Raw genomic sequence first — 57,671 nt, forward strand, 5'->3', positions numbered from 1 at the left:
TCGAGGAGTACGGCCGCCACACCGGTCACGCCGACCTGCTCCGCGAGGCGATCGACGGCGTGACCGGCGAGGACCCCCCCCCCCGCGGGGCCCCCCCCCCCCCCCCCCCCGGGGGGGGCCCCCCCCCCCCGCCATTTCTGCTGACTCGGCACCGCGGGACCGATAGACGGCCCCGATCGGTGGGTACACCCCGCCTCATTGACACCGGCGCGACCGCGCCACAAGGCTGGTCGCCACCTCGCGACCGACTCACCGGACGAGGACGCGCGAACATCCTCGGGAGGGGCGCGAGATGAACCGGTACCTGAAGGACGTGGACCCGGCGGTCTGCTGGGGCTCGGCGGTGCTCATCGCCGGTTTCGTCGCCTGGGGGCTGGTCGCCCCGGACAACCTCGGCACGGTGATGGGCGAGGCCACCGGCTGGGTGGTCGGCAACTTCGGCTGGGCGTTCATCCTGATCGCGACCGGGGTGCTGCTCCTCTGCCTCTACCTCGCGCTCTCGCCGTGGGGGAAGATCAAGCTCGGGCCGGACGACTCCACTCCCGACTTCCGGACCTTCTCCTGGGTCTCGATGATGTTCGCGGCCGGGCTCGGGGCGGGGCTGCTCTTCTATGGGATCGCCGAGCCGGTGACCCACTGGGCCAACCCGCCGCACGGCCTCGCCGAGCCGGAGAGCGAGGAGGCGGCGCTGACCGCGCTGCGCTACACCTACTTCCACTGGGGCTTCAACGGCTGGGCGATGTACGCCGTCCTCGGTGGCGCGATGGCCTACTTCGCGTTCCGCAAGGACCAGCCGGTCCTGGTGAGCGCGACCTTCACGCCGATCCTCGGCCCGGACGCCCACCAGAAGCCGATCGGCCGGCTCGTCGACGCGCTGGCCATCGTCGCCACCCTCTTCGGTACGGCGACCGCGCTCGGTCTGAACGGCCTGCAGCTCAACAGCGGACTGGACTACCTGCTCGACGTACCCAAGTCGAACGGCGTGGCGGTCGCGATCATCGTGGTCGTCACGGGCCTGTTCATCCTCTCGGCGACGTCGGGGGTCGAGAAGGGCATCAACTTCCTGGCCAACCTCGGCTCGGTCGCCACGATCGTGCTGTTCCTGTTCTTCCTGGTCGTCGGCGGCTCCACGGTGCTGGTCATCAGCAACGGCATCGAGTCGATCGGCGACTACGTCATCCAGGTGATCCCGATGTCGCTGGAGACCGGCGTCGGCGACGAGAAGTGGATGGCCAACTGGACGATCTTCTACTGGGCCTGGTGGGTCTCGTGGGCGCCCTTCGTCGGCATGTTCGTCGCCCGCATCTCCCGCGGGCGGACCATCCGCGAGTTCATCGTGGGGGTGGTCGCGGCGCCGACCGGCTTCGGTTTCATCTGGTTCGCCATCGTGGGCGGCACCGGCATCGAGCTGCAGCGCAGCGGCGAGGTCGACGTGCTCGGAGCACCGCTGGAGCTGTCGCTGTTCACCGCCCTCGACGTCCTCCCGCTGCCGGTGATCAGCTCCGCGCTGTGCATCATCCTGATCGCGCTGTTCTTCATCAGCGGCGCGGACGCCGCCTCGGTCGTGATGGCCACGATGGCGTCCCGCGGGTCGATCACCCCGTCGCGGATCGTCGTGGTCGTCCTGGGCGTGCTGATGGGCGGCATCGCCTGCGCGATGCTGCTCGTGGGCGGCCTGACCGCGTTGCAGCAGGCCGCCGTCCTCGGGTCGGTGCCCTTCACCGTCGTGCTCGTCGGCGTGGCCTACTGCTGGGTCAAGGCGCTGCGCGAGGAGGGCCGCGCGACCCCGACGACGACCGAGCAGGAGCGCGAGACCACCGGGAGGAACGCATGACCGAGCGCCGCAACCCCTTCGAGGGCGTCACCGACCTGTTCAGCGAGCTGGCCCGGGTCCGCTCGACCGGCGTGCACGGAGGGCCCGAGCACGCCCTCACCCCGGCCGAGCGGACGCACGCCTCGGCGTGGGTGCCGGCCACCGACATCCTGGCCCGCGGCGAGGACCTGGTGATCCGGGTCGAGCTGGCCGGCGTCGACCCCGAGGACGTCGAGCTGAGCTTCAGCCACGGCGTCCTCACCGTGTCGGGGGCCCGCCCTCAGGACGCCTCCGAGGACGGGGTCGAGTTCCTCGTCCGCGAGCGCTTCTACGGTGCCTTCCGCCGGACCATCACGCTGCCCGAGGGCACCGACCCCGACCAGATCCACGCCGAGTTCGACGATGGGCTGGTCGAGGTCACGGTCAGCAACGGCGTCAGCCCGGCCGACAGCACCCGCATCGCCCTCACCGACAAGTCGTCGGGCAAGACCTCGCGGACCGTCGGACGCGACTAGCCGCCGGTCGAGGTGCGGAGGCGCCCCGCGCCTGGCCTCCAAAGCCCCGTGAGCCCCCATCGGCCCGGGACCACCGGCAGCTTCTCGGCTCACCGGGTTTCGAGGCTCGCTTCGCTCGCACCTCAACCAGCGTCAGGGGCGTCAGGCGTCGGCCGCGATCCGGAACCCGAGGTTGCCGGTGCTGTCGTCGGGCGACTGCACCTGCCGGGCGGAGACCCGGTAGCGACGGCAGTACGACGCATGGCACAGGTACGACCCTCCGCGGCTGACCGTCTCGGCGCACCACTCCCACACGTTGCCGGTGGTGTTGTGCAGCCCGTATCCGTTGGGCTCGTAGGCGTCGACCGGGCAGGTCCCGGACCAGCCGTCCGCGGCCGTGTCGCGGGTCGGGAAGTCGCCCTGCCACACGTTCATCCGGTGCTCCCCGCCCGGCTCCAGCTCGTCCCCCCAGGGGAACGGCCGGCCGGTCAGACCACCGCGGGCGGCGTGCTCCCACTCGACCTCGGTGGGCAGCCGGGCGCCGCGCCAGGCGGCGTACGCCTCGGCGTCGAGGCGGGAGACGTGGACGACCGGGTGGTCGGTCCGCGCCGCGACGGAGGACTGCGGGCCCTCCGGGTGCGCCCAGTCGGCGCCCTCGACCTGGCGCCACCAGGGGGCCGCCGCCACGCCGCGGGTCGGCGGGAAGTCGTCGGGCAGGAAGGGGCCGAAGACGAACGACCAGCCGTACCGCTCGGCGTCCGAGGTGTGCCCGGTCGCGGCGACGAAGGCGGCGTACTCGGCGTTGGTCACCGCGCACCGCCCGATCCGGTACGGCGCCAGCGCGGCCTCGCGCACCGGCCACTCCTCGGGGTGGTCGGGGTCGTCGCTGCCGACGAGGGTGGGGCCGCCGGGGATGAGGAGGAGGTCGTGGTTTCGAGACGGTTGCTGCGCAACCTCCTCAACCACCGGGGGCGGCGGTTGCTGCGCAACCTCCTCAACCACCGGGGGCGCCGGGCGCTGGTCGTCCGGGTCGCGGGATGGGGCGCAGCAGCTGCTCACTGGTGGACCATCACCGCGCGGGCCCGGCCGGGGTCGTCACCGGTGGGGGCGGCGACGCCGTCGAGGTCGAAGCGGACCCGGTGGATCAGTCCCTCGAACCGGTTGTGGACCGGCCGGTAGTCGTCGGTCACGGGCGTGCCGCGGTCGACGCCCACGTTGAAGGTCTCGTCGAAGGAGAAGTAGTAGGCGGTGGTGACCGGGATCGTCCCGGTCCCGACGGCGACCCCGTCGACCTCGAGCGTCACCGAGGCACCGCTTCCGGGCGGGCCGCCGTCGTACGAGAAGCGGATGACCAGGTCGTGGCGGCCCGGCGTCATCGGCGCGGTGCCGCGCACCGTGGTCAGGTCGCGGCCGGCGAAGTTGTAGGCGTAGTGCGGGATGCCCTTGACGACGTAGAGCGACCAGCCGCCGAAGCGGCCGCCCTGCGCCACCACGACCCCGTTGGTGCCGGTGTGTACCTCGAGGTCGGCGGTGATGGTGTGGGTGCGGTTCTTGACGTTGGGCGCGGCCTCCTCCGACAGCCGGCGGACCCGCGGCCCGAACGACAGCTGGGAGCGGCCGGCGTGCAGGTCGAGTCGGCCCGCGACCTCGGGGTTCTCGCGCTCGGTGACCCGGGCGTCGAGCGGCAGCACGTGGTGCTTCTCGGCCTCCTCCAGGAACACCTGCTGCAGCTCGGCCAGCCGCTCCGGGTGCTGCGCGGCCAGGTCGTGAGCCTGGCTCCAGTCGGTGTCGAGGTGGTAGAGCTCCCACACGTCGTCGTCGAACGACCTGTCGCCCGAGCCGACCATCTCCCAGGGCGTGCCGTGCCGGGTCACCGCGGCCCAGCCGTCCTGGTAGATCCCACGGTTGCCGACCATCTCGAAGTACTGCGTGCCGCGCCGGTCGGGCGCGTCGGGGTCGGCGAAGGTGTAGCGCAGGCTGGTGCCCTCGATCGGCTGCTGCTCGACGCCCCCGAAGGTCTCCGGCGCGGGCAGGTCGGCGGCCTCCAGGATGGTCGGCAGCACGTCGATGACGTGGTGCCACTGGTGGCGGATCCCGCCGCGGTCGGCGATCTCGCGGCCCCAGCGCACGATCATCCCGTCGCGGATGCCACCGAGGTGGGAGGCGACCTGCTTGGTCCAGGGGTACGGCGTGTTCATCGCCAGCGCCCAGCCCACGGGATAGATCGGGTACGTCGACGCGGACCCCAGCTCGTCGAGCCGCGCGGCCATGTCGGCCGTGTCGTCCTGGATGCCGTGGCCGACCAGGTGCTCGCGGAAGGTGCCGCGCGGGCCGCCCTCGCCCGAGGCGCCGTTGTCGCCGAGCAGGTAGAAGAACAGCGTGTCGTCGAGGACGCCCATCTCGTCGAGCGCGTCGACGAACCGGCCCACCTGCACGTCGGCGTGCTCGGCGAACCCGGCGTACGTCTCCATGAACCGGGCCGCGACCCGCTTCTCGGTCTCGTCGAGCTCGTCCCAGTGCGGCACGCCCTCGGCCCACGGCGCGAGCTCGGCGTCCTCCGGCACGATGCCGAGCTCCTGCTGGCGGGCCAGGATCTCCTCGCGCTGCGCGTCCCAGCCCTGGTCGAAGCGGCCGGCGTACTTGTCGCGCCACTCGGGGGCGACGTGGAACGGCGCGTGCGTCGCGCCGAGCGCGAGGTAGGTGAAGAAGGGGCGCTCGGGGGTGATCGCCTGCTGGTTCTCGACCCAGTCGATGGCGTGCTCGACGAGGTCCTCGGAGAGGTGGTAGCCGTCCTCGGGCATCCGGTCCGGCTCGACGGGGTGGCGACCCTGGTAGAGCTGCGGGTACCAGTGGTTCATCTCGGCGCCCATGAAGCCGTAGAAGAAGTCGAAGCCCTCCCCCATCGGCCAGCGGGTGAACGGCCCGGACGGGCTCACCTCGACCGGCGGGGTCTGGTGCCACTTGCCGAACGCCGCCGTGCAGTAGCCGTTGCCGCCGAGGATCTGGGCGATCGTCGCCGCGCTGGCCGGCCGGTAGCCGTGGTAGCCCGGCTCCGGCGTCGACATCTCCGACGTCACGCCCATCCCGACCGAGTGGTGGTTGCGGCCGGTCAGCAGCGCCTGCCGGGTCGGCGAGCACAGCGACGTCACGTGGAAGCGGCTGTAGCGCAGCCCGTCCCCGGCCAGTCGCTCGGCGGTCGGCATCTCGCAGGGGCCGCCGTACGCCGAGGAGGCGCCGTACCCCATGTCGTCGATGAGCACGATGACGACGTTGGGCGCGCCCTTCCCCGGTCGCACCGGGCCGATCGGCCGGGCCGAGGTGTCGACATCGAGCGGGAGCTGGGTGCGGTCCGGGCTGGTCATGGTGGGCTCAGCCTAGAGACCGGGCGCGGCGCTCAGTCGTTGCGGCGCACCCGGATCGTCGGACTCACGTCGCCCTTGCAGCCGGCCTTGCGAGCCACCTTGGCGAAGAACCGGCCCTCGGTGCCGGTGTTGCCGGTCGACCAGACGTAGCGGCCGCCCTGCAGGTCGGTGGTGTCGGTCGCCCACAGGTGCGGCTCGCCGGCGACCAGCTTGAAGACCTTGACCGTCCGGTCCTGGGCGCAGCGCTTCGGACGCGTGCTCCGTACGACGCCGGACATGTCGGTGCCGTCGGCGGTGATGGTGACGGTGACCTTGGCCCGGGCGGGCGCAGCCGGCGCGGCCTGTGCCGGCGCGGCCGCGGTGATGAGTCCGGCGGCGAGGACCGCCGCGGTGGTGAGGACCGAGAGCTTCATGACGCACCTTCCCGGGGCGAGTCTCGCCCCTTCGAGGCTGAGGAGCGGGCGGGGCGGCCCCCGATACATCCGCCACCTGCGGAACGACGGAGAACCCGCCGGGACCCCTCAGAGGTGGTCGGGAATGATCAGCGCATCCGGGTCCTGGCGGGGCGGGACGTGCTCGAGCACCGTCTTCACCAGCGCCACTCGGGCGGCGAGCTGCATCTTGCGCTTGAGCCGGCCGACGTCGCCGAGGGTGCCCTCGACCGCCTCGGTGACCTGGGCGTCGGTGAAGGTCGGGCGGGTGCCGATCTCGACGTCGACATCGGGCAGCGCGACGAGGGTGGCGAGCACCTGGGTGCCGAGCGAGTCGAGCAGCTGGTAGCGCTGGAACCGGGTCAGGCCTTCCCAGACCTCGTCCTTCTTGTCGGCCTTCCCGCGTGCGGCGACCAGCTTCGCCGCGCCGGTCAGCCCCTCCGTCATCTCCCGCTCGGTGAACCGCATGGGCCTATTGTCGCGGGTCGGCGATCCGGTGGCTGGAGCCTCCCCCGGGGGGCCCGGTGAGTTTCATCGGCTAGCCGATGAAACTCACGCCGGGACGATGAACCTTTGTCGTCCCGCCGGGAGGTTCATCGGCCAGCCGATGAAACTCTCCCCCCGGCCCCCTCAGCCGCTCACCTTGGCCAGCCGCAGCCAGGTGTCGACGACCGTGTCGGGGTTGAGCGACATCGACTCGATGCCGCGCTCCAGCAGCCACTCGGCGAGGTCCGGGTGGTCGGAGGGGCCCTGGCCGCAGATGCCGACGTACTTGCCGGCGTCGCGGCAGGCGGTGATGGCCAGGTCGAGCATGTGGAGTACGGCGGGGTCGCGCTCGTCGAAGCCGTCGGCGACCAGGCCGGAGTCCCGGTCGAGGCCGAGGGTCAGCTGGGTCATGTCGTTGGAGCCGATCGAGAAACCGTCGAAGTGCTCCAGGAACTGCGAGGCGATCACGGCGTTCGACGGCAGCTCGCACATCATCACGACCTGCAGGTCGTTCTCGCCGCGCTTCAGACCGTGCTCGGCCAGCAGGTCGATGACGCCACGCGCCTCCTTCAGGGTGCGCACGAACGGGATCATCACCTTGACGTTGGTCAGGCCCATCTCGTCGCGGACGTGGCGCAGCGCCTCGCACTCCATTGCGAAGCACTCGGCGAAGTCCTCCGACAGGTACCGCGAGGCGCCGCGGTAGCCGATCATCGGGTTCTCCTCGTCGGGCTCGTAGCCCTCGCCGCCGACCAGGTTGGCGTACTCGTTGGACTTGAAGTCGCTCATCCGCACGATCACCGGCTCGGGTGCGAAGGCGGCCGCGATCATCGAGATCCCCTCGGCCACGCGCTGCACGAAGAACTCGCGCGGGCCGTCGTACGCCGCGATGGTCTCCTCGATGTCGGCGCGCAGCCCGTCGTCGAGCGCGGTCGGGTCGGCGGCCAGGTCGAGCAGGGCCTTCGGGTGGATGCCGATCTGGCGGTTGATGATGAACTCCAGGCGGGCCAGGCCGACGCCCTTGTTGGGCAGCCGCGAGAAGGCGAAGGCCTGCTCGGGGGTGCCGACGTTCATCATGATCTTCACCGGTACGTCGGGCATCGAGTCGAGCTCGGTGCGCTCGACGTCGAAGTCGAGGAGGCCCTCGTAGACCAGCCCGGTGTCACCCTCGGCGCAGGAGACGGTCACCTCGCGGCCGTCGGCCAGGGTCTTGGTGGCCGAGCCGGTGCCGACCACCGCGGGGATGCCGAGCTCGCGGGCGATGATCGCCGCGTGGCAGGTCCGCCCGCCGCGGTTGGTGACGATGGCCGAGGCCCGCTTCATGATCGGCTCCCAGTCGGGGTCGGTCATGTCGGCGACCAGCACCTCGCCGGTCTCGAACTCGTGCATGTTCTCGACCGACGTCAGCACCCGGACGGCGCCCGCACCGATCTTCTGGCCGATCGCGCGGCCCTCGACGAGCACGTCGACGCCGGTCGCGGCGCCCTTCGGCATCTTGTAGCGCTCGAGGGCGCCGGTCACGCGCGACTGCACGGTCTCGGGGCGGGCCTGGAGGATGTAGAGCTGCCCGTCGACGCCGTCCTTGCCCCACTCGACGTCCATCGGCCGGCCGTAGTGCTCCTCGATCACCAGCGCGTGCCGGGCCAGCTCCTCGACCTCCGCGTCGGTCAGCGACAGCAGCCGCGAGTCGGCGGCGTCGACGTCGACGAACTCCGTCGTACGGCCGACCGCCGCGTCGTCGGTGTAGACCATCTTGGTGGCCTTGCCGCCGACGCCACGCTTGAGGATCGCCGGTCGCCCCGCGCGCAGGGCGGGCTTGTAGACGTAGAACTCGTCGGGGTTCACGGCCCCCTGGACGACGCCCTCGCCGAGGCCGTACGCCGACGTCACGAACACGGCGTCGGTGAAGCCCGACTCGGTGTCCATGGTGAACAGCACGCCCGAGGAGCCGATGTCGGAGCGGACCATCCGCTGCACGCCCGCGGACAGGCCGACGTCGGCGTGGGCGAAGCCGTGGTGGACGCGGTAGGCGATCGCCCGGTCGTTGTAGAGCGACGCGAAGACCTCCCGGATGGCCTGCAGGATCGCGTCGATCCCGCGGACGTTGAGGAAGGTCTCCTGCTGGCCCGCGAAGGAGGCGTCGGGGAGGTCCTCGGCCGTGGCGCTGGAGCGTACGGCGAACGACGGCTCGCCCTCGGTCTCGGCGGCCAGCTCGTCGTACGCGCGACGGATGTCGGCCTCGAGGTCCTCGGGGAACGGCTGCTCGACGACCGCCGTCCGGATCTCGCGACCGACCTCGGCGAGGCGTCGTACGTCGTCGGTGTCGAGGCCGTCGAGCAGGCCGGCGATCCGCTCCTTCAGCCCCGTCTCCCCGATGAAGCGGTGGAAGGCGTCCGACGTCGTCGCGAAGCCGTTGGGCACCCGGACGCCGAGGTCGGACAGCTGGGAGACCATCTCGCCGAGGGAGGCGTTCTTGCCGCCGACCTGCTCCAGGTCGGCGAGGCCGAGCTCGGAGAACCACCGGACGTTCGTGTTGGTCATGACGACTTCCCTTCGGACTGCCGGCGCCGGGACCGGGCGTCGGACTTGAGGGTCTGCAGGATCAGCGCGGAGATCTCCTCGACGGACTTCGCCGACGAGTCGATGACCGGAAGGCGGTGGGCCTTGAACAGCTCGCCCGCCCGGCGCAGCTCCCAGCGACACTGCTCGGGAGACGCGTACCGACTGTTCGGGCGACGCTCGTTGCGCACCCGGCTGAGCCGGTCGACGGTGGTGACGAGACCGAAGCAGCGCTCCAGGTAGGGCTGCACCGGCTCCGGGAGGTCGTCGGCCTCCAGGTCCTCGTCGACCAGGGGGTAGTTCGCGACGAACAGCCCGTGCTGGAGGGCGAGGTACATGCTGGTCGGGGTCTTGCCGCAGCGCGAGGGCGCCAGCAGGATCACGTCGGACTTCTCCAGCGCCCGCAGGCTCTGGCCGTCGTCGTGCTCGATGGTGAACTCGACCGCCGCCATCCGCGAGTTGTAGCGCTTGATGTCGCCGACGCCGTGCAGCCGGGCGGCCTCGCGGACCCCCTGCTGGCCGATGATCGTCTCGACCTTCGCCATGTGCATCTCGAAGAAGTCGATGAGCGGCGCGCGCGTCTGGTGCAGCTCGGCCCGGACCTCGTCGGTCGCCGCCGTGCAGAACACCAGCGGCGTGATCGGCCCGTCCATCGCCTCGTCGAGCTGCGCCACCACACGGCGGGCGTCGTCCACGGTGTGGATGAACGGGATCAGGGTCCGCTCGAACCGGGTGTCGGGGAACTGGATGAGCAGCGCGTTGCCCATCGTCTCCGCGCTGATGCCCGTGCTGTCGGACAGGAAGAACACGGGTACGACGTCCTGCTCATCGTCCATCGCGCCGTCCTCCGGGTGGGGTGTCCCGCAACCTACTCGCTGATCCCACCCAGTACCCCGGGTGTCCCGTGTCGGAGACGTCACATGGACAACGGGTCCCCCACGCCGGTCGAGGCGCGACCCCCACCGCTGGTTGAGGTGCGAGCGAAGCGAGCCCCCCACGGTGGTTGAGGTGCGAGCGAAGCGAGCCTCCACGGTGGTTGAGGTGCGAGCGAAGCGAGCCTCCACGGTGGTTGAGGTGCGAGCGAAGCGAGCCTCGAAACCCGTCTTGCCAACAGTCGGCCTCAACCCAGACCGACTCCCACCCCACCGGGTTTCGAGGCTCGGGCCTAGCGGCCCTCACACCTCAACCAGCAATCAGGGCGACGCGCACCAGCGAACCCCAGTGCCAACGCAGCCCGACCCACGCTGGTCGAGGAGCGAGCGAAGCGAGCCCCAGTGCCAACGCAGCCCGACCCACGCTGGTCGAGGAGCGAGCGGAGCGACCCCCCCACGGTGGTTGAGGTGCGAGCGAAGCGAGCCTCGAAACCCGTCTTGCCAACAGCCGGCCTCAACCCAGACCGACTCCCACCCCACCGGGTTTCGAGGCTCGGGCCTAGCGGCCCTCACACCTCAACCAGCGTCAATCAGGGCGACGCGCACCAGCGAACCCCAGTGCCAACGCAGCCCGACCCACGCTGGTCGAGGAGCGAGCGGAGCGAGCCTCGAAACCCGTCTTGCCAAGAATCGGCCCCACCCAACACCGACACCCACCCCACCGGGTTTCGAGGCTCGGGCCTGGCGGCCCTCACACCTCAACCAGCGTGGGGCCCCGCACCTCAGCCAGCGTGGGGCACCGCGGCTCGACCGGCGTGGGGCACCGCGGCTCGACCGGCGTCAGTCGGGGTGACGGGTGGCGAGACCTCCGGCGTACGACGTGCCGCCGGCGAGCTCGGGGGCGAGCGCGGCCTGAAAGGCGTGGTAGACGTCCGGCTTGCCCGGCCAGACGGTCGCGGCGGGGCGGTTCTGGGCGTCGAGCTCATGGTGCCAGGAGCCGTGCTCGTGGTCGACGAAGCAGCGGTCGACGTACCCCCACCAGGTGGTGGCGGCGTCGGCCCAGCGCTGCTCGCCGGTCGCGTCGTGGAGGGCGTGGGCGGTACTGACGGCCTCGGCGGCGACCCAGTGCATCCGCTCGCGCACGACCGGCTGCCCGGACCAGTCGGTGGTGTAGACGAACCCGTCGGCGCCGTCGGCGGCCCAGCCGTCGGCGACCGCGCGGTCGGCGAGCTCGGTGGCGGCCTGGACCAGGCCGAAGGGCAGCACCAGCCGGGCCCACTCGAGACCGTGGCCGACGGTGGCGCCGTAGGGCTGGAAGGGGTGGGCGGGCTCGTCGCGGTGATGCTCGAGCAGGGGCTGCCACTGCTCGTCGAAGTGCTCGGGGATCCGCCAGTCGTTGGCCTCGGCCCAGTCCAGGACCTGGCTGGCGATCCGGCCGGCCCGGGTGTACCAGACCGAGTCGCTCGCGAAGCCGTCCCCGGAGGTGACGTCGGCGGCGGCGAGGTAGGCCTCGACGGCGTGCATGTTGGCGTTGACGCCGCGGTAGGGGTCGAGCTCGGTCCAGGTGCGGTCCCACCGGTCCACGACCAGCCCGGCCTCGTCGTCCCAGAAGTGCAGCTCCTGGGCGGTCAGCGCCAGCGCGACCAGCTCGTCGGCCCCGGGTACGTCGGCCAGCAGCGCCGAGCAGGCGGCCAGCAGCACGAACGCGTGCCCGTAGGACTGCTTGGAGTCGTCGACGACTCCGTCCGGGCCGACCGCGGCGTACCAGCCCCGGTGCTCGTGGTCGGCCAGATGGGTGAGCAGCGAGCTGACGCCGTGCTCGGCCAGCTCGGCGAGCTCGGCCGTATCGGGGCCGCCGGGCGCCGGCTCCTCCCCCGCCAGCACGGCCAGGGAGAAGACGTGGGTCATCCGGCAGGTGATCCACAGCTCGACCGGCTTCGTCGGGTCGAGCGCGCCCGTCTCGTCGAGCCAGCCGAAGCCCTGCTCGGTCCGCGAGCCCGCGGCGAACCGGAGCAGGTCGGCCCGCTGGGCCGAGAGGTACGACGGGTCTCCGGGAGTCACCCGGCCAGGCTACGGCCCTCGCTGGTCGAGCAGCCGGGCGAGGAACGAACACGGCGTATCGAGACCAACCGCCGGAGGGGTCTCGATACGCTCGCTGGCGCTCGCTACTCGACCAACGACGGGCCGCTCGCCGGCGCTCGCGCGAGAGACCAACGAGCCCACCGGCCCTCGCTGGTCGAGCAGCCGGGCGAGGAACGAGCACGGCTATCGAGACCAACCTGCGGAGGGGTCTCGATACGCTCGCTGGCGCTCGCTACTCGACCAACGACGGGCCGCTCGCCGGCGCTCGCGAGAGAGACCAACGAGCCCACCGGCCCTCGCTGGTCGAGCAGCCGGGCCAGGAACGAACACGGCGTATCGAGACCAACCGCCGGGGGGTCTCGATACGCTCGCTGGCGCTCGCTACTCGACCAACGAAGGGCGCTCGCTGGCGCTCGCGAGAGAGACCAACGAACGGTCGGCGCTCGCTACTCGACCGACGAGCCCGCCGCCTTCGCGAGGGCGCGGTCGAGCATGGCGAGGCCGGCGCGGGCGTCCTCGGCCGAGATGGTCAGCGGCGGGACGACGTGGATCCGGTTGAAGTTCGCGAACGGCAGCAGCCCCTCGGCCTTGCACGCGGCGATGACCGCGCCCATCGCCGGCGAGGAGCCGCCGTACGGCGCGAGCGGCTCGCGGGTGGTCCGGTCGGCGACCAGGTCCAGCGCCCAGAAGACGCCGGTGCCGCGGACCTCGCCGATCCAGTCGTGCCGGCCGGCGAGCTCGGTCAGGCCGGGGCCGAAGACCTCCTCGCCGAGAGCGGCGGCGTGCTCGACGACCCGGTCCTCCTCCATCGTGGTGATGGTGGCGACGGCGGCCGCGCAGGCCAGCGGGTGGCCGGAGTAGGTGAGGCCGCCGGGGTAGGGCCGGTGGTCGAAGGTCGCCGCGATCGCCTCGTTGATGGCGACGCCGCCGAGCGGGACGTAGCCGGAGTTGACGCCCTTGGCGAAGGTCAGCAGGTCCGGGACCACCGCGTCGTGCTCGACCGCGAACCACCTGCCGGCGCGGCCGAAGCCGGCCATCACCTCGTCGGCGATCAACACGATGCCGTGTCGGTCGCAGAGCTCGCGGACGCCGGTGAGGTAGCCGGGCGGCGGGACCATGATCCCGGCGGTGCCGGGGATCGACTCGAGCAGGATCGCGGCGATCGTGCCGGGGCCCTCGAGCGCGATGACCTGCTCGAGGTGCGCCAGCGCGCGCTCGCACTCCTCGGCCTCGGTCGTGGCGTGGAAGGCGCTGCGGTAGAGGAACGGCCCGAAGAAGTGCACGACGCCGTCGGAGGCGTGGTCGTTGGGCCAGCGCCGCGGGTCGCCGGTCAGGTTGATCGCCAGCTGGGTGCCGCCGTGGTAGCTCCGATAGCGCGAGAGCACCTTGTGCCGACCGGTGTGCAGTCGCGCCATCCGGATCGCGTGCTCGTTGGCGTCGGCGCCCCCGTTGGTGAAGAAGACCTTGTCCAGGCCCTCCGGGGTGTGCGAGGCGATCAGCCGGGCCGCCTCGGAGCGGGCGTCGTTGGCCGCCACCGGCGCGATCGTGCACAGTGTCGCGGCCTGCTCCTGGATCGCCTTCACGACCCGGGGGTGCTGGTGGCCGAGGTTGGTGAACACCAGCTGCGAGGTGAAGTCGAGGTAGCGGTTGCCGTCGCCGTCCCAGAGCCACGACCCGTCGGCCTTGGTCACCACCATCGGGGTGATCTCGGCCTGGGCGGACCAGGAGTGGAAGACGTGCTTGCGGTCGAGCTCGTAGGTGCGCTGCGGGTCAGTCATTCTGGGGGAACCCCAGCTCGAGGCCGCCGGTCGGCCGGTTGGCGGGGTCGATCCAGCGGGTCGTGACGACCTTGCCCCGGGTGAAGAAGTGGACGCCCTCGGAGCCGTGGGCGTGGGTGTCGCCGAAGAGCGAGCGCTTCCAGCCGCCGAAGGAGTAGTAGGCGACCGGCACCGGGATCGGCACGTTCACCCCGATCATCCCGACCTCGACCTCGTTCTCGTAGCGCCGGGCGGCGCCGCCGTCGTTGGTGAAGATCGCCGTGCCGTTGCCGTACTGGTTGCTGTTGACCAGCGCCACGGCCTCGTCGTACGACGCCACCCGCACCACGGACAGCACCGGGCCGAAGATCTCGTCGGTGTAGATGTCCATGTCGGGCGTGACGTGGTCGAACAGCGTCGGGCCGAGCCAGAACCCGTCGGCCGCGCCGGCGGCCTGCACCTCGCGGCCGTCGATCACCAGCTTGGCGCCGGCGGCCTGGCCGGCCTCGACGTACGACGCGACCTTGTCGCGGTGGGCGCGGGTGACCAGCGGGCCCATGTCGGACTCCTGCTCGACACCCTTGGACCCGTCGCCGATGACTAGCGTGCGGGTGCGGTCGGCGATCCGGGCCACCAGCTCGTCGGCGACCGGCTCGACGGCGACCAGCACGCTGATCGCCATGCAGCGCTCGCCGGCGCTGCCGTAGCCGGCGTTGACCGCGGCATCGGCGGCCAGGTCGAGGTCGGCGTCGGGGAGCACGACCATGTGGTTCTTCGCGCCGCCGAGGGCCTGCACGCGCTTGCCGTTCCGGCTGGCCTGCTCGTAGACGTACTCGGCGATCGGGGTGGAGCCGACGAAGCTGATCGAGGCGACGTCCGGGCTCTCCAGGAGCGCGTCGACCGCGACCTTGTCGCCCTGCAGGACGTTGAAGACGCCGTCGGGCAGCCCGGCCTCCTTCCACAGCTCGGCCAGCCAGAGCGAGGCGGACGGGTCCTTCTCGCTGGGCTTGAGCACCACCGTGTTGCCGGCCGCGATGGCGACGGGGAAGAACCACATCGGGACCATCGCCGGGAAGTTGAAGGGGCTGATGATGCCCACGACGCCGAGCGGCTGGCGGGTCGAGTGCACGTCCACACCGGTGGAGGCGCTCGGGCTGTGCCCGCCCTTGAGCAGGTGGGAGATGCCGCAGGCGAACTCGACGACCTCCTGGCCGCGGGCGATCTCGCCGAGGGCGTCGGAGTGCACCTTGCCGTGCTCGGCGGTGATCAGCTCGGCCAGCTCGCCCTTGCGGGAGTTGAGCAGCTCGCGGAACGCGAACATCACCTGGGTACGGCGGGCCAGCGACGTCGCGGCCCAGCCGGGCGCGGCGGCCTTCGCGGCGGCGATGACGTGGTCGGCGTCCTCGCGGCTGGCCAGCGCGACCTGGCCGCTGACCTGGCCGGTGGCGGGATTGGTCACGTCGGCCGTCTGCGTCGAGGAGCCGGCGTACGGCGCCCCCGCGGACCAGTGGGAGATCGTCATGGGCCCCATCCTCGGGCGTCCCCGCGCGGACTGCGCCCGACGGACCGTACGATTCCCAATAGCAAACCGACGATCTGTAAGGCGACCACGATGACCGACGTCACCCTGCGCGACGTGCTCGCCATGCCGGTGCTGCGGGCGGCCGAGCCGGTGCTGCTGACCGGGGCGGACGGGCTGGACCGGCGGGTGCGGTGGGTGCACGCGACCGAGCTGCCGGACATCGCCCCACTGCTGCGCGGCGGCGACCTGGTGCTGACCACCGGCATCGCGCTGCCGGAGGCCGAGGCCGGGTTGCGCGCCTTCGCCGAGAGCCTGGCCGAGGTGTCCGCCGCGGGCCTGATGGTCGAGCTCGGGCGGCGCTGGTCGGCCGTCCCGGACACCCTGGTCGCGGCCTGCACCGAGGCCGGGCTGCCGCTGGTCTGCCTGCACCGGGTGACCCGGTTCGCGGGGATCACCCAGGCGGTCGGCGAGCGGGTGGTCGACGAGCAGCTGGCCGAGCTGCGGGAGGCCGAGCGGGTCCACGAGACGTTCACCGCGCTCAGCCTCGCCGAGGCCGACCCCGGCGAGATCCTGGCCGCCGTGCAGCGGCTGGCCGGCGCGACGGTCGTGCTGGAGAGCGAGCAGCACCAGGTGGTCGACTACCTCGCCGGACCCGGCGACCCCGGCGAGCTGCTCGACGACTGGACCGCCCGCTCGGGTCGGGTGCCGCTGGCCGGCCGCACGACCTGGGACGAGCAGCAGGGCTGGCTGCTGACCCGGCTCGGCCCGCGCGAGCGCGGCTGGGGGCGGCTCGTCGTCGTCTCCCCGCGCCCGCCCTCGCAGCGGCTGGTGGCCATCGCGGAGCGCGGGGCCGCCGCGCTGGCCCTGCACCGGCTGCACGACCGGGACCGCGACAACCTGGTGCGGCGCACCCACCACGAGCTGCTCCTCGCCCTGCAGACCGACCCCGCCGCGGCGGACGTCGTACGACGCTGCGAGCTGGCGGGCCTGCCCACGACCCGGCGCTCGTACGTCGGCCTGACCATCCGGCCGCGCCCGGACGCGTCGCGCCGGTCCTCGGCCGGCGAGGTGCTCGCCGCCGCCGTGCACGCCGCCCACGAGGCCGGCCTGCCCGCCCTGATCTGCGAGATGGACCACGACGTGCGGGTGCTGCTCGCCGTCTCCCCGACGGCGTCCGAGGCCGTTGTCGACCGGCTCGCGACCGCGCTCCTGCGGCGCCACTCCGCCGTCGTTGGCGCGGGCCGACCGGCCGCCTCGCTGGCCACCGCCGACCGGACGCTGCGCGAGTCGCGGCAGGTGGTCGACGCGGTCCGCCCCGACCGGCCCACCGACCGTCCGGTGCACCGGCTCGAGGACGTGCACCTGCGTGGCCTGCTGACCCTGCTCGCCGACGACGACCGGCTGCGGCTCTTCGTCGCCCGCGAGCTGGAGCCCCTGCGCGAGCACGACGCCGCGCACGGCACCGAGCTGGTGGCCGCCGTGCGCGCGCTGCTGCTGCACCCGGCCGGCAAGGCCCAGGCCGCGGCGAGCCTGCACCTGTCACGGCCGGCGTACTACGCGCGGCTCGCGAAGGCCGAGGCCGTCCTGGGCGAGCGGCTGGACGACCCGGACATCCGGGTGTCGCTGCACGCCGCGCTGGTGGCGGCGGAGCTCGGGGTCTAGACGGTCACGCCCTGCGCGACGCGGCCCAGCGCGCGGGCGTGCGCCTCGGCGCTGTCGATGACCGGGATCGGACTGTCGCCGGGCCCGACCAGCAGGCCAATCTCGGTGCAGGCGAGCACGACGGCCTCGGCGCCCTGGGAGGCCAGGTCGCGGATCACGTCGAGGTAGGTGCCGCGCGACGCGTCCCGGACGACGCCCTGGGTGAGCTCGTCGAAGATGACGCGGTCGACCGCGGCGCGGTCCCGCGGCCCCGGGGTGACGGTGCCGACGCCGTGCCGGGCGAGGCGCTCGCTGTAGAACGGCTCCTCCATCACCCACCGGGCGCCGAGGATGCCGACCGTGCCCCAGCCGTGCTGCCGGGCCTCGGCGGCCACGGCGTCCCCGATGTGGAGCAGCGGTACGTCGAGGGCGGCCTCGACCTGCGGGGCGACCTTGTGCATCAGGTTGGTGCAGATCGCCACGGTGGTGGCGCCGCCGGCGACGCAGCGCCGGCCGGCCTCGATGAGCAGGTCGGCTGCCCGGTCCCAGTCGCCGCGCAGCTGGCAGTCGCGGATCTCCGCGAAGTCCAGCGACTGCAGGGCGATCCGGGCCGAGGCGTGGCCGCCGCGGCTCTCGGCGACCATCTCGTTGACGATCCGGTAGTAGGTCGCCGTCGAGTGCCAGCTCATGCCGCCGATCAGGCCCAGGGTCTCCATGCTCCTATGGTCCGCCGATCCAGCGATCCCAGGTAGCCTTCCATTGCTCAGAGCATCCCTTAGGTGATCTGATGGCCGGGTGGATCCGCGCCGCGTCCTGCTCTTCCGCACCGTCGCCCGCTCCGGCTCGCTCAGCTCGGCGGCCCGCGAGCTCGGCACCACCCAGTCGGCGGTCAGCCAGCAGCTGTCGATGCTCGAGCGCGAGGTCGGGTCGGCCCTGCTGCTGCGGACCAGCCGCGGGACCCGGCTCACCGAGGCCGGCACGATCCTGCTCGGCCGGGCCAACAGCGTGGCCAACGAGCTGCACCTCGCCGGCGAGGAGCTCTCCGCCCTCACCGACCTCCGGGCCGGGCGGGTCCGGCTGGCCGCCTTCCCGTCGGCCGCCGCCACCCTGGTCCCGCACGCGGTCCAGGAGCTGCGCGCGCTGCACGCCGGGGTCGTCGTCACGCTCGTCGAGTCCGAGCCGCCCGAGGCGTGGGCTGCGATGCAGACCGGGGACGTCGACGTCGCCGTGGTGTTCGGGTACGACGGTCAGCCGCAGGAGGACGGCCGGCTGGCCCACGTCCCGCTGGGCGCGGAGCCGACGTACCTGGTGGCCGGTCCGGACGCGGGCCTGCCGCGGCAGGTGACGGCCCGCTGGCTGGCCGGGCAGGGCTGGGTGGCCGGGTGCGAGCGCTGCCGCCAGCACCTGGTCGGCTGCTGCCGCGAGGCCGGCTTCGAGCCCGAGCTCCTGCACGAGAGCGACGACTACGTCGTGGTGCAGAACCTGGTGGCCCGCGGGCTGGGTGTGACGGTGCTGCCCCAGCTGGCCCTGGCCGCCTTCCGGCACCCCGACGTCGAGGTCCGCCGCTCGGCGTTCTTCGGCGGGCGGACCATCGGCCTGGTGCACCGCCCCGGCGCCGAGGAGGTCCCGGCGATCCGGGCGCTGATGGAACGACTGCAGGCCTCGGCGGCCGAGGTGCTGCGGGGCCGGCCGACCCGGGTGGGGGCCTAGCGCCCCGGGCTCAGGCCAGACCCTCCTCCGCGAGCACCCCCTGGGCGATCCGGAACGCCGTGTTGGCGTCGGGCACACCGCAGTAGATCGCGGTCTGGAGGAACAGCTCCTTCAGCTCCTCGACGCTCAGCCCGTTGCGGAGCGCGGCCCGCACGTGCATGGCCAGCTCCTCGTGGTGGCCGCGGGCGACCAGGGCGGTGAGGGTGATCAGCGAGCGGCTGCGCCGGTCCAGGCCGGGACGGGTCCAGATCTCGCCCCAGGCGTACTCGGTGATCAGCTCCTGGAAGTCGCGCGTGAAGTCCGTGGCGTTCGCGGTGGCCCGGTCGACGTGGGCGTCGCCGAGCACCTCGCGGCGTACGGCGAGGCCGGCGTCGTACCGCTCGCCGCGCTCGGCGGGGAGCGGCTCCCCGAGAAGGTGCTGGCGCAGCAGCGCCGCGACCTGCTCGGGCGCCTCGGCCGGGGCCAGGTGGGCGACGTCGGGGAGGACGACGAGCCGGCCGTCGCGGACCCTGTCGGCGATCTCCTCGAGCAGGGCCGGTGGGGTGGCGACGTCGTGTGCACCGGCGACGGCGAGCACGGGAGCGGTGATCTCGCCGAGCCGGTCGCGCACGTCGAAGTCGGAGACCACCTGGCAGACCTGGGTGTAGCCGGTGTCGTCGGTGTCCTGCAGCGCGCCCAGCAGGACGGAACCGACCTCCGGGTGGCGGTCGAGGAACCCCGGGGCGAACCAGCGCTCGGCCGAGCCGGCCACCATCACCGGCGTGCCCGACACGCTGACCTGGCCGATCCGGCCGGCCCACATCGCGGGGTCGCCGATCTTCGCGCCGGTGCAGAGCAGGACTGCTCCGCCGACCCGGTCCGGGACGTCGAGGAGCAGCTGCAGCCCGACCGCGCCGCCGACCGAGTCACCGGCGTAGAGGAAGGTGCTGCCCGCCTTGCCGCGCTGCTCGCACACGTCGTCGACCACGGCGAGCACCCCGCGGGCGAGCTCGGCCATCGTGAACTGCTCCTCCGGCACGGCCTTGTTGTGGCCGTGCCCGGGCAGGTCCCAGGCGAGCACGTCGAACACCTCGGTCAGGCCCGCGGCGCAGGCCGTCCACAGGGTGCTCGCGGAGGTGCCGAGCGAGGGGCCGAGGACCAGCAGCGGCAGGTCGGCGCGGTGGGCGGCGCCGGTCATCCGCACCGCGGTGATGGCGGGGATCATGGGTTCTCCTTCGATCGGGCGACGACGGCGTCGATGATCGCCCCCGCCTGCCCGAGGTAGGTCGGCGCGGGGTCGTGACCCGCGGCCTGGGCCATCGTGCGCTGCTCGGCGAGCACGCCGTCGCCCGCCGCCGCCAGCGTCGCGGCCATCCGGTCGGCGTGGACGACCAGTCCGTCGAGCAGGTCGGAGGTCTGCGAGACGGCGACCAGGGTGCGCCGGACCAGGTCGCGCAGCGTCGCCCACTCGGCGTGCCAGCCGCCGTCGGCGCGGTCGTCGACCTGGCTGGCGGCCGCCAGGTGCAGGGTCGCGGCGAGCTGGGGCGTGGTCAGCGCGGCCCGCCGTACCAGGACCGAGAGGACGGGGTTGGCCTTGTTCGGCATCGTCGACGAGCCGCCGCCGGAGCCCTCGGCGAGCTCGCCGATCTCGGGACGGCCCAGCACCAGGACGTCGTTCGCGATCCGCGCGCAGGCGTCGGTGCACCCGGCGAGCGCGTCGCCGATCCGGGTCACGGTCGCGCGGGTCGTGTGCCAGGGCAGCGCATCGAGCGGCAGGTCCCGCCCGAGCTCGACCATCGCTGCGCGCGTCCCCGCGGCCCCACCGAGCTGGTCGGGGAACTCGAGGCGTCGTACGTCGTCGCGGGCGTCGAGCACGGCGGTCAGCCACTGGGCGACCCGGAAGCCGAAGGTGGTCGGGATGGCGTGCTGGGTCAGGGTGCGGGCCACCATCGGGGTGTCACGGTGATCGGTCGCGAGCGCGGCCAGCCGGGCGACCACCGCGTCCAGGTCGTGTCGCAGGTCGGCGACCGCCTGCCCGGCCATCCGCACCAGCGCCGTGTCGACGACGTCCTGGCTGGTCAGGCCCCGGTGGATCGACCGGTCTCCGGTCGACTCGCGGAGCAGCTCGACGAGCCCGATGACCGGGTTGCCGCCGAGCTCGGACTCGTTGACCAGCCACTCCAGGTGGCGCTCGGCGTCGACGTCGGACAGGTCGAGGTCGGCCCACTCGGCCTCGAGCTCGACCATCACCGCGAGGAACGACTCCGACGTGAAGTGGTCGCCGGCCCGGTCGTCGCCGGGCCAGAAGAGGTCAGCCATGCAGTCAGTCTCGCGCGTGGCGCAGGAAGACGGTCTCCCCCTCGCCCTGCAGGCGGACGTCGAAGACGAACCCGTGCCGGTCCGGGCGGGCGACCAGGGTGTCTCGGCGCTCGGCCGGCACGGACTCGAGCAGCCGGTCGGCCCCGGGGTCCGGGAGGTAGGCGCGGGTGTGGAGCTTGTCCAGCAGGCCACGCGCGAAGATCGTCAACGCGAAGAACGGCGCCGCACCGGAGGCCGTCGGACCGGGCGCGACCGTGGTGAACGAGTAGCGACCCGCGTGGTCGGTCGACGCCCGTCCCCAGCCGGTGAACGTGAAGCCGTCCCGGCGCAGCGAGCCGGTCTCACGGGAGACCGCGCCGTCGGCGTCGGGCTGCCAGAGCTCGAGCAGCGCGTCCGGCACCGGCTGGCCGGCGCCGTCGAGGACCAGCCCGGACAGCCGGACCGCGCCCGGGCTGCCCGGCGGCACCAGCTCGCTGTCGCCGTCGTACGGGAGGGCGTAGCCGAAGAACGGGCCGACCGTCTGGCCGGGGGTCGGAGTGCTCACGCGTCCTCCATCGGGGTGCGGTGCGCGCCGGTGAGCACGATGTCCCAGCGGTAGCCGGTGCTCCACTCGGGCTGCGTCACGTCGTGGTCGTACGACGCCACCAGCCGCTCCCGGGCCGCCGGGTCGACGATGGCCTGGTAGATCGGGTCCAGCGCGAACAGCGGGTCGCCCGGGAAGTACATCTGGGTGACCAGCCGCTGGGTGAACTCACTGCCGAAGACCGAGAAGTGGATGTGCGCCGGGCGCCACGCGTTGCGGTGGTTCTTCCACGGGTAGGGCCCCGGCTTGATGGTGGTGAACCGGTAGACCCCGTCGCCGTCGGTCAGGCAGCGCCCGACGCCGGTGAAGTTCGGGTCGATCGCCGCGGGGTGCTGGTCGCGCTTGTGGATGTAGCGTCCGCCCGCATTGGCCTGCCAGACCTCGACCAGCTGATGCCGCACCGGACGGCCGTCGCCGTCGAGCACCCGGCCGGTGACCACCATCCGCTCCCCCACCGGCTCGCCGGCGTGCTGGAGGGTCAGGTCGGCCTCGAGCGGGTCGACGTCGGCGTGACCGAAGGCCGGCGACCACAGCTCGATCCCCTCGGGGTCGGCGTGGTGCGGGTCCTTGGTGGGGTGCCGCAGGATGCTGCTGCGGTACGGCGGGAAGTCGAGCCGCACCCGTTCCTCGGTCGGGCCCGCGTCGTCGTACGCCCGGGAGAGGGCCGCGATCTCGGCGCTGACCTCGGCCTGGGTGGTGGCCGCGGTGTCGGAAGAGGTTGCTGTCACGTCCCGGACCGTACGACGCCACCGACCCGCGCCATCCCGTTCGCCTTCCGCTCAGCGGAAGCCCGGCGCCGTCCGGCTCCCCCGCTCCTCCGCTGGTTGAGGTGCGAGCGAAGCGAGCCTCGAAACCCCTCTTGCCACAAGACGGCCGGGACCGAGGCCGACTCCCACCCCACCAGGTTTCGAGGCTCGGGCCTGGCGGCCCTCACACCTCAACCAGCGTCGCCCGACCCCGCCGCTGGTTGAGGTGCGAGCGAAGCGAGCCTCGAAACCCGTCTTGCCACAAGACGGCCTCCACCCAGGCCGACTCCCGCCCGGCGATGATGGCCCCATGGCCGGCGACGCGTCCCGCTCCGGCGCCTCGGTCACGAGCCGGGCGCTGGCGCTCCTGGGCGCGTACGACGAGGACCACCGCCGGCTCACCCTGACCGACCTGGCCGGGCGGGCGGGGCTGCCGCTGGCCACGGCGCACCGGCTGGTCGGTGAGCTGGTCGAGTGGGGTGCGCTGGCCCGCGCGAGCGACGGGCGGTACGTCGTGGGCCGGCGGCTCTGGGACATCGGGCTGCTGGCGCCGCTGAACGCGGGACTGGTGGAGGTGGCGTCGCCGTACCTCCACGACCTGTACGGCGCCACCCTGGCCACGGTCCACCTCGCGGTGCGCGACGGAGCCGAGGTGCTCTACCTGGACCGGCTGGCCGGGCACGCGTCGGTGCCGGTGCTGAGCACCGTCGGGTCGCGGCTGCCGCTGCACGCGACCGGGGTCGGCAAGGTGCTGCTCGCGCACGCGCCGGCCGACGTGCAGGCGGCGGTGCTGAGCGACCTGACCCGCGTCACGCCGTACACGGTGACCCAGCCGGGGACGCTGCGCCGCCAGCTGGCGCGCACGGTGAGGGAGGGCTGGGCGACCACGGTCGAGGAGATGAGCCTGGGCGCCTGCTCGGTGGCGGTGCCGATCCGGCGCGGACCGGACGTGGTGGCCGCGCTGGGCATCGTCGTCCCGTCCCTGAAGAACGACCGGCCGCGGCTGGTGGCCGCCCTCCAGGTCGCCGCGCACGGCGTCGGCCGGGCGATCAGCGGACTTCCGGTGACTGGAGCACCCACCTAGGTCTCACCGCCTGTGACGACGAACACTGGCGAGCATGCGAACCCGGGTGGCGATCGTCGGCGCCGGCCCGGCAGGCCGACGCCCACTCCGACACCGCGCTGCGGCGGGTCTGGCGCTGCACGCACTTCTCCTGGCGGATGACCACCATGCTGCTGCGCTGGGTCACCAGCAGCGAGGCCGGCGCCACCGGCCTGCCGAGAACTACGCCGAGCTGCCGATCGGCTCCTGAGCCGGCGCCAGGATGCCGCCCCGGCTCGCGTCGTCGGCCGCGTTCCGGTCGCCGGCGAGCCGCCCCACCCGCTGACCCGCCCCGAGGGCAGGGTCGAGGCGCACGGGTACGGCGGCCCGCGGGGCCGACTCCTTGCTGGCCTGCCACAGGAACAGGCACATCACGGCGACCACGGCGAGCGCCATCACCGCGAGGAACACCGCCCACCAGAGCGGGCCGAAGCTGAAGCTGCCGGGGTTCATCTCGTTCATGGCTCCAGCCTGCGCCGGTCGCGGCGCGACGAGCAGGGTCGAAGGTCCGCCGTGGCCGGGACCCCGGTCAGAACCCGTCCCGCCTCCGCAGCGACCGGGGCCGGCCGTCCGGGTCGTGCAGCCAGAGGTACGCCGGGGTGGCCAGCGCCCGGGCGACCGGGCCGAGGTCGGGGGGAGCGAGCCGGCGCAGACGACCGGGCGGCCGGGGGCCGACGCGGCCGCCCTCGTGCCACGCGTCGAGGGCGGACGCGGCGGCGGCGTACGCGTGGAACATGGCGTGCGGGTCGGTTAGGTCCCCGACGTCGGTCGGTGAGCGGTCGAGGTGCTCGGCGGCCAGGGTGAGCCGCAGGTCGCGGCCGTAGGTGCCGTCCTCGTCGACCACCACCGCGGACAGCTCGGAGTCGTGGGTCCAGGAGCGGCGGTTGAAGTTGTCGGAGCCGATCGAGGTCCAGGTGTCGTCCATGACGCAGGCCTTGGCGTGCACGTAGACGGGCGTGCCGGCGTGGTTCTCGATGCCGTAGACGGCGACCCGGCCGGGCGCCGCCTCGGCCATCTGCAGCATCGCCCGGCGCCGGCCGAGCAGCTGGGGGGTCCGCCCCAGCACGCCGTCGAGGTCGGGGTGCATCGGGACCACGGCGAGCACGTGCAGCTCGGGGTGGTCGCGCAGCGCCCGGGTGAACGCGTTGCCGATGTGGTGGCCCCAGAGGTACTGGTCCTCGACGTAGACCAGCCGCCGCGCCCGGTCGAGCGCCTTGGTGTAGCCGCGGGCCACACTCCGCTCGCCACCACGGGCGAACGGGTAGTCGCGGCCGTGCCGCAGGTTGGGGTAGGTGCGCAGCAGCTGCACCGTGTGCGACCCGGCCGCGGGCGGCGGGGGCGCCTGCGGCGGCAGCGGGTCCGGCCGTACGTCGAGCCCGCGGATCTTGTCGCCGAAGAAGTAGACCGGGCTGCGGCTCAGCCGGGTCGGGTCCTCCCAGCGCTCCCGGAACACGGTCTCGACGTCGTGCACCGCGGGCCCGCTGATCGCCGCCTGGACGTCGTGCCAGGGCGGGGTGGCGCCGTACTCCTCGGCCATCGGCTGGGGCTGCGGGTCGCCGCCGTGGTCGAGGTCGTCGCGGCGCGAGTGGCACAGGTCGATCCCGCCGACGTACGCGACGTCGCGCGACGGGTCGTCGCGGTGCCGGATCACGACCAGCTTCTGGTGGTGCGAGCCGCCGGTGCGGACCCGCATGTCGAGCAGCGCCTCGGCGCCGCGCCGCTGCAGGTCGCGCCCGAGCCGGCGGTTCTGGTCCTCGGTGAAGCCGATCGCGCTCGGGTGCGAGCGCCAGACCAGCCCCCGGACGTCGACCCCGCGCTCGTCGGCCCGCGCCAGCACCTCGGCGACCTCGCTGCCGGGCTCGTCGGTCAGCCGCTCGTCGGCGTCGCCCTGCCAGTCGGTGAAGAACAGCAGGTCGCCGGCCACCGTCGCCTCGATCCGCTCGAACAGCTCGGCGAAGTACGTCGCCCCGTGCACCAGCGGCCGGACCAGGTTCCCGGCCGTCCAGGCACCCAACCGGGTCCGCGGGTTGCCGCGCTCCTCGGTGGTCAGCAGCCAGTCGCGGTCGGTCACGTCCGCCTTCGTACCCGGCCGCGTGGTCACCCGAACGGGCAGGAGCCCTCGACGCCCGTGAGACCATTCCTTACGTGTCCCTCACGCGACAGGTCGGCCGAGTCACGCTCACGGGTCTGCTCACGGTCGCGCTCGTGGCGCTGGTCAACGGCGCCATTCTCGGCTACCTCGCCCTCTCGCTCGACCGCGACCTGGAGCGCGCGACCAACGGCGCGCGGGCGGTCCGGCTCGCCCACCTGGCCATGCTCGACCAGGAGACGGGGCTGCGCGCCTACCTGCTGACCGGGCAGACCAGCGACCTGGAGCCCTACTCCGAGGGCGTCGTGGCGGCCCGCGAGCAGCTCGAGGACGCGGAGCGCTACCTCGACGGCGACGACCGGATCGCCGAGATGCTGGCGGCCCAACAACGCGCCAGCCAGCGCTGGACCGACGGCTGGGTCGACGAGGCCCTCGGCACCGGGACGGCCCTGGCCGCTCAGCCGGGCAGCCCCGCGAAGAGGGAGTTCATCGACCGCGGCAAGGCGCTCTTCGACGACTACCGCGCGGTCCACGACGAGCTCGAGACGTACGCCGACCAGCGCCGCGCCGACGCTCAGCAGCGCAAGACCACCGTCCTCGCCGTGGGCCTGGTGATCGAGGTGCTGCTGCTCGGCGGAGCGGCGTACGTCGTCGGCCGCCAGCGCCGTACGCTCCGCGCGGCCGTGGTCGAGCCGGTCGACGAGCTGCTGGTCGCGATCGGCCGGATCCGGGACGGCGACCTCGAGCCGCGCCCGCGCGGCGACGCCCCCGACGAGCTGCGCGACATCGGGACCGGCCTCGACGGCATGGCCCGGGCCCTGGTCGAGCGCGAGCGCGAGCTGGTGACCGCGCGCCAGGACGCGGAGGCGGCGAACGTCGCGAAGTCGGCGTTCCTGGCGACCATGTCCCACGAGATCCGGACCCCGATGAACGCCGTGATCGGGATGAGCGGGCTGCTGCTGGCCAGCGACCTCGACGACCGGCAGCGCGACTACGCCGAGACCGTGCAGGCCTCGGGCGACGCGCTGCTCACGATCATCAACGACGTCCTCGACTTCTCGAAGATCGAGTCAGGCGAGCTCGACCTGGAGCAGCACGCGTTCGCGCTGCGCGAGTGCGTCGAGAGCTCGCTCGACCTGGTCGCCGCGCAGGCCGCCGCCAAGGGCATCGACCTGGTCGCGCAGATCGACCCCGACGTACCCGCGGTGGTCGAGAGCGACGTGACCCGGGTCCGCCAGGTGCTGGTCAACCTGCTCAGCAACGCGGTGAAGTTCACCTCCGAGGGCGAGGTCCTGGTCCGCGTCCGGGTCGAGGACGGCTCCGACCCCGACCGCCCGGTCCTGGCCCTGGCCGTGCGCGACACCGGCATCGGCATCCCGGAGGACCGGATGCACCGGCTCTTCCGCTCCTTCAGCCAGGTCGACAGCAGCACCACCCGCGTGTACGGCGGGACCGGCCTCGGGCTGGCCATCAGCCAGCGGCTGACCGAGGCGCTGGACGGCCGGCTGGTCGTCGAGAGCGAGGTCGGCACCGGCTCGACGTTCACGATGGTCGTCCCGATGCGCCGGGCCGCCGACGGCGAGGAGGACCGCACCCGGGTCGCGCCCGCCGAGCTCCGGGGCCGGCACGCGCTGGTCGTCGACGACAACGACACCAACCGCCACATCCTGCGGGCCCAGCTGGAGGCGTGGGGCATGCACGTCGTCGACTTCGCCCACCCGGCGCAGGCGCTCACCACCATGGCCGCCACCCCCGGCGCGCTCGACCTGGGCGTGCTCGACATGCACATGCCCGAGCTGGACGGGCTGGAGCTGGCCCGCGGGCTGCGCGAGCTGCCGGCGTGGGCCGACGTACCGCTGCTGCTGCTGACCTCGCTCGGCGAGCCGGTGCGCGAGGCGGCGTCCGTCCGGCTGGTCCACCTGACCAAGCCCGTGAAGGCGGCCGCCCTGCGCGACACCGTCGCCCAGCTGCTGGGGGCCCACGACCTCCAGGCGGCCGTGGTCGAGGAGCCGGAGACGCTCGGCCGGCTGCGCATCCTGCTGGCCGAGGACAACACGGTGAACCAGAAGGTGGCCACCCTGATGCTCGAGCGGCTCGGCCAGCGCCCGGTCGTGGTCGCCAACGGCGAGGAGGCCCTCGCGGCGGTGCACGCGGCGCCGTACGACCTGGTCCTAATGGACGTGCACATGCCGGTGATGGACGGCCACGAGGCGACCCGGCGGATCCGGGCCGAGCTGCCCGCCGAGCGGCAGCCGCGGATCGTCGCGATGACGGCCGGCGCGCTCGTCGACGACGTCGACGCCAGCTTCGCGGCCGGCATGGACGACCACCTCTCCAAGCCGGTCCGCGCCCAGGAGCTGGCCGGCGCGCTGCGCCGGGTCCGGTCCACGGCGCCGGCGCCGGCCGAGCCAGCTCCCCCGCCCGCCGAGGACCTTCCCCCGGTGCTCGACCCGGACGCCCTCGACGCGCTCACCGGCCACCTGGGCCCGGACGCCGCCGCCTTCCGTCAGCGCCTCGTCGACGCCTGGGTCACCGACGCGGGACGGCAGCTGGCCGGACTCACCGCCGCCGTCGACGCAGCCGACGCCCCGGCGGCGGCCGACATCGCCCACAGCATGCGCTCCGCGAGCGCGTCCCTCGGCGCCCTGCTCGTCGCCCACCGCTTCGCCGAGCTGGAGACCGCAGCGCGGGACGGCGGCGACCCCGCGACCGTCGCCGCGCTGGCCGAGGCCGCCGCCGCCGAGGTCGAGCGGGCGCGGGACGCACTCACCCGGGGGTGAGCATCGACGATTCCGGTCCGGCCGGGCCGGCGATGGGTCACACTCGACGCGTGAGCGACCCCCGCCCGGCCCACCCGGGTCAACGGCACGACGAGGTCGCGCTCCGCCTGCGCGAACGGCTGAACGTCCGCATCGCCCTGCTCTCGACCTTCCACGACGAGCGGCACTTCTTCATCGGCGCCTCCGGCCTCCCCGACGACCTCGACCGGGCCCGCGAGATCCCGCTGGTCGAGTCGTTCTGCACCTACGTGCGCGACCACGGCGCCCAGCTGATCGTCGACGACGTCAGCCTGGAGAAGCGGGTCGCCGCCCACCCGCTCATCGCCGAGCTCGGCATCCACTCGTACGCCGGCTGGCAGATCACCGACGGCGCCGGCCGGATCATCGGCGTGCTGTCGGTGATGGACGACAAGCCCCGCACCTGGACGGCCCCCGAGCTGATCCTGCTCATGGACGAGGCGCACGCGAGTGCGGCTGCGGTGAGGGCGTCGATCGAGGAGCAGTAGCTGGGTCCGGGTCCGGGAAAACTGACGGGCTGGGTCCGGGGTCGGGGAAAAACCGACGGGCTGGGGCGGTCCGGACACCCTGTGGAATCGTGCCGAGGCGTCACTTTTTCCACCACCCGCCCGGCCACCACCCCAGCCCCCTCACCGTCCACAGGCACTGGTCCCGTCGCGGTCATCCCCAGGCCGGTCCCGCCCGGGCTCCGAGCGTCCGCGGTGCCGACGACCGTGACGGGCATGCTCACCCGCCACGACCTCGCCACCGGACCGCGGCCGCCGGGACCCGACTGGGACACCGTCGCCCGTGCGCTGCACCGTCGTACCTCCTCCGGGCTCTCCGACTTGCACGCCTGGCAGCAGGCGCTCCGCCAGACGGCCGCCTTCACCCACCTGACCAGCGCGCGCGTCCGGGGCTGGTGGCTGCCGCCGCTCCCGGACCCGCTCCCGGTCTGGGTGGCTCAGATCGAGGCCCAGCACGCGTCGCGTCGGCGCGGTCTCATCGCCTGCCGGCACCGCGCCATCCCACCCAGCGAGGTGATCGACGGTCTGCGGCTGACGACGGTCCCCGAGACCCTGGTCGCGTGCGGCCGCGACCTCGGCCTGCTCGACCTGGTCGTGCTGGTCGACTGCGCGCTGCAGCACCACCAGACGACGACCGACGAGCTGTGGACCGCGGCGCGGGAGCATCGGCGCGGCGCACCCCGCCTGCGCGAGGCGCTGGTCCTGGCGGACGGTCGGGCGGAGTCGGCCTGGGAGACGCTGCTGCGGGTCCTGCACGTCGTCTGCGACGTCCCGGTCGAGCCGCAGCAGGAGATCTGGACGCCGGACGGCCGGCACGTCGCCCGCGCCGACCTGCGCGTGCTCGGCACCCGCTTCCTGCACGAGTACGACGGCGTCGACCACCTCCCGCGCGCCCGGCAGCGCCGCGACCTCGAGCGCGGTCGCCGGATCATCGCGGCCGACCTGGAGCGCCGCGGCTACACCAGCGAGCACGTCCTGCACCAGGCCGTCGGGATCCTCCGCGACGCCGACCTCGCGCTCGGCCGCCCGCACGACCCGGGCCGGATCCAGGCCTGGCACGCCCTGCTGCGCGAGTCCCTCTTCACGCCCGCGGGCCAGGCTCGGTTCCGCAGTCGGCTCGGGTCGGCGCTCGAAAAGTGATGCGCCAGGTGTGTCCGCACGAACCCCGGACAGCTTCCGGCCCGTCAGTTTTTCCCAGACCCGAATCCCGAGACCCGCCCGCTACGGTCGGACCGTGATCCTGGAGTTCGACGGCGTGGTCTGGGAGTGGCGCGGGCCGGCGCCGTACCACTTCGTGACGGTCCCGGAGGACGAGTGCGTCGAGCTCGCGGAGGCGGCCGCCCTGGTGTCCTACGGCTGGGGGATGATCCCGGTCCGGGTCGCGGTGGGCGAGACCGAGCTGACGACGTCGCTGTGGCCGAAGGACGGCGGGTACGTCGTGCCGCTGAAGGACAAGCTGCGGAAGGCCGAGGGGATCGCCCTCGGCGACGAGGTGACCGTCCGGTTGACGGTGGACGTGCGGCCGCGCTGATCAGGCGGTGAGGCGCCAGCCCGCGACGTCGATCAGGAAGTGCGCGAGGACGAGCGCGCCGAGGTAGAACGTCGACACGGCGAGCGCCGCGCCGGCGCGGACCGGGAGCGAGGCGCTCCGCACGTGGGTGAAGGCTGTGGCCGCCGCCCAGCCCAGCGCCGCCTCGGCCGGGACGACGTACACGGCGACGCCGAGCACGCGGCGGGTGTCGCCGACCGGCTCCCAGAGACCGAGGCTCGGCGCCAGCAGCTCCGCCCCGAGGAAGACGAGCCCGGACAGCAGCGCGGCGCGGCCCGGGCGACCGCCGGCGAGGCCGACCGCGACGAACAGCGGGGCGACCCACATGGCGGCCATCGCGAGCGGGATGACGTCGTCGACGCGCGGCCCGCCCCGGTCGGGGAAGCGCAGGGTGCCGACGAGGTCGGCGAGCACCCAGTCCGGCAGCACCTGGAACACCGAGACCAGGGCCAGGAAGCCGGCCAGCGCCAGCAGGTCCGCGCGGTCGATCGCGCGGCACACCGTCAGCAGCGCGGCGACGTACGCCACGACGCAGAGCAGGACGCCCCAGCCCTGGGCGGGCGGGTCGAGCGAGAGGGCGATCGCGCCCCCGACCAGCAGCCCCGCGTGGACCCCGGCGATCGGCCCGAGTCCTCGTCGCGAGGTCAGGAGGGTCGTGGACACCGGGTCACCGTAGCGGCGAACGACCTCAGTCGAGGCAGAACTCGTTGCCCTCCGGGTCGGCCATCACCAGGAAGCCGAGCGACAGCGGTGGCTCGGGCTCGAACCGCCTCACCCGCGAGGCCCCCCGCTCGACCAGGCGGGCGGCCTCGGCCTCGAGGGCGGCCATCCGCGCGTCGCCCTCCATCCCGGGCGCGGACCGGACGTCGAGGTGCACCCGGTTCTTGGCGACCTTCTCCTCGGGCACCTGCTGGAAGAACAGCCGCGGCCCCTCCCCTGCGGGATCCTCGAGCGCCGAGCGGCTGTTGCGCTGGTCCGCCGGGACGCCGACGCGCTCGAGGAACTCGTCCCAGGCCGCCAGCGGGTCGGCCCCCTCGGGCAGCTCGACCCCCGGCGGGCCGGGGTGGACGTAGCCGAGGACGTCGCGCCAGAAGGTCGAGAGGGCGCGGGGGTCGCGGGCGTCGAAGGTGATCTGGACATGACGGCTCATGCGGTCAGCCTGGCACCGATTGCGGTCAGCGGGTGACCGCTGGACCGGACGTCATCGGGACGGAGCACCCGCTGACACCGTGTCGATGACGTCCCGGTCGGGGCCCTCAGCCGAACTGGCTGAAGACCGTCTCCGGGAGATCGAAGAGCGGCTCTCGGGTGAGCTCGGCCCGGGCCAGCGTGGTCAGGTGGGCCTCGTCGGGGCCGTCGAAGATCCGCATCGCGCGGTGCCAGCCGTAGAGCGTCGACAGCACGGTCGCGTCGCTGACGCCGGCACCGCCGTGGAGCTGGATGGCGCGATCGATGACCGACAGCACCGCCCGGGGTACGGCGACCTTGGCCGCGGCGATCAGGTGGCGCGCGGCCTTGTTGCCCTCGGCGTCGACCGTGTACGCCGCCCGGTGGCACAGCGCCCGCGCCTGCTCGAGCTCGATGCGCGACTCGGCGATCCGCTCGCGCACGGCGGACTGGTCGGCCAGCGGCCCCCCGAAGGCCGACCGGGTCTGGGCCCGCTTCACCATCATGGCCAGCGCCCGCTCGCCCGCGCCGAGGGCGCGCATCACGTGGTGGATCCGACCCGGGCCGAGCCGGGCCTGGGCGGCCGCGAACCCGCCGCCCTCCTCGCCGATCACGGCGGTGACCGGGACCCGGACGTCGGTGAACTCCACGACGCAGTGGCCGTGCTGGTCCTGGCGCCCGAAGACCGGCAGCGACCGCTGGATGTCGACGCCGGGGGTGTCGACCGGGACCACGAGCATCGACTGCTGGCGGTGGGTCGCCGCGGTCGGGTCGGTCTTGCCCATCACGATCAGCACCCGGCAGCGCGGGTCGGCCGCGCCGCTGATCCACCACTTGCGGCCGGTGACGACGTACTCGTCGCCGTCGCGGACCATCCGGGTCTCGATGTTCGTCGCGTCGGAGCTCGCCACGGCCGGCTCGGTCATCGCGAACGCCGAGCGGATCTCCCCGGCCAGCAGCGGCTCCAGCCACTGCCGCTTCTGCTCCTCGGTGCCCAGCAGGTGCAACAGCTCCATGTTGCCGGTGTCCGGCGCCTGGCAGTTGATCGCCTCCGGCGCCAGCTCGTTGGACCAGCCCGACAGCTCGGCGATCGGCGCGTACTCCAGCTGCGTCAGCCCCGACTCCGACGGCAGGAAGAGGTTCCACAGCCCGCGCTCGCGGGCCTTGGCCTTCAGCTCCTCGATCACCGGCGGCACCGTGTGGTCCCCCGGCGCGGCCGCGGCGCGGAACGCGTCGTACGACGCCTCCGCGGGGAGCACCTCCTCCCGCATGAACGCGACCATCGCGTCGTAGAGCTCCAGGGCGCGGACGGAGGGGGCCGGGTAGGCGGGGTACGAGACGGGGGTCAGCACCTCGTCACCGTAGCGGTCGGGCGACGGCCCACCGGGTCTCGATACGCTCGCTGGCGCTCGCTACTCGACCAACGACCAGCCTTCGCCGGTCGAGTGGCCCCGCAAGGAACGAGCGGGGCGCTTCTCGTTGGTCGAGTAGCCCTGCGACCAACGACCAGGGCGCTTCTCGTTGGTCGAGTGGCCCTGCGACCAACGACCAGGCCGCTTCTCGTTGGTCGAGTGGCCCTGCGACCAACGACCAGGCCGCTTCTCGTTGGTCGAGTGGCCCTGCGACCAACGACCAGGGCGCTTCTCGTTGGTCGAGTAGCCCTGCGAGGAACGAGCGGGGCGTATCGAGACCCCCCGCGGTCAGTCCTGACCGGACGTCTTCACGTAGAACATCCGCTTGTTGACGAACTCGTCCATGCCCAGCGGGCCCAGCTCGCGACCGAAACCGCTGCGCTTCACGCCGCCGAACGGGATCTCCGCGCCCTCGCCGGCGGGCGTGTTCACGTTGGCCATGCCGACGTCGAGCTGGCGGGCGAGCCGCGCGGCCCGCTCCTCGTCGGTGCTGAACACCGCACCCCCGAGGCCGTACGGCGTGTCGTTGGCGAGCGTCAGCGCCTCCTCGTCGGAGGACACGGAGTAGACGACGGCGACCGGGCCGAAGAGCTCCTCGCGGTAGGCCCGCATCTGCGGCGTGACCCCGGTCAGCACGGCCGGCGCGTAGTAGGCGCCCGCCCCGGCCTCTCCGCCGACGTGCAGCGTCGCGCCCTGCGCGACCGCGTCGTCGACGACCTCCTGGAGCCGCTCGCGGGCGGTCACCGACGACAGCGGCGGGTAGGTGTCGTCGCCGCGGTCCGGGTCGGCCGGGTCGCCGGGCCGCAGGTCGCTGGCGAGGTCGACGAGCTTGGCGACGAAGCCGTCGTACAGGTCGTCGGTGACGATGATCCGCTTGTTGGAGTTGCAGGCCTGGCCGGTGTTGTAGAGCCGGGTCTCCCAGGCCTGCTTCGCGGCGGCCTCGACGTCGTCGGCGTCCAGGACGACGTAGGGGTCCGAGCCGCCGAGCTCGAGGACGCACTTCTTCAGGTGCTGCCCGGCGAGCGCGGCGACGGTCGCGCCGGCCCGCTCCGAGCCGGTGAGCGAGACGCCCTGGACCCGCGGGTCGGCGATCACCGTCTCGACCTGGGCGAAGGTGGCGAACAGGTTGCGGTAGACGCCGTCGGGGACGCCCGCGTCGGCCAGCAGCCGCTCGACGGCCTCCGCGCAGCGCGGCACCGACTCGGCGTGCTTGAGCAGCAGGGTGTTGCCGAGCACCAGGTTGGGCGCGACGAACCGGGCCACCTGGTAGTAGGGGAAGTTCCACGGCATCACGCCGAGCAGCAGCCCGATCGGCCGCTTCTGCACGACGGCGGTGTCGCCCGAGAACGACGTGATCGGCTGGTCGGCCGCGAGCGCCGGTCCGTGCTCGGCGTAGTAGTCGAAGATCGCCTGGCAGAACTCGACCTCCTCGACCGCCTCGCCCAGCGGCTTGCCCATCTCCTCGACCGCGATCAGCGCGAGCTCGTCGGCCCGCTCGGCGAACAGGGCGCCGACCCGCTTGGCCACCGCCGCCCGCTCCTCGAGCGTGGCGGAGCGCCAGGTGGCGAAGGCCCGGGCCCCGGCTGCGAGTGCCGCCTCGACGTCCGCGTCGGAGGCGAAGTCGAAGGTGGCCAGCACCTCCCCGGTCGTCGGGCTGGTCGAGGCGTACGTCGGCTGCGCGGTCATGCTCCGAGACTAGGAGTCAACGCAACCGCGGGTCCGGTCCCACCTCGGGACGTACGTCGCCGCCCGCGCCGATCCAGCCCACCCCCGACTCGTAGCGCCGGACGACCCGGGCCGGGACGCCCGCCACGATCGCGTGATCCTCGACCGTGCCCCGCACCACCGACCCGGCCGCCACGATCACGTGGCGACCGAGGGTGGTGCCGGGCAGCACGATCGCGCCGTGCCCGATCCAGCAGCCGTCGCCGATGACGACCGGGCTGTGCTCGCCGAACTGCCGGCCGATCGGGATGTCCGGGTCCTGGTAGCCGTGGCTGGCGTCGGAGACGAACACGTCCTGCCCGCACCACACGTCGTCGCCGACGACGATCGACTCGTGCGCGGTGAGGCTGGTCCGCGCGCCGATCACGCACCGGTCGCCGATCACCAGGCCGCGCTCGGGCAGCACCGTGTCCCCGGGCGAGTAGCCCACCGACAGCGTGGCCTGCCGACCGACCAGGGTGCGCGAGCCGAGGTGGATCGAGCCGACGTTCATCAGGGTGGCCGTCGGGAACCCCAGGCAGCTGCCCGGGCCGAAGCTCCCGAACGCGTCCGCCGCGCGGGTGCCGGGGACGATCTCCCCCGCCCGATCCAGCCAGCCCCACGCCGCGTGCGTGGCGGCGCTGATCCACCTCCTGCGTCGACTCACGGCCGCAGGCTAGAGGACCGGACCGCCCCGCCGGACCACACCGGGACCCCGCACACCACCTTTACTCGCTTATCTGTAGCTTAATACTCGACAATAGCGTTGTGAGCCGAGGAGCAGCATGCCGCCATCGCCCGATCCCGCCGCCGCGGCCGGGGTCGCGCCCGTCGTGACCGCCGACGCGCTGCGGACGTTGCTGACGGGCGAGGGGTCCGGACGCGTGGTGCTCCTGGAGGTACGGCGCGAGCCGGGGCCGGCCGATGCGCGCCGTACCGGGGTGCCCGGTGCGCTCCTGGTCGGCCTGACCGCCGACCTGGTCGGCACCCCCGGGGAGGGCACCGGCTCGCTCCCGCTCCCCGGCCGCGCCCAGGTCCAGGACCGGGTCGAGCGCTGGGGCGTCGACCCCGACTCGGTGGTCGTCGTCTACACCCGCGACCAGCCCGCCCTGGCGGCGCGCGCCTGGTGGACCCTGCGGTGGGCCGGGGTGCCGGGCGTGCGCTACCTCGACGGCGGCCTCGACGCCTGGGTGGCCGCAGGCGGAGCCCTCGGGGAGCATGGCGAGCCACCCGGGTCCGGCACCCTCCGGGTCTCTCCCGGGTCGCTGCCGGTGCTCGACGACGACGGCGCGGCCGCGCTGGCCCGCTCGGGCCTGCTGCTCGACGCGCGCGAGTCGCACGCCTACGCCGGCGGGGTCACGGGCGGCCACGTCCCCGGCGCTCGCCACCTGCCCAGCGCGGCCAACCTCGACGGCCTCGGCCGGCTGCGCGACGCGGGCGCGCTGCGCACGGCGTACGACGCCGTCGGGCTGACGGAGGGCGTCGAGGTCGGCGCCTACTGCGGCGGCGGGACCAGCGCGACCCTCGACGTGCTCGCCCTGGCCACCCTCGGCGTGACGGCCGCGCTCTACCCGGGCTCGTGGTCGGCGTGGAGCTCGGACCCCTCGCGCCCCGTCGCCGCCGGTGACCGGCCGGGCTGAGCCCGCAACGACGGCAGCGCCGCGAACCCCGAGGTCCGCGGCGCTGCCGGTGGTGCGTTCGTGCCGGTGCTACCGCTTCTTCTTCACCCGCAGCACGACGGTCCTGCTCCAGGCCGCGGCGTACTCCTCGCCCGCGACGACGTAGAGCCGGATCCGGTGCCGACCGGCGGCGAGCCGGGGCAGCTTCACGGTCCCGGTGCGACCGACCTTGACCGAGCGGAGGACCTTGCTGCCGTCGTAGACCAGGACGGTGGCGGGGGCCGACAGCCGGACCTTGACCGCGCCCTTCTGGTTCGTGCGCACGGTCTTCTTCACCAGGCCGACCGAGACGCCCGGGGCCGAGCGGGCCACCTTGAGGGTGGCGGTCGCGGTGCTGCCCGCGACCGTGGCCGAGCCCGAGTAGGTCGCGGTGACCAGGTGGGTGCCGACCGGCAGCGTCGCCGGCAGGGCCACCGTGGCCGTGCCGCCCACGAGCTTCCCGGTCACCGAGCGACCCGCGGCCGCGACGGTGACGGTGCCGGTGGCGGCCGGGTCCGCGGCGACCGTGACGGTCGCCTGGGCCGCGGTGCCGTACGTCGTGGCCGTGCTGCGCAGGCTCAGCGCGGTGACCGAGGCGGCCGGACCGCTCCACGGCAGGGCCGGGGCGAAGGTGGTGTGCATGGCCGCCTGGGCCTGCTGCTCCACGGCGTAGCCCATCCCGAGGACGGTGGTGTCGGTCCAGGCCCGCCCGACGATCTGGACGTTGTTGGACTGCCCCTCGTCGTTCTTGCCGATCGGGACCATCACCGTCGGCAGGCCGACGCCCTGGGTGATGACGCCGGACGCGCGGTCGGAGCTGAAGATCGCCGACGAGGCGTCGTTGTTGCCGATGCTGGTCAGGAAGCCCGGGTAGACCACGGCGTCGACCGGCTGGCCGAAGGCGGTGTCCATCCAGGAGGCCGCGTTGACCTTGTAGGCGTCCCGACGGGCCAGCAGGTTGGTGACGCTGGTGTCGTCCATCGGGTTGTAGTTGTAGTTGCCCGAGACGTTGTAGGGCAGGTTGGCCTGGTTCTCCAGCAGCTGCTTCGCGGTCATCGGGAACGTCGCGGGACGCTCCTCGCCGATGTAGCGCTCCCAGCCCTCGGAGCCGGCGCTGCCGGAGGTCGGGAAGCCGGCGGACGGCGGGTTGGTCGGCGCGGTCGCGCCGGTGACCGCCACGAGAGTGCCGCCGGCGGCCTCGACCGCCGTACGGAACTGGGCCAGGGCCACGGCGCCGGCGTTGTCGTCGGTGATGGCCGTGGAGGCGAAGGCGCTCGGGACGTAGCCGATGACCTTGCCCTGCAGCGCGGTCGTCTTCAGCGCCGACTTCCACTCGACCGGACGCAGGTCGTTGTCCACGCGTGAGGTGAGCAGGTCGTCGGGGTTGTTGCCGGTGGTCCGGGTGGCCGTCGCGTCCAGGATCGAGGCGACGTCGGTGACCGACTTGGCGATCGGGCCGGCGTAGTCGGTGGCCCAGGTCAGCGGCATCACGCCGTTGGTGCTGGTCAGTCCGTCGGTGCCGCGGAACGTCGTCAGGCTGGCGCCGGTGGAGGGCGCGTAGAGCGAGACGCCGGTCTGGGTGCCCATCGCGGCGGCGGCCAGGTCGGCCGCGACCGCGGTGGCCGAGCCGCCGCTGGAGCCGAAGGAGGTCTTCGACGGGTAGAGGGCGTTCCAGGTCTGCTTGAAGCCGCTCTCGCTGAACGAGCCCGAGTTGGCGAACTCCGAGAGCACGGTCTTGCCGATCACGACGGCCCCGGCCTCGCGCAGCTTCGCGACCTGCCAGGCGTCCTTCTTCGGCTCCCAGTCCTTCAGGGCCAGGGTGCCGCCCGAGGTGGGCATGTCCTTGGTGTCGTAGATGTCCTTCAGCGCGATCGGGATGCCGAGCAGGTCGCCCGTGCGGCCGGCCTTCCGCGCCTGGTCGGCGGCGAGCGCCTGGGCGACCGCATCCTTCGCGACGGTGATGAACGAGTGGAAGCCGAGCGCGCCGCCGTCGTACGCCTCGATCCGGTCGAGGTAGGCCTTGGTCAGCTGGACCGACGTGACGTTGCCGGCCACCAGGTCGGCCTGGAGCTGGGCGACGGTCTTGCCGGTGACGTCGTAGGCGACGTCGGTGGTGTGCTCGACCTCGGCGTCGGCGGCCGGGACCTGGAGCGGCTCGGCACCGGCGCAGGCGGCGGCGTACGACGCGAGGTCCCAGTTCTCCAGGGTGCAGATCTCGTCGATCGTCAGGTTCGAGAAGTCCGGGGTCGCCGCGAGGGCCGCGGTGTCGGTCGCGATCTGGGTGGTGTCGCTGGTCGCGCCGACGACGACGAACTGGGCCAGGGACTCGGTGTCGCCGGGCTCGATCGTCAGCTCGCGGACGAAGCCCAGGTCGTTGGACCGGCTGCCGGTGGCGACGTACGGCGTGGTGAACGGGTCGGACTGCTGGTCGCCGAGCGCCTCGACGCCGGAGCCGACGACGACGCCGGTGGGGCGGGTGGCGCCGGGCGTGGTCGCCGAGATCCAGGTGTCCGCGGCGTCCACCACCGCGTCGCCGCTGCTGGACGCGGACACAGTCGCCTTGTTGGGGCTGGTGGCGGTGAAGCCGGACCCGAGCGAGCCGCCGAAGGAGACCTGGAGCGTCACCGGCTCGGTCGAGGAGTTGGTGAACGTGTCGAAGAAGCTGGTGGTGTTGCTGGCGGCCGCGACCCGGACCTTGCGGGTCATCAGGACATCGCCGAGCCGGACCGACTTGGTCGAGAGGTAGGACCCGGGCGCGCCGGCCGTCAGGCCGAACCCGCGCATCATCTGGTCGTTCATCCGCGGCTCCTCGCCGGCGGGGGTGTCGACGTGGACGAAGATGTTGCCGAAGCCCTCCATCCGCGAGCCGGTGACGTTGCGGATCGAGCCGGTGTCGAGGCCCGGGCGTCGCGCGTCGTTGATGAAGACGGCTGCGCCGTTGCTGGTGGTGACGCTGGTCAGCGCCTGGGCTGCGGGGGTGACGGCGAGGGTGCCGACCGCGACCGCCGCGACCGCCGGCAGGGCGATCAGGCGGGCGGTACGACGCCCGGTGGTGCGTGAGGACATGAAGGATCCAGCGCCTTTCGTGGCAGGAGAGAAGAGGCGCTGGCCTTTCTACGGTCGTCCCGTTGCGCGTAAAGATTCCTCCTATTGCGGCGATGTAACGATTCACAGCCGTTCAACACGCGGACGTTTCCCATGAACTAAGTCTAGTGGTTTAGTTTGATTACATGACGTTGCTCGCTGCCGGCCGCCGAGCCGAGCGGTCCTCCGGTCCGAACCGATCCGGGTCGAGCGGCATCGGACCCGGCGTGCACCGTGCCCCCCGAACCCCGAAGCGGACCGCTCCGCCGAGCCGGTCGTTCCGCCCCGACATCGAAGGCCTGCGCGCCCTCGCGGTCGGCTCCGTGCTGCTCAACCACGCCGGCCTGGCCTGGACGCCCGGCGGCTTCGCCGGTGTCGACGTCTTCCTGGTCATCTCCGGCTTCCTGATCACCTCGATGATGGCGCGCGAGCTGGCCGAGCACGGACGCCTGGGGCTCGCCGACTTCTGGGCCCGCCGCGCTCGGCGGCTGCTGCCGGCGAGCTCCGTCGTCCTGGTCTTCAGCGGCCTCGTCTCGCTGCTCTGGCTGCCGGCGACCAGCCGTCAGGTGTTCGGCGGCGACATCGCCGCGGCCGCCGGGTACGTCGTCAACTGGCGCCTGGCCTTCCGCGAGGTCGACTACCTCGCCGAGCAGGTCGGGCCGTCGCCGGTCCAGCACTACTGGTCGCTCGCGGTCGAGGAGCAGTTCTACGTCGTCTGGCCGATCCTCGCCGCCCTCCTGGCCGCGCTCGTCCGGCACCGGTGGCGTGCCGTGCTCCTGGTGGTGCTGGTCGTCGCCACGACCGCGTCGTTCGCCTTCACCCTCTCGTACGCCGTCGCCCAGCCCGGTCTCGCGTTCTTCGTCTCCACCACCCGGGTCTGGGAGCTCGGGGTCGGCGCGCTGCTGGCCCTGGCGCTGCCCTGGCTGCTGCGGATCCCGGCCGCCGTGCGCGGCGTCCTGGGCTGGGCCGGTGGCGCGGCCGTGGTGTCCGCGATCCTGTTGGTCGACTCGAGCACCCGCTGGCCCGGACCCGCGACCCTGCTGCCCGTGCTGGGCACCGCCGCGGCGATCCTGGCCGGTGCCGGCCGCACGGTGCCGTGGGGCGTGGGGCGGGTCCTCGGGCTGCGACCGGCGGTCTGGATCGGCGCGCTGTCGTACTCGCTCTACCTCTGGCACTGGCCGCTCCTCGTCGCCGCCGAGGGGATCTGGGGGGACCTGCGGGTCCGCCAGGCGCTGCTGGTCGTGGCCGTCTCGGTGGTGCCGGCATGGCTGTCCTACCGCTACCTCGAGACGCCCCTGCGCCACTCCCCCCGCCTGGCCCGGCCCCGGCCGGCACTGCTCGCGGGCGCGTTCGGCACCGCCGTGGCCGCGGTCGCCGGCGTGGCGCTGGTGGCGTCGTACTCGCTCGTCGACACGGCCGAGGTGGCCACCGCGGCCGAGGCTCCGGGCGCCCGCGCCCTGCAGGACCCGCGCTACGTCGACACCGACTGGGCGGCGGTCCGCCGCGTCGACCACCTGCGCCCCTCGCCGCTGGAGACCTACCGCGACCTGCCCCGCATCTACGCCGACCGCTGCGTCGCGCCGCCGCGCACCGGCAAGCTCCTCTCCTGCGAGTACGGCGATCCCGACGCCGACCGCACCGTCGTGCTGGTCGGCGACTCGAAGGCCGCCCAGTGGTTCACCCCGGTCGAGGCGATCGCCGAGCGCGAGGGCTGGCGGCTGATCGTGATCGCCAAGAACGGCTGCCTGTTCGCCGACTCCGTGCTGCTCGACCACGGCCAGCGCAACGAGAACTGCGAGGCCTGGTCGCGCGACTCCCTGTCCACGGTCGAGGAGCTCCGGCCCGACGTCGTCCTCACCGTCACGCGGCCGTCGAAGTCGCTGCCGCCGGGCGGGGAGACCAGCGCCGACTACGAGCCGGAGGCGATGGCCGACGGCCTGGTGCACCACTGGGAGCGGGTGGCCGCGACCGGCGCCCGGATCGTGCCGATCCTCGACACCCCGGTGCCGTCGAGCATGACCATCCCGGACTGCGTGCAGGAGAACCTCGACGACCTCACCGCCTGCACGGGGACGCTCGCGGACGGGGTCCCGCGCTCCGGCGCGGAGGTCCAGCGGGCGGCGGCCGAGCGGGTCCCCGGCACCCGCGTCGTCGACATGACGTCCGTGGTCTGCCCCGACGGCGTGCACTGCCCGGCGGTCATCGGCGGCGTCGTGGTCTACCGCGCCGGCACCCATCTCTCCGACAGCTTCGTCGAGTCCACCACCGAGGTGTTCGCCGCCCGGCTGGCCGAGGCGACCGACGGGCTGCTGGGGGCGCGCACCGCCACCCGCTGATCCCCGGGCGGCGGTGAGCGGTCCACCGTTCCCGCCCGGCCTTCGGTGGCGGACGCACCGCTGCCGCGGGGTGTCGGCCGCGACCCGCCACCCGGCGGTGCGTCATCCACCGATCCGGAACGACGAACGGTGCACAGCTCACCGCCGAGCCGGGGCCGCACGCCGTCAGCCCCGCAGCAGCCCCGCCAGCGACCGCCGCCGCAGCCGCCGCCACTCGACGCGGGCGACCACCAGGACGGCGCCGACGAGGACGACGACCGCGAGCACCGTCCACCACGGGAGGACCAGGTCCGGCGCCGTCGTCTGGCCGGTGATCCGCTCCAGCGACAGCGAGCCGAAGGTCGCGGCGGAGGCGCCGACGCCCAGGGCCAGCCCGGCGAGGGCGGCCACCGCGACGGGGACGACGAGCTCGGCGCCCAGGACCCGGCGCAGCTCGCGGTCCCCGAGCCCGAGCGCGCGCAGCCGGCCGAGCGACTCGCCCCGGGCCGGCGCCTCGGCGGCGGCCGCGAGCACCACCCCGAGGACGGCGAGCAGCAGGAGCAGGGCCGAGGTGGCGACGGCCAGGCGGACCAGGCCCGCGGCCAGGGGCGCGTCCCGGCGGGCGGCGAGCTCGTCGTCGTACCGGAGGACGACGCCGGCCCCCGTCGCCTCCAGCGCGTCGGCCGCTCCGGGTCCGACCGCCCACACGGTGTCGGGCCGGGCCACCGCCCCGGCGTCGGCGAAGGCGGCGGCGTCCACGACCACCACCGGGTCGACCGAGGCGTCCACCCGGGGCGCGGTCCCGACGACGTCGAGCGGGACGTTCTCGTCGTCCCAGCGCACCACCAGTCCGTCGCGCAGCCCGGCGTCGCCGCCGAGCAGCAGCGCCGGCACCCGGTCACCGCCGCCTCGGAGGCGGGCGAGCCGGGGCGCGTCCGGGAGGGCGCTCGCCGCGAGCAGCGAGGCGTACGACGACGCGTCGACCACCACCAGCCGCACCGAGTCGGCGCTGCCCCGCGACGACGCGCGCACGCCGTCCTCGACCCGCCCGGACGTCGCGGCGCGCACCCCGGGGGCGGCCGCGACCGCAGGGGAGAGGTCGGCGCCCGGGGCGGTGGTCAGCCGCGCGTCTCCCCCGACCACGAGCAGCGCGCCGGCCGCCTGCCCCTCACGCTCGGTCGCCGCCAGCGCGACGCCCACGGTCAGCTGGGCGACCGCGACCGTGGCCACCAGCAGCGGCAGCGCCCGGGCGCCGGTCTCCGCGATCCGCGCCGCGGCGAGGAACCGCACCGTCCCCGTCGTACGACGTCCGCCGCGCAGCGCCAGGCGGGCCGCCGGCGGCAGCAGCCGGAGCAGGACGACCGCGCCCGCGACCGCCCACCAGGTCGGGGCCGACGCCGCCGTCAGGTCGGCCCCGACCACGCCGCGCTGGCGCAGGGCCAGGACGGCCAGCCCGGCCGCGACCAGCATGCTCGCCTCCAGGACGAGCCGGGTCAGCCGCCGCGAGCGGGCCGCCGTACGACGGGCCGCGCGGTTGGCCGGCACCCGCCGCGCACCGGTCGCCCGCGCGGCGAGGACCGCCCCGAGGACCGGCGCCGCCCCCACGGCGATCGCGAGCACCGGGAGCGACCAGCCCCAGCCCGGGGTGCCCACCAGCAGGGCGACGGCGCCCAGCCCGACCGCGGCCCCGCCCACCGCGACCAGCAGCGACTCGACGAGCAGCTCGCCGGCGAGACCGGCCAGGGAGGCGCCGCGCTCGCGGGCCACCACGACCGGACCGGCGCGCCGTCGTACCAGGAGCTGGGCGCCGAGGGTCAGCACCAGCAGTGCGCAGGCGAGCAGCCCGAGCAGCAGGACCTGGGCCTGCCCCTGCGCGGACGCGACCTGCGCGCGCTCGTCGGCCAGCACCCGGTCGAGCAGGCTGTCCCAGGAGAGGTCGCCGCCGCCGACCCCGGCGGTGGTCTGCAGCGAGGCCACGGCCCGCTCCACGTCCCGCGAGTCGCGCCAGCGCAGCCGCTCGGGGCGCGGGGTGAAGAGGATGCGCTGCGTCAGGTCGTCGGCCGGTACGGCGAGCCGCAGGTCGGGCAGCGCCGCGGCGGAGACGAGCGCCGCCGCCGAGGTGCGCAGCACGCCCTCGGAGATCCCCTGGGACGGCTCGAGCAGCTCGGTCGACACCTGCCAGGCGTCGTCGTCGGGGTCGGACGCGACGTAGACGCCGCTGACCCGGACCAGGACCTCGCGGTGCTGCTCGTCCTCGGCCGGGAGCCGGTCGCCGGGGCCGACGTCGAGGGCGGCGGCCGCCGCCTCGGACAGCGCGACCTGCACCGGCCACGGACCCGCGTCGGCGGGCACCGCGGCGTCGGCGCGGTCCTCGCCCACGGCCGCCCGGGGCGCGTGGCCGGCGGTGTAGGTGACGGCCGGCTCGCCGGTCGGGGTGTCGACGTAGGCGAGCCGCAGGTAGCGGCCCGGTCCGGCGTCCAGCAGCTGCAGCGCGGGAGTGGTGGTCGTCGCGACGCCGGGCCGGAGCACCCGGGCCAGCCGGCCGGGCAGCGTGCCCTGCGCGTACGACGTGGCCTGGCGCAGCTCGGTCGCGGAGCCCGGGTCGCGGGTCCGCTCGCCGCGCGGGTCGTCGTACCCCTCGGGGAGGGTGGCGACCACCGCACCGCGCAGGCCGGCGTCGCGCACCGCCTCCGCGAAGGCCCGGTCGCCCGTGCGGTCGGTCAGGGGCGCGACCGCCGCGGTCAGGGCGGTGGTCAGCGCGACGACCAGGCCCATGAGGAGCAGCAGGCCGGGATCGCTGCGCACCCGGCCGCGGAGGGTGGGTCCGTGCAGCCTCATCCGTCCCCCTGACGCAGGTCGGCGAGGTCGGAGCGTCGTACCTGGCGGGCGGTGACGACCGCCGTGAGGACCAGCACGCCCACCAGGAGCCCCCCGAGGACCAGCGCCGACACCGTCCACGGCCAGGCGACGACCGCGGCGGGGACCGGCGCCGCGCCGAGGTCGGAGCGGACCAGGTCGGATCCGATCGCCAGCACCACCCCGGCGCCGGCGAGGGTCCCCGCCAGCAGCAGCGGTACGACGAGCGCCGCGTGCTCGGCCAGCAGCAGCCGCCGGGCGCCGCGCCGGGTCAGGCCGAGGGCCCGCAGTCGCAGCACCTCGGCGGTACGCCGGCGCCGGTCGGCGCCGAGCACCAGCCCGACGCCCGCGAGCAGCAGCACCGCCGCGGCCACGACGAGGGTGAGCAGCGCGGCCGGCACGGTGACCCGGAGCGGCCCCTGGGCGAGGTCGGTCGCGAGCTCCTGCCGGGTGAGCACCTCGCCCAGGTCGAGGTCCTCCAGGGCGCGGGTGGTCCCGGGGCCGGGGTCCGCCACCCACCAGCCGTCGACGACCGGCTCGAGCCGGCCGGCGCCCACGAGCGCCCGCGAGACGGTGTCGACGTCCGCCAGCACCGCCGTCCGACCGGGGGCACCGGGCACGCTGGGCACCACCCCGGCCACCCGGAACGGCAGGTCGGTCTCCCCGACGATCGCGGACAGCTCGTCGCCGACCCCCACGCCGACGGCGTCGGCCAGGTCCTGCGAGACGGCGACCGGCACCTCGTCCGGGGGCGCGAAGGCGGTCACCAGCAGGTCGGCGCCGGTGTAGGCGAGGTAGGTCAGGTCCAGCCGGGCGGTGACCCGCAGCCCGGGGACGACCTCGGCGCTGCGGACCGGAGTGTCCCGACCCAGCGCGTGCACCCGCCAGCCCGCGGTGTCCCCCGGGACGCCGAGCGCGATCTCCACGTCCGCCGTCCCCGCGGTCGGCTCGTCGACCGGCGCCCCGTCGACCTCCAGCCGTACGGCGACCAGCCGCTGGTCCGGTCCGATCGGCCCCCGCCACTCCACCGGGTGCGGCCGGCCGTCCATCGGCACGGCCGCGCCGGAGACCGACCCGCGGAAGCCCGACGCGTCCTGCAGCACCACGGTGGGCGTCACCCGCGCCCCGTCCAGCACGGTCCCCGTCATCTCCAGGCCGACGCCGTCCTCGGGGACGGGCACCCCCGCGACCGGCGGCCCGGGAGCCAGCTCGGCACCGACCGCCGACCAGGACCGCCCCGCCTCGTGACGCCCCCGCAGCAGCTCGCCGGCGTGCCGGCTGTCGACGGCCACGAGCACGGGGGGCGAGCCGGCCTCGCCGACGTACCGGCCGAGCACGACCGGGCGGTCCACCACCGCGGACACGACCGGGTCCTGGTCGGCGGTCGCCGCGATCACGGCGGCGGCGTCCGCGCTGCTCGGCGGCCCGGCGAGCGTGAGCGCGAGGTCGGTGCCGACCCGCAGTGCGGCCTGGTCGTCCTGTGACTGCGACCAGGTGCTGTGCAGGGCCAGGCCGACGGGGATCGCGGCGACGGCGGCGACGATCAAGAGCGTCGCCGTACCGGTGCGGGCCCGGAGGGCCGCCTGGTGCGCCGCCAGCGGCAGGACCAGGCCGCGGGACCGGGCCGCCCCCCGGGCCACCAGGGCCAGGAGCAGCGGGACCAGCCGGACCACGAGCACGGTCGCGACGGCCAGGCAGACGACCGGCGCCAGCAGCAGCGTGACGTCACTGCCGGTGGCGGCCCCGGCCGGCTGCGAGCGCAGCTGCCACGCGCAGACCACGGCGGCGCCGACCAGCAGCGCGTCGACGCCGAGACCCGCGACGGCGCGGCGCCGGGAGGCGGCGGTCGTCGTCGACGGATCCACCGCGGACGCGACCAGCGCCAGGGTGAGCACCAGCGCCGCCGCCAGCACGGTCACCACGAGCCCCGCCGTGACCGTGGGCGACAGGGCCAGCCCGGCCGCCTCGAGGGACGGCAGGTGGGTGAGCCGGGAGTGGGCGAGCGCGGCCGCGGGAAGGGCCGGCACCGACGCGGCGACGGCGAGCAGCAGCGCCTCCCCGAGCGCGGCGCCGACCTGCTGCCCGCGGCTCAGGCCGAGGGCGACGAGCAGGGCCCGCTCCTCGTCCCGTACGGCGGCGACCGACCGGCCCGCCAGCAGCACCGCCGCGAGCGACAGTGCGGCGCCGAGCAGCAGCACGACCACCACGGTCGCCCGCGTGGTGTCCTGCTGGGCGTGGATCCGGTCGAGGGTGCGCGGCAGGTCCGAGCCCACCCGGGTGATCCGGGCCCGGTCGCCGACCCGCGCGTCCAGCAGCGCCGACGCCCCGCCGAGCGCGGCGACGGCGTCCCGCAGGGCTCGGTCGTCGGCGAGGGCGAGGGTCGGGTGGGCGGTGACCCGGAGCCCGGAGACCGTCGAGCCGCTGGCGCGGAGCTCGTCGTCGGTGACGACGAACGGCCCGAACGCGGGTGCCGTCACCGACCCGTCGCTGAACGACGGCTCGGAGCCCGCGCCGCCCAGCGGATCGGTCTCCCAGCCGGCCCGCGAGAGCGGCCGGAAGGTGCCGACGACCCGGAGCACGACCTCGCCGTCCACGCCGCCCTGCCCGATCTCCCCGCCGAGCCGCAGCCGGTCCCCCGCCCGGAGCTCCAGGCGACTCGCGGCGAGGTCGGGCAGCACCGTCTCGCCGGCCGCGACCGGCCAGCGACCCGAGGTGAGCACCGCCCGCTGCTTCACGTCGTCCCCGGCCACGAGGTAGCCCAGCCGGTCGCCGTCGGCGAGCCGGCGCATCCGCGAGGTCGCGCTGCCGGTCACCGTCGGGTCCGTCGTGGCCAGCACCCCGGCGACCACGTCGCCGGCCTCCTCACGGGCCGCGACCAGGTCGGGGCCCGGGAGGTCGACGAGGTAGGCGGTCACGTCCACCTCGGCCGGCTCGGACCGCTGCACCTGCTCGGCGAAGGCCCGGTCCTGGGTCGGGCCCAGCAGCAGCGCGCAGGTGCCGAGCAGGGTCGCCGCCACCGCCACCAGGACGACGGCGGCGACGACCATCCGCCGCTGCACGAGGGCCCGGCGTACGACGAACCTCAGCACGTCACCCGTGCACCCGTCCGTCGGCGATGGTGAGGACCCGGTCGGCGAGCGACATCATCACCGGGTCGTGGGTCGCGACCACCGCGGTCACGCCCTCGGACTCGACCACGGCCCGGAGCAGGGCCATCACCGCGAGCCCGGTCTCGGCGTCGAGCTGGCCGGTCGGCTCGTCGGCGACCAGCAGCCGGGGCGAGCCGGCGAGCGCCCGGGCGATGGCCACCCGCTGCTGCTGGCCGCCGGAGAGCTCGGCCGGTCGCTGCCGGGCGTGCTCGCGCAGGCCGACTAGGTCGAGCAGCAGGGCCACCCGCTGCTCGCGCGCGGCCACCGCCGTCCGACGCAAGCGCAGCGGGACGCCGACGTTCTCGGCCGCCGTGAGCGCGGGCAGCAGGCCGAAGGTCTGGAAGACGTAGGACACCGTGTCGCGCCGCAGGGTGCTCAGCCCCTCGTCGTCGAGCGCGGTCACCTCGGTGCCCTCGAGGTGGACGGTCCCGGCGTCGGGTCGGTCGAGGCCGCCGAGCAGGTTGAGCAGGGTGGTCTTGCCCGAGCCGGACCGGCCGACCACGGCCACCATCTCGCCGGGGGCCACGTCGAAGGAGACGTCGCGCAGCGCGTGCACGGTGCCCGGGCCTGCGCCGTACGAGCGGGTGAGCCCGCGGACGACGACCGCGCTCACCGGCCCTCCTCGCGGTCCGAGCGGATCTCGACGTGGTCCGCGGCCAGGGCGAGCCGGACCCGGCGGGTGAGGTCGAGCGCCTCGCGGAACTCGCGCGGCACCTGGACCCGACCCGCGCGGTCCATCACGGCGTACTCCTCCGCCGCGCCGAGCGCCCCCGACCCCTCGTCACTGCGCAGCACCTCGCTGCTGGTGCGGCCGTCGCGGATCGCCACGGTCCGGGCGACCTGGTCGCTGACCGCGCGGTCGTGGGTGACCACGACGACCGTCGCCCCGAGCACCCGGTTGGCGGTGCGCAGCGCGGCGAACACCTCCTGCGCGGTCTCGCTGTCCAGCTCGCCGGTGGGCTCGTCGGCGAGCAGCACCCGCGGCCGGTTGGCCAGCGCCACCGCGATCGCCACCCGCTGCTGCTCGCCGCCCGACATCTGCCCGGGCCGCCGGTCGGCGCAGTGCGTGACCCCCAGCGTGTCCAGCAGCTCCGCGGTCCGCTCGCGCCGCTCGCTCCGTCGTACGCCGGCGATGCTCAGCGGGAGGTCGACCACCTGGGCGGCGGTCAGGTACGGCACCAGGTTGCGCACCGACTGCTGCCGCACGAACCCGACCACGTGCCGCCGGTAGCGCACCCGGTCCGCGCGGCTCATGTCCAGCAGGTCGTGCCCCGCCACCCGCGCCCGCCCGGCGGTCGGCGCGTCCACCCCGGCCAGCACCTGCAGCAGCGTCGACTTCCCTGACCCGGACGCGCCGACCAGCGCGATCATCTCGCCCTCGTGCACCAGCAGGTCGAGCCCCTGCAGGGCCTGCACCTCGACGCTCTCGGTCTGGTAGATCCGCACCAGGTTGTCGCAGACCACCAGCGCGTCGTGCCCGAACTCGGGCCCGTGGTCGGGCGCGGCCGGCAGTGCCAGACCCGGTCCCACCACGGCTCTCCCCCGCTCCTGTGACGTGCCCGGTGATGCTAGTCCCGCGGGGCGCCCCGGCGGATCCGTTCCGCGCGACGCGCCGTCGAGCGGTGCGGTGTCCACCGTTCCCGGCCGGCCGGTGGTGGACGGCTCACCGCCCCCGTGCGCTCAGCGGCAGTCCCCGCGGACTCACGAACCGTCGTACGACGCCGTCGACCGGGTCGACGTACTCCAGCTCGCTGGCGAGCAGCTGCAGCGGCCGCGTGAAGTCGTCGACGTCCACCCCCAGGTCGACCGGGTAGATCGGGTCGTCGACGATCGGGGCACCGAGGTCGCGCAGGTGCAGCCGCAGCTGGTGGGTGCGGCCGGTGCGCGGGGTGAGCCGGTAGACCGCGAGGTCGCCGCGCCGCTCCTCCAGCTCCACCAGCGTCTCGGCGTTGACCGGCGCCCCGGCCACGACCTCCGCCCGCCCGGTGCCGGGGATCGCCGCGATGTGGTCGCGGACCGTGCGCGGCTCCTCCAGCTCCGCCCGGTACGGCGCCAGTGCGCGGTAGGTCTTGCGCGCCGTCCCCTGCGCGAACATCGCCTGGTAGGCCCCGCGCCACTGCTTCCCGACCGCGCAGAGCACCAAGCCGGAGGTCACCCGGTCGAGCCGGTGCATCGGCGTCAGGTCCGGCAGACCGAGCTCGTCGCGCAGCCGGACGACGAGGCTCTGCGTCACGTGCCGGCCCCGCGGCACCGTCGACAGGAAGGCCGGCTTGTCGACCACCAGGACCCGCTCGTCGCGGTGGACGAGGGTGAGCGGACCCGGTACGACGGGCTCGTCGCGCAGGTCGCGGTGGAACCACACGAAGGTGTGCGGCCGGTAGGGGTCCGCATCCACGACGGGGCGCGCGTCGGCGTACACGAAGCGGCCGGCGGCGAGCATCGGCTCCACCTCGACGCGGGCGTCGACGTGGTCGCGCAGCCAGGCCCCCATCGTCGTCCACGGCGCGGGTCGGTCCGGGTCGCGGTGCGGCGTGCACACCCAGGCCGCGCTCAGCCCGTGCCGGAGCGGCAGCGGGGAGCGGGGCGGCACGGCGCGATCCTACGGAGCGGCGTCGATCCGGCTCCGGAGCAGCGCCCCCATCCGCGCCACCGCCGAGCCGGCCGCGTCCGAGAGCTCGGCGAAGCGCCAGAAGCCGTGCGGCATCCCCGGCTCCTCGCTGAGATCGACCGGCACCCCGGCGGCGCGGAGCCGACGCCCGAGCTCGCGGCCCTCGTCGCGCAGCGGGTCCCGCCCCGCGACGACGAGCACCGTCGGCGGGAGCACGCCGAGGTCGGGCGAGAGCAGCGGCGCGAACCGCACGTCGTCGCGCTGAGCCGGATCGGCGAGGTACTGCTCGGTGCACCACTCCAACCGCTCCGACGTCAGCCCGTAGGCGTCGGCGAGCTCGCTCCGCGAGGGGTACGACGGGTCGCCGTGCACCAGCGGGTTCACCAGCAGCTGGGCGACCGGCGCCGCGGTCGTCCCCGCCAGCGCGAGCGCCGCCCCGAGCGCGAGGTTCGCTCCCGCGCTCGGACCCGCGACCGCGACCCGGTCGGCGAGCTCGTCGGCCGCCCAGCGGACGGCGGCCAGGGCGTCGTCGTACGCCGCGGGGAAGCGGTGGGCGGGGGCCAGCCGGTAGTCGACCGCGAGCACGCTGCGCCCGGTGTCGCGGCAGAGCATCCGCGCGTGGGCGTCGTGGCTGTCCAACCCGCCGCTGACGAACCCGCCCCCGTGCAGGAAGACCACGACGCAGTCGTCGCGCTCCCCGCCGTACAGGCGCACCGGGACGCCGGCGCCCGGCACCGTCAGGTCCCGCACGGACCGCACCTTCGGCCCCGGCGGCTCCGCTACCGCCCCACCGCGGGCGAGTACGGCGATCTGCGGGTCGAGGTGAGGGTCGTTCACCTCGCCAACGTAGGTCCGTGAGATGGCGTCACGCCCGCGTCGGACGTTGCCATCTCCGCATCGTGCGATGCCCCCGGACCACGCATGGTCGGCCAGGTCGGCTCACCCGAGCCGGCGCCACGTCCAGTCCGACCGACCGACACGGACGGACTTCGTGACCCGGCCACCGTTCGCCGCCGTGGGACGGAGGATCCGCTGGAACCGTCCCTCCCCCGTCGTGCGCTTGACGAGGAGGAGGCCGAGGTAGGGCCGGTGCCGGGCACCGTTCGCCGACGAGCAGCCGCCCGCCCGCAACCCGGTGACACCGCGGTAGCCGCTCGCCTTCAGGACCACGTCCGTCGCCTTCGCGCCGTCGTTCGTCACGACGTGGAGCGCGCCGGCCCGGTCGGTGTAGTAGATCCGCGACTCACCGAACTCCTCGCCGCGCGCGGTCATCGCGGTCGCGCCGCTGATCGTGACCGGCAGGACCGTCCTCCTGACGAACTTGCTGCCCGTGAACCTCGCGCGCCGCAGCGCCCGGTCGGCGCCCACCCAGAAGACGTTGCCGTTGTCGAACGTGATCAGCCGGCTCGGGTACCCGCGTCCGACCACCTTCAGGACGCGCACGCTCAGGCTCCCGCCCTCGTTCCACTCGGTCGCGACGAGCCGGATCTTGCCGTCCGTCGCCGCGACCAGCTGCTCGGTCTCCTCGTGCCCCGGCCAGCCGTTGTAGCTCACGAGCGTCCACGAGATCGGTCGCCAGCCCACCGGCCCGGCCGTCGTCTTGGACACCTCGACCCGGTCGTTCACCACACGGCGGAAGGTGATCCGCCCGTCCTGGGTGTGCCCGAAGGCCTCCATCGTGCACCGGAACCCGCCTGCGGCCGACGAGGCCGCCGCCGGGCCCGGCGAGACCGAGCCCATGCTGAGCACCGCCGACACGACGGTCACGAGGACCAGGGCCAGGACCCGAGAGCGCTTCATCACCGGGTCAAGGTAGGGGACGCTCGCCGGCCGTGCAGGGGGTTCGGGAAACTCGGGTACGCCGGGCGCACCTCCTGCGACCAGCCGTTCACGCCGGCATGGCCCGGATGCTTCCGACGGGTCCACCACGGGCCTCCACCCCGGATGCGTCGCAGGTGCAGGAGGACTCCGGGATCACGGTCTGGTTCGGGCCCCGACGGCAGAGGGGCTCGACCCTGACGTCACCTCTCCTCTCGCGGGGGGGGAACCTTCACGCGTCCTGCAGGCGCAGGCGGGCGCACGTGATGAGGGCCGCAAGGTCGAGTCCGAAGGTCGGGCCGGCGGCCTGCGCGTACTCCTGGAGATGCCCGGCCGCTCGTTCGACGAGCCTGGAAGCTCCCACCGCGTTCCCGCGCGCGTGGTGGGTCAGGCCCACGCACAGCTGGGCCAGACCTTGCCACAGCTCGCGCTCCTCCTCCGGGCATGACTTCCACCTGACTTCGAGGGCCTCGTGCGCCGCGAACGGACGCCCCTCCTCGAGCAGGCTGCGGGCGTAGCCCAGCGTCTCCCGCGGTGGGAGCGGCGCTTCGGAGATGGGCTCGACGCCGGCCGCGCCGTACGGCAGCGGTCGTCCCAGCGCGTCACGAGGACGTGCCTGCTGCGCGCGTCCCTGCCCGTCGCGGTCGCGTTCATCGACCACGTCGACACCTCGCCTCGCCTGCGATCACGCACCTCCATGCACGAGGCCCGCGCATCCTGGTGCCGTCTCGGGCACCCGCGAACGGTGCAGCTGTGAGCATCAGCCCCTCCTGGGCGGGACGTCGAACGTTGACGATCGGGCTGGGCCAGTCTTGGTCGGACGAGCGTCGCCAGCAAGCGGACCCGAGAGGAAGGGGTACCCGACCGGCGCCGATGACCTCCGCGGCTGGGCTCGTGAGGGACGAAACCAGGAACCGGATCTGCGCCATCCGCGGCCCCCTCGTGTCGGCGGCCGTGCAGTCGGGCCTGCTGCGGTTGACCGGGTCACCGTGGCACCGGTTTCGAGTGGACGGGTGCGGGACACCAGGCCCCTGCACATCTCGACCAGGGGAGCATCGATGTCTCGTCGATCCGCGTGGTCCGTCGCATCCGCATGCCGCTTCGTCGCGCTCGGTCTGTGCATGCTGGTCCTCGGGTGGCGCGAGTCCGCGACTCGCTCGATCGCCGCGCGGCGCAGGCGCGACTTCTTCGACCCCCTCCCCGAGAGCCGTCCCGTGGTCGCAGGGCGAACCCGCGTCACGACCTGCCCGCGGCATCGACCGTCAACCGGTAGGAATCCGGCGCCCAACGCCGCACGATCTCGTCTGCCCGGCCTTCACGTCCCTCGCTTCCGGTCGCGACCTGCAAGGTGCAGGTGCGCCCGCTCCGGGGCGTCGTCGGACCGATGACCTCGAATCCGTCACGCACGAAAAGACGCTTGACCAGGAGCGCGGGGCCGTAGAAGAGCCGGTAGGTCAGAACGCGCGCATCCAGAGGTGAGGTCACCTCGTGCTCGTACCCAGATCTGCCGGAGGTAGGGCACATCGACCTCTCAGCGGTTCGTGCAGCAGACCCACAGGATCGATGCTGAGAAGGCCAGCGCTGGGCGACTGGTCGTCGGCGACCGCGGCGGGCACACCCCGCGCACTGCTGCGAGGGACGCGGGCGCACGCCGTACGCCCGCGCTCCTCGCGGCTACTGAACTGCTGGTCGGCGCACGCGGACCACACGCGAGACCTTGGTGACCGCGACATAGCCGGCCTTCGTGACGGTCACTCGAACCGACAGGCGGTGGCCGCGGTCGACGCGCCTCACGCGGTAGCCGGTCGCCTTCGCGCCGCGCACGACCTTGCCGTCACGGAGCCACTGGTAGACCACCGTGACCGGGGCCGGGCCCCAGCGACGGACGACGGCGACGAGCGTGCGACCTGGGGCCGCGCGACCCTTCACCTGCACCGTGCCGGCGGTCAGGCGACCGGGCGCCACGATGGCAGTCGGCGCCGAGGTCCGTCGGGTGCTGGCGTAGCCGGCGCGTGAGCCGGTCACCGTGACCGAGAGCCGTCGGCCGGCGTCGGCCGGGACGATCCGGTACGAGCCCCCGGTGGCGCCGGCGATCGGCCTCCCTGCGCGCAGCCACTGGTACGTCACCGAGGTCGGGGCCGGGCTCCAGGCACCGAGCACCGCGGTGAGGCTGGAGCCCACCCGCGCCGACCCGGCGATGGCGGGTGCCGGGCCGGAGAGGGCCTGGAGGCCGGCGAATGCCTGCTCGCCACTGGCCTGGTTGCCGAGTCGGTCGGCGACGCGCCACCCGAGTGTGCCCGCGTCGTCCCCGAGGACCACCGGACCGGTGTAGTACTCCCAGGTGTCGCCGTCCAGGCTGTATTCGACGGATGCGACTCCCGAGCCGGTGTCGTTGCTGGCGATCGTGGCGGTGCGGGCGACCGGGTCGATGCTCGCCTGCGCGGTGGGCGGAGTGTCGTCGACGAGCAGTCCGGGCTGCGCGGTGGCGGCCTTGACGGCGTCTAGCTCGCCACGGGTGATGGGCAGGATGGTGCCGTGGCGCTTCTTGAGTGCGCCGAAGTTGACGCTGCTCTTGGCGTTGACCCACGGCGGGGCGTTCGTGGCGGCGACATCGGTGGTCCGGAAGGGGAAGTAGCCGCTGCCGTTCCAGTACTCATCGGCCAGCAGGCCCCACAGTCGCTGGTCGGGTGCGTTGCGGTCGTCGTCGTTGTACTCGAAGAACTCGGGCCCCTCCAGACGGGCGCCGGAGAAGTTCGGGTCGCCGAAGATCGACGACAGGGTGCCGACGAGCGACCACTGGTCGTCACTGACGTACGCCGGTGCCGTGGCGGAGGTGGTGGTGGCGTAGAGGTTCTTCGACTTCTCGATGGTGATCTGGCCGTCACCGGAGGCGCGGTAGTACCAGTCGCCGATCTTGATGACCGTGGTGTCGATGATCGAGTGGTCGCGGTCGATCCACTTGACGGGGTCGGAGAACGTCTCGAAGTCGCGGGTCGTGGCGTAGTAGACGTTCACCCAGTCACCGAGCGTGTTCGTGTCCTGGGACTTGGTGGCCCAGTAGACGAGGTACTGCTTCTTCACCGGGTCCCAGATCGCCTCGGGCGCCCATGCCATGCCGGCGCCGGGGATCTGGGAGGCGACGTCGACCAGCTCCGGCTCGCCCCAGTTGACCAGGTCGGTCGACTTCCAGACGGCCAGCTTGAGGCTGCCGGTGTCGGTGGCGCCCGCGTTGCCCCATCCGCCGCGCAGGTGGATGTTGAGGTCGGTGGCGATGAGGTAGAAGGTGTCGCCCTCGGGTGAGCGGACCAGGTAGGGGTCGCGCACCCCGCGGTCGCCTTCGTCGTTGCGCAGCACCGGGTTCCCGTTGGTGCGCGTGTCGGTCCAGGTGTCGCCGTCCTCACTGGTGGCGAAGTAGATCTGCTCGTCCTGGGGGGTCTGCTCCACGCCGGTGAAGTGCGCGAAGAGGTAGTCCGTGGTCTCGGGCGCGGGCGCGGCGGCGCGGACGACGGCGCTGAAGGTGCGGGTGAGGGTGCCGACGGTGGCGGTCAGCGTGACGACCTGATCCTGGCCGGGGCGGGTCACCACGCCGGGCGCGGCCTCGCCGAGGGCGGTCGGCGAGATGACCGACGGCGCCGACGACGTCCAGGTGATGGGCAGGTCGTGCGCGCCGGTGGTGGGCAACGCGAGGCTGGAGCGGACGTCTTGCAGACCGGGCAGCACGATGCCGTCGAGGGCGTCGCGGGCCATCTGCTCGGCGGTGAGCGGTGCGGTGATGGTGACCGCGACCTGCTTCGTACGGGGCTCGCCGTCGATGGTGACCTGCGCGATCAGGATGCCGGTCGTGGCCGGCGAACCCGGGGCCGGGCGGGTCACCGTGGCGGTGCGGCCGTCCGCGTCGATCGAGACCGCGGGGGTCTGCGACGTCCAGGAGACGACGCCTTCGGCGCCGGGCAGCACGTAGCTGGAGTCCTCGATGGTGAGTTCGTCCGGCACCTTCGCGAGGGCCTGGACTGCGTTGAGCTGCGCGACCTGGGTCTCGGTGAGGGCCTGGTCGCGGACCTCGACGTTGTCGATGAGGCCGTCGAAGTACTCGTCGCTCGCCGTCCAGTCGGCCTTGCCGATCTGCAGGACGCCGCCGGAAGCGCCGAGGATGGTGCTGAGTGCCTTGCCCGTCGTGTTGGTGGCCTTGAGGTCGCCGTCCACGTAGAGGCGGGCGGCGGGGCCGTCGAGCACCAGGTCGACGTGCTTCCATCCCGGAGTCAGGGCGCCCGCGCTCAGGTTGCCGCTGCTGTCGCGCGCACCGACGTTGTCGTAGCGCTCGACCACGAGGCTGGTGGCCTTGTCGAGGACGCCGACGTAGTGCTCCTGCTGATAGACGTTCGTCTGGTTGCTGCGCTGCGCGATCAGGGCCCAGCCGGCATTGGCGCTGCTGTCGGTGGGGTTGCGGTCGTAGCTGATGGTGATGTCATCCAGCCCGGCCAGCAGCGGCGTGCCGTCGTCCTTGGTGACGTCGAGCCAGTTGCCGCGCGTGATCTTGACGGCCGTGGTGCCGTCCTGACCCTCCACCAGGCTGAGCGAGCCCAGCACCGTGGCCTTCGCCCCGGCACCGACGAGGCCAGTGGCCGCGTCATCGAAGTTGAAGCTGGCGATCAGGGAGGGGTCGGGCTCGACCGCTTCGGCCGGGCCGCCCAGCCCCGCCAGACCGGTACTCGTCAGGCCAGAGGCGGCCAACGCCGCAATCAGGCCCAGCGCCGTCGACCGCCGTCGGCGGGTCGTAGGAGAAGTCATCTGCGTCCTCTAGCGATACATCGTGACGATCGTCACGTCCATTGTTAGCGCTAACATTAGGTCGCATCGTCCCTGATGGATAGAGCACTTGTCGGCCGTGTCGATACGCCCGCGATGCCACCGCGGTTCGCGCGGGGCGACTCCCGCTCTCACCGCCACTTCCAGGAGCGTGCCCCCGCCCGAGCGGTCGCTCGGTCCCGCCGCTCTGAGCACACCCCCACTCGGGGGCGCCTGCGGCTAGTGCGAACGCGCACGTCAGAGCGGTGTCGACAAGCTGACAGGACCTGGAACGCCTCGACTCGGCACCGTTGGCCCGGAACGCCAACAGCCCCCGCCTGCGTTTCCGCAGGACGGGGGCTGTTGACGTGGAGCCGCCTGTCAGAATCGAACTGACGACCTAGTCATTACGAGTGACTCGCTCTACCGACTGAGCTAAGGCGGCGTGTTGCCCGCCACTAGGTGGCGGACAACCCGGGGAAGTATACGGAGAGCGGTCGGCCTCGCGAAAATCCGCGATCAGGCGGCGACGACGGCGGCCTCGCGGACCTCCGCCTGGGTGCCGGCGTTGCGGCCGGTGAGCAGCGTCTGCTCGGAGCCGCACCAGCAGGTGAACGCGGCGATGATGCCGTGATCGGTGTTCACGAGCGAGGTCACCTGGCTCGGGAAGATCAGCTGGCGCTGGGTGCACGACGTGCAGTGGTGGGCGAACATC

General features: G+C 73.6%; 44 protein-coding genes and 1 tRNA gene. 11 read left to right on the forward strand and 34 right to left on the reverse strand.

The features are described 5' to 3' along the window. Positions 1-292 precede the first annotated feature (292 nt). Together V7S47_RS22700 and V7S47_RS22705 are read left to right on the forward strand one after the other, a co-directional pair. Complete coding sequence (locus tag V7S47_RS22700; RefSeq protein ID WP_336563698.1) at positions 293-1,834, forward strand: BCCT family transporter; 1,542 nt, start codon at positions 293-295, stop codon at positions 1,832-1,834. Next, positions 1,831-2,328: an Hsp20/alpha crystallin family protein gene (locus V7S47_RS22705; protein ID WP_336563699.1), complete on the forward strand. Its 498-nt coding sequence runs from the start codon at positions 1,831-1,833 to the stop codon at positions 2,326-2,328. Before V7S47_RS22700 ends, V7S47_RS22705 begins: the two co-directional genes overlap by 4 nt. Positions 2,329-2,469: 141 nt before the next feature. Here V7S47_RS22705 and V7S47_RS22710 read toward each other — a convergent pair whose 3' ends face one another. From V7S47_RS22710 to V7S47_RS22750, 9 genes are all read right to left on the reverse strand, one after another. Beyond that, positions 2,470-3,273, reverse strand: coding sequence for a formylglycine-generating enzyme family protein (locus tag V7S47_RS22710; protein WP_336563700.1), 804 nt, complete (start codon positions 3,271-3,273; stop codon positions 2,470-2,472). Between the two features lie 89 nt (positions 3,274-3,362). Next, a complete protein-coding gene (locus V7S47_RS22715) occupies positions 3,363-5,669 on the reverse strand; it encodes an arylsulfatase (RefSeq protein WP_336563701.1) in 2,307 nt (768 codons plus the stop codon). A gap of 32 nt (positions 5,670-5,701) precedes the next feature. Continuing rightward, positions 5,702-6,082: a hypothetical protein gene (locus V7S47_RS22720; RefSeq protein ID WP_336563702.1), complete on the reverse strand. Its 381-nt coding sequence runs from the start codon at positions 6,080-6,082 to the stop codon at positions 5,702-5,704. Between the two features lie 108 nt (positions 6,083-6,190). After that, complete coding sequence (locus V7S47_RS22725; protein ID WP_336563703.1) at positions 6,191-6,568, reverse strand: hypothetical protein; 378 nt, start codon at positions 6,566-6,568, stop codon at positions 6,191-6,193. 162 nt (positions 6,569-6,730) lie between these two features. After that, positions 6,731-9,127 carry a phosphoenolpyruvate synthase gene (gene ppsA, locus V7S47_RS22730; protein ID WP_336563704.1) on the reverse strand — a complete coding sequence of 799 codons (2,397 nt, stop codon included), beginning with the start codon at positions 9,125-9,127 and terminating at the stop codon, positions 6,731-6,733. Then, positions 9,124-9,981 (reverse strand): pyruvate, water dikinase regulatory protein, encoded by an 858-nt coding sequence (locus tag V7S47_RS22735; RefSeq protein WP_336563705.1) that lies wholly within the window; start codon positions 9,979-9,981, stop codon positions 9,124-9,126. Before V7S47_RS22735 ends, ppsA begins: the two co-directional genes overlap by 4 nt. A gap of 876 nt (positions 9,982-10,857) precedes the next feature. Continuing rightward, positions 10,858-12,078 (reverse strand): AGE family epimerase/isomerase, encoded by a 1,221-nt coding sequence (locus V7S47_RS22740; RefSeq protein ID WP_336563707.1) that lies wholly within the window; start codon positions 12,076-12,078, stop codon positions 10,858-10,860. 467 nt (positions 12,079-12,545) lie between these two features. Further along, entirely contained in the window at positions 12,546-13,877 is a 1,332-nt protein-coding gene (locus V7S47_RS22745) for an aspartate aminotransferase family protein (protein WP_336563708.1), read from the reverse strand. Continuing rightward, positions 13,870-15,387 (reverse strand): CoA-acylating methylmalonate-semialdehyde dehydrogenase, encoded by a 1,518-nt coding sequence (locus V7S47_RS22750; protein WP_442945375.1) that lies wholly within the window; start codon positions 15,385-15,387, stop codon positions 13,870-13,872. Before V7S47_RS22750 ends, V7S47_RS22745 begins: the two co-directional genes overlap by 8 nt. A gap of 81 nt (positions 15,388-15,468) precedes the next feature. On the opposite strand from V7S47_RS22750, the gene V7S47_RS22755 reads away from it, so the two are divergent. Next, complete coding sequence (locus tag V7S47_RS22755) at positions 15,469-17,040, forward strand: PucR family transcriptional regulator (RefSeq protein ID WP_336563710.1); 1,572 nt, start codon at positions 15,469-15,471, stop codon at positions 17,038-17,040. On the opposite strand, the gene V7S47_RS22760 is transcribed toward V7S47_RS22755, so the two are convergent. Continuing rightward, on the reverse strand, positions 17,037-17,735 hold the full coding sequence (locus tag V7S47_RS22760; RefSeq protein WP_336563711.1) for an aspartate/glutamate racemase family protein: 699 nt from the start codon (positions 17,733-17,735) through the stop codon (positions 17,037-17,039). The two genes, V7S47_RS22755 and V7S47_RS22760, sit on opposite strands and share 4 nt — an antisense overlap. 79 nt (positions 17,736-17,814) lie before the next feature. On the opposite strand from V7S47_RS22760, the gene V7S47_RS22765 reads away from it, so the two are divergent. Beyond that, positions 17,815-18,729 carry a LysR family transcriptional regulator gene (locus V7S47_RS22765; protein WP_336563712.1) on the forward strand — a complete coding sequence of 305 codons (915 nt, stop codon included), beginning with the start codon at positions 17,815-17,817 and terminating at the stop codon, positions 18,727-18,729. Between the two features lie 10 nt (positions 18,730-18,739). Here V7S47_RS22765 and pcaDC read toward each other — a convergent pair whose 3' ends face one another. From pcaDC to pcaH, 4 genes are read right to left on the reverse strand one after another with little or no spacing between them, the layout of a single operon-like run. Continuing rightward, positions 18,740-19,933 carry a bifunctional 3-oxoadipate enol-lactonase/4-carboxymuconolactone decarboxylase PcaDC gene (pcaDC, locus tag V7S47_RS22770; protein ID WP_336563713.1) on the reverse strand — a complete coding sequence of 398 codons (1,194 nt, stop codon included), beginning with the start codon at positions 19,931-19,933 and terminating at the stop codon, positions 18,740-18,742. Continuing rightward, entirely contained in the window at positions 19,930-21,027 is a 1,098-nt protein-coding gene (locus V7S47_RS22775; RefSeq protein ID WP_336563714.1) for a lyase family protein, read from the reverse strand. The genes pcaDC and V7S47_RS22775 overlap by 4 nt, the downstream gene beginning before the upstream one ends. A gap of 4 nt (positions 21,028-21,031) precedes the next feature. Then, positions 21,032-21,571, reverse strand: a complete 540-nt coding sequence (gene pcaG / locus V7S47_RS22780; RefSeq protein ID WP_336563715.1) for a protocatechuate 3,4-dioxygenase subunit alpha — start codon at positions 21,569-21,571, stop codon at positions 21,032-21,034. After that, positions 21,568-22,338 carry a protocatechuate 3,4-dioxygenase subunit beta gene (pcaH, locus tag V7S47_RS22785; RefSeq protein WP_336563716.1) on the reverse strand — a complete coding sequence of 257 codons (771 nt, stop codon included), beginning with the start codon at positions 22,336-22,338 and terminating at the stop codon, positions 21,568-21,570. The genes pcaG and pcaH overlap by 4 nt, the downstream gene beginning before the upstream one ends. A gap of 328 nt (positions 22,339-22,666) precedes the next feature. On the opposite strand from pcaH, the gene V7S47_RS22790 reads away from it, so the two are divergent. After that, on the forward strand, positions 22,667-23,440 hold the full coding sequence (locus V7S47_RS22790; protein ID WP_336563717.1) for an IclR family transcriptional regulator: 774 nt from the start codon (positions 22,667-22,669) through the stop codon (positions 23,438-23,440). A 201-nt stretch (positions 23,441-23,641) separates the two neighbouring features. Here V7S47_RS22790 and V7S47_RS22795 read toward each other — a convergent pair whose 3' ends face one another. Continuing rightward, positions 23,642-23,920 carry a hypothetical protein gene (locus V7S47_RS22795; protein WP_336563718.1) on the reverse strand — a complete coding sequence of 93 codons (279 nt, stop codon included), beginning with the start codon at positions 23,918-23,920 and terminating at the stop codon, positions 23,642-23,644. A gap of 67 nt (positions 23,921-23,987) precedes the next feature. Further along, positions 23,988-25,529 (reverse strand): phospholipase D family protein, encoded by a 1,542-nt coding sequence (locus tag V7S47_RS22800; protein ID WP_336563719.1) that lies wholly within the window; start codon positions 25,527-25,529, stop codon positions 23,988-23,990. A gap of 74 nt (positions 25,530-25,603) precedes the next feature. Between V7S47_RS22800 and V7S47_RS22805 the strand changes: the two genes are divergently transcribed. The 4 genes from V7S47_RS22805 to V7S47_RS22820 all read left to right on the forward strand — a co-directional run bounded on the left by V7S47_RS22805 (position 25,604) and on the right by V7S47_RS22820 (position 30,382). Beyond that, positions 25,604-28,327: a response regulator gene (locus V7S47_RS22805; RefSeq protein WP_336563720.1), complete on the forward strand. Its 2,724-nt coding sequence runs from the start codon at positions 25,604-25,606 to the stop codon at positions 28,325-28,327. A gap of 50 nt (positions 28,328-28,377) precedes the next feature. Next, positions 28,378-28,833, forward strand: a complete 456-nt coding sequence (locus tag V7S47_RS22810) for a GAF domain-containing protein (protein WP_336563721.1) — start codon at positions 28,378-28,380, stop codon at positions 28,831-28,833. 234 nt (positions 28,834-29,067) lie between these two features. Continuing rightward, positions 29,068-29,991 (forward strand): hypothetical protein, encoded by a 924-nt coding sequence (locus V7S47_RS22815; protein WP_336563722.1) that lies wholly within the window; start codon positions 29,068-29,070, stop codon positions 29,989-29,991. A gap of 94 nt (positions 29,992-30,085) precedes the next feature. Then, positions 30,086-30,382 (forward strand): DUF1905 domain-containing protein, encoded by a 297-nt coding sequence (locus V7S47_RS22820; RefSeq protein ID WP_336563723.1) that lies wholly within the window; start codon positions 30,086-30,088, stop codon positions 30,380-30,382. Here the strand turns inward: V7S47_RS22820 and V7S47_RS22825 are convergent, their stop codons facing one another. The 5 genes from V7S47_RS22825 to V7S47_RS22845 all read right to left on the reverse strand — a co-directional run bounded on the left by V7S47_RS22825 (position 30,383) and on the right by V7S47_RS22845 (position 35,350). Further along, complete coding sequence (locus V7S47_RS22825) at positions 30,383-31,063, reverse strand: DUF6989 domain-containing protein (RefSeq protein ID WP_336563724.1); 681 nt, start codon at positions 31,061-31,063, stop codon at positions 30,383-30,385. 25 nt (positions 31,064-31,088) lie between these two features. Beyond that, on the reverse strand, positions 31,089-31,550 hold the full coding sequence (locus V7S47_RS22830) for a VOC family protein (RefSeq protein ID WP_336563725.1): 462 nt from the start codon (positions 31,548-31,550) through the stop codon (positions 31,089-31,091). A gap of 106 nt (positions 31,551-31,656) precedes the next feature. Then, positions 31,657-32,919 carry an acyl-CoA dehydrogenase family protein gene (locus V7S47_RS22835; RefSeq protein WP_336563726.1) on the reverse strand — a complete coding sequence of 421 codons (1,263 nt, stop codon included), beginning with the start codon at positions 32,917-32,919 and terminating at the stop codon, positions 31,657-31,659. Between the two features lie 348 nt (positions 32,920-33,267). Next, on the reverse strand, positions 33,268-34,665 hold the full coding sequence (locus V7S47_RS22840) for an NAD-dependent succinate-semialdehyde dehydrogenase (RefSeq protein WP_336563727.1): 1,398 nt from the start codon (positions 34,663-34,665) through the stop codon (positions 33,268-33,270). 16 nt (positions 34,666-34,681) lie between these two features. Further along, a complete protein-coding gene (locus tag V7S47_RS22845; protein WP_336563728.1) occupies positions 34,682-35,350 on the reverse strand; it encodes an acyltransferase in 669 nt (222 codons plus the stop codon). A 118-nt stretch (positions 35,351-35,468) separates the two neighbouring features. Here V7S47_RS22845 and V7S47_RS22850 point away from each other — a divergent pair, with 118 nt between their 5' ends. Continuing rightward, a complete protein-coding gene (locus tag V7S47_RS22850; protein WP_336563729.1) occupies positions 35,469-36,323 on the forward strand; it encodes a sulfurtransferase in 855 nt (284 codons plus the stop codon). Between the two features lie 69 nt (positions 36,324-36,392). Here V7S47_RS22850 and V7S47_RS22855 read toward each other — a convergent pair whose 3' ends face one another. Beyond that, entirely contained in the window at positions 36,393-39,407 is a 3,015-nt protein-coding gene (locus V7S47_RS22855; protein WP_336563730.1) for an amidase family protein, read from the reverse strand. Positions 39,408-39,571: 164 nt separating this feature from the next. Here V7S47_RS22855 and V7S47_RS22860 point away from each other — a divergent pair, with 164 nt between their 5' ends. Further along, a complete protein-coding gene (locus tag V7S47_RS22860; protein ID WP_336563731.1) occupies positions 39,572-41,761 on the forward strand; it encodes an acyltransferase family protein in 2,190 nt (729 codons plus the stop codon). 165 nt (positions 41,762-41,926) lie between these two features. Here V7S47_RS22860 and V7S47_RS22865 read toward each other — a convergent pair whose 3' ends face one another. The 12 genes from V7S47_RS22865 to V7S47_RS22920 all read right to left on the reverse strand — a co-directional run bounded on the left by V7S47_RS22865 (position 41,927) and on the right by V7S47_RS22920 (position 57,670). Continuing rightward, entirely contained in the window at positions 41,927-44,578 is a 2,652-nt protein-coding gene (locus V7S47_RS22865) for an FtsX-like permease family protein (protein WP_336563732.1), read from the reverse strand. After that, positions 44,575-47,685 (reverse strand): FtsX-like permease family protein, encoded by a 3,111-nt coding sequence (locus tag V7S47_RS22870; protein WP_336563733.1) that lies wholly within the window; start codon positions 47,683-47,685, stop codon positions 44,575-44,577. Before V7S47_RS22870 ends, V7S47_RS22865 begins: the two co-directional genes overlap by 4 nt. A gap of 1 nt (position 47,686) precedes the next feature. Further along, positions 47,687-48,358: an ABC transporter ATP-binding protein gene (locus V7S47_RS22875; RefSeq protein ID WP_336563734.1), complete on the reverse strand. Its 672-nt coding sequence runs from the start codon at positions 48,356-48,358 to the stop codon at positions 47,687-47,689. Beyond that, positions 48,355-49,275, reverse strand: coding sequence for an ATP-binding cassette domain-containing protein (locus tag V7S47_RS22880; protein ID WP_336563735.1), 921 nt, complete (start codon positions 49,273-49,275; stop codon positions 48,355-48,357). The genes V7S47_RS22875 and V7S47_RS22880 overlap by 4 nt, the downstream gene beginning before the upstream one ends. 133 nt (positions 49,276-49,408) lie before the next feature. Next, complete coding sequence (locus V7S47_RS22885) at positions 49,409-50,335, reverse strand: pseudouridine synthase (RefSeq protein ID WP_336563736.1); 927 nt, start codon at positions 50,333-50,335, stop codon at positions 49,409-49,411. Positions 50,336-50,344: 9 nt separating this feature from the next. Then, entirely contained in the window at positions 50,345-51,190 is an 846-nt protein-coding gene (locus V7S47_RS22890) for an alpha/beta hydrolase (protein ID WP_336563737.1), read from the reverse strand. 102 nt (positions 51,191-51,292) lie between these two features. Next, positions 51,293-52,156 (reverse strand): hypothetical protein, encoded by an 864-nt coding sequence (locus V7S47_RS22895; RefSeq protein ID WP_336563738.1) that lies wholly within the window; start codon positions 52,154-52,156, stop codon positions 51,293-51,295. A gap of 247 nt (positions 52,157-52,403) precedes the next feature. Continuing rightward, entirely contained in the window at positions 52,404-52,832 is a 429-nt protein-coding gene (locus V7S47_RS22900; RefSeq protein WP_336563739.1) for a DUF309 domain-containing protein, read from the reverse strand. Positions 52,833-53,407: 575 nt separating this feature from the next. After that, positions 53,408-53,656, reverse strand: a complete 249-nt coding sequence (locus V7S47_RS22905; protein WP_336563740.1) for a hypothetical protein — start codon at positions 53,654-53,656, stop codon at positions 53,408-53,410. Between the two features lie 189 nt (positions 53,657-53,845). Beyond that, on the reverse strand, positions 53,846-56,959 hold the full coding sequence (locus V7S47_RS22910) for an immunoglobulin-like domain-containing protein (RefSeq protein WP_336563741.1): 3,114 nt from the start codon (positions 56,957-56,959) through the stop codon (positions 53,846-53,848). A 366-nt stretch (positions 56,960-57,325) separates the two neighbouring features. Beyond that, positions 57,326-57,401 (reverse strand) — tRNA-Thr (locus V7S47_RS22915). Positions 57,402-57,475: 74 nt separating this feature from the next. After that, a complete protein-coding gene (locus tag V7S47_RS22920) occupies positions 57,476-57,670 on the reverse strand; it encodes a hypothetical protein (protein ID WP_336563742.1) in 195 nt (64 codons plus the stop codon). Between the last annotated feature and the right edge of the window lies 1 nt (position 57,671).

This window comes from Nocardioides sp. CCNWLW216, from assembly GCF_037120545.1.
Lineage (GTDB): Bacteria > Actinomycetota > Actinomycetes > Propionibacteriales > Nocardioidaceae > Nocardioides > Nocardioides lianchengensis.

Excerpts from the sequence above, each read along its gene's own strand:
- V7S47_RS22700 (WP_336563698.1), top strand. The coding sequence starts at position 293 with ATGAACCGGTACCTGAAGGACGTGGACCCGGCGGTCTGCTGGGGCTCG.
- V7S47_RS22705 (WP_336563699.1), top strand. The coding sequence starts at position 1,831 with ATGACCGAGCGCCGCAACCCCTTCGAGGGCGTCACCGACCTGTTCAGC.
- V7S47_RS22715 (WP_336563701.1), bottom strand. The coding sequence starts at position 5,669 with ATGACCAGCCCGGACCGCACCCAGCTCCCGCTCGATGTCGACACCTCG.
- V7S47_RS22720 (WP_336563702.1), bottom strand. The coding sequence starts at position 6,082 with ATGAAGCTCTCGGTCCTCACCACCGCGGCGGTCCTCGCCGCCGGACTC.
- V7S47_RS22725 (WP_336563703.1), bottom strand. The coding sequence starts at position 6,568 with ATGCGGTTCACCGAGCGGGAGATGACGGAGGGGCTGACCGGCGCGGCG.
- ppsA (WP_336563704.1), bottom strand. The coding sequence starts at position 9,127 with ATGACCAACACGAACGTCCGGTGGTTCTCCGAGCTCGGCCTCGCCGAC.
- V7S47_RS22735 (WP_336563705.1), bottom strand. The coding sequence starts at position 9,981 with ATGGACGATGAGCAGGACGTCGTACCCGTGTTCTTCCTGTCCGACAGC.
- V7S47_RS22745 (WP_336563708.1), bottom strand. The coding sequence starts at position 13,877 with ATGACTGACCCGCAGCGCACCTACGAGCTCGACCGCAAGCACGTCTTC.
- V7S47_RS22750 (WP_442945375.1), bottom strand. The coding sequence starts at position 15,387 with ATGGGGCCCATGACGATCTCCCACTGGTCCGCGGGGGCGCCGTACGCC.
- V7S47_RS22755 (WP_336563710.1), top strand. The coding sequence starts at position 15,469 with ATGACCGACGTCACCCTGCGCGACGTGCTCGCCATGCCGGTGCTGCGG.
- V7S47_RS22760 (WP_336563711.1), bottom strand. The coding sequence starts at position 17,735 with ATGGAGACCCTGGGCCTGATCGGCGGCATGAGCTGGCACTCGACGGCG.
- pcaDC (WP_336563713.1), bottom strand. The coding sequence starts at position 19,933 with ATGATCCCCGCCATCACCGCGGTGCGGATGACCGGCGCCGCCCACCGC.
- V7S47_RS22775 (WP_336563714.1), bottom strand. The coding sequence starts at position 21,027 with ATGGCTGACCTCTTCTGGCCCGGCGACGACCGGGCCGGCGACCACTTC.
- V7S47_RS22790 (WP_336563717.1), top strand. The coding sequence starts at position 22,667 with ATGGCCGGCGACGCGTCCCGCTCCGGCGCCTCGGTCACGAGCCGGGCG.
- V7S47_RS22795 (WP_336563718.1), bottom strand. The coding sequence starts at position 23,920 with ATGAACGAGATGAACCCCGGCAGCTTCAGCTTCGGCCCGCTCTGGTGG.
- V7S47_RS22815 (WP_336563722.1), top strand. The coding sequence starts at position 29,068 with ATGCTCACCCGCCACGACCTCGCCACCGGACCGCGGCCGCCGGGACCC.
- V7S47_RS22830 (WP_336563725.1), bottom strand. The coding sequence starts at position 31,550 with ATGAGCCGTCATGTCCAGATCACCTTCGACGCCCGCGACCCCCGCGCC.
- V7S47_RS22840 (WP_336563727.1), bottom strand. The coding sequence starts at position 34,665 with ATGACCGCGCAGCCGACGTACGCCTCGACCAGCCCGACGACCGGGGAG.
- V7S47_RS22850 (WP_336563729.1), top strand. The coding sequence starts at position 35,469 with ATGCCGCCATCGCCCGATCCCGCCGCCGCGGCCGGGGTCGCGCCCGTC.
- V7S47_RS22855 (WP_336563730.1), bottom strand. The coding sequence starts at position 39,407 with ATGTCCTCACGCACCACCGGGCGTCGTACCGCCCGCCTGATCGCCCTG.
- V7S47_RS22860 (WP_336563731.1), top strand. The coding sequence starts at position 39,572 with ATGACGTTGCTCGCTGCCGGCCGCCGAGCCGAGCGGTCCTCCGGTCCG.
- V7S47_RS22865 (WP_336563732.1), bottom strand. The coding sequence starts at position 44,578 with ATGAGGCTGCACGGACCCACCCTCCGCGGCCGGGTGCGCAGCGATCCC.
- V7S47_RS22910 (WP_336563741.1), bottom strand. The coding sequence starts at position 56,959 with ATGACTTCTCCTACGACCCGCCGACGGCGGTCGACGGCGCTGGGCCTG.
- V7S47_RS22920 (WP_336563742.1), bottom strand. The coding sequence starts at position 57,670 with ATGTTCGCCCACCACTGCACGTCGTGCACCCAGCGCCAGCTGATCTTC.